The sequence below is a fragment of the Mesorhizobium montanum genome (assembly GCF_033977145.1).
Classification (GTDB): domain Bacteria; phylum Pseudomonadota; class Alphaproteobacteria; order Rhizobiales; family Rhizobiaceae; genus Mesorhizobium; species Mesorhizobium montanum.
On the sequence record NZ_JAVIJF010000009.1, the window covers coordinates 110,366 to 165,320 of the forward strand.

The window sequence follows — 54,955 nt, forward strand, 5'->3', positions numbered from 1 at the left end:
TGGCCGACGTCATCGCCGAGGCATTCGAAACCTCGCGCGCATGACCGGTCTCCTGGAAAGCGATATCGACGGCCTTGCTGGCCGCCGGCAGGTTGAGTTCGGAAATGGCACCGATCTCGATGCCGGACATATGGGCGACGCGGGTGACGATGTCGGTTCCCATTTCGCCGGAGCCGATCAGGCCGATGCGGATGGGCTTGCCGGACTTGGCGCGTTCCTCGAGGTCACGGGCAAGGCCCGTCAACGAAATATTGGAAGCCATGCCGCTTATTCCTCCCATATCGCATGCTGTTCGATTGCTTGACGGGTATTGAACATCTGTATTTCTGTCAAGACTAATGTCCAAATCTTTGGCCGTTTGTCGACGCTTTCGAGTTGTCGAGGCGCGACGGCGAAAAGCGCCGGCAGAAGGCACGGGCGGCAAAACCAAATGGAAGCGAGCGCCGCAGCCGATACCGGTCAAAGCCGCGCGATAGCTTTTTCGCGGGCCGCGAAGAGATATCTAGGCGGCAATTGTTACTGGCAAACGTCGACCCATTCGGCACCGACCAGATCGGCCATGCGCTGCGGCGTGATGCGCACCGCGGCATTGGTGGCGCCGGCCGCAGGAACGACCTCGTCGAAAGCCTTGAGCGAGAGATCGCAATAGATCGGCAGCGGCGCCGGCAGGCCGAACGGGCAGACGCCGCCCGGCGGATGGCTGGTGACTGCCAGCACCTCCTCGCCGCCAAGCATGCGCGGCTTGCCGCCCATCCTGTCCTTGAACTTGCGGTTGTCGAGCCTGGCGACGCCACTGGTCACGACCAGCATGGTCGCGTCGCCGACGCGCAGGCAGATCGTCTTGGCGATCTGCGCCTGCGTCACGCCATGCGCCTCTGCCGCCAGAGCAACGGTGGCCGAGCTTGCCTCGGTGACGATAACCTCCACGTCCGGCGCGTGCTCTGCAAAAAAGGCGCGAACCGATTCCAAGCTCATGGCGACCCTCGTCATATGTCGAACAACAGCCCGCGAATCGCACAGCGCCGCGGTCACTGGCAAGAGCCACGGCTCTGCGTTGCGCGCACTAAAAAGCCCGCCTGGCTAAAGCCGGCGGGCTTTCGAATGGACGCTTTTGGCGTCTATTGCTGGGTGGGCCGATTCTCGCCGGCCGGCACTCTGATCAATTCCTCTTCCGGCATCTGCAATGCCGAGGCAATGCGCCGGAGCTTGGCGGGATCGGCGTCCTTGCCGTCCTCCATGTCGACGATCTCGCCCACGGCCAGGCCGCAGGTCAAAGAAAGCTCCTCGATCGTATATCCCCTTGTTTCGCGAGCGGCTTTCAACGGATTGAGACCGGACGCGGCAATGATGTCATTGGAAACAGCGTTTCGTGCGGTGTTGGGCATGGCAACTCCTTGAGATGAAACAGGGTCTGATGAAATGTGGCGTTGCCTGAGACTGGCGGGAGAATGCTCGTTAACAAATGATTTGCCAAGAGCTTCGGCCGTCACGCCATCGTGAAGCGGCATTTTCGGCCGGGTATCGCAGGCCTCGCATATGTAAGGTCGCGCGCCGCTCAATCAAGTTCTTTTGAAGCGCTGAAAAGCGAACCCACTGGCATTTTGGCTGCTCCAATTCGTTAAGTTTGTGTCTCTGGTTGACGGCGGGCGGCGCTAACTCCTTTGGAAGGATCGGATGCCATGAAACCGAAGCTAGTCACTTTCTCCATCGTACTCGCCACAATTTCAGCTTTTGCCGGCGCCGCGCAGGCGCAAACCGTGCGCGTTCGCGGCACGGTGGCCAACTTCGCCGGAACGGCGCTGACGGTGAAAGCCCGCGACGGCAAGACCGATACGGTCACCCTTTCCCCCGACTGGATGATCTCCGGTGTCGCCAAAGCATCGGCCGCCGATATCAAACAAGGCGATTTCCTCGGCATCGCATCGGTGTCCAAAGCCGATGGCGGCAGCGGCGCGCTGGAAGTCGTGATCTTCCCGGCCGCGCTGAAGGGCACGGGAGAAGGCGACCGTGCCTGGGACCTGAAGCCCAACAGCCGGATGACCAACGGCACGGTCGCCGACGTGACCGAAGTGAGCGGCCGGACGGTGACGCTCACCTATGGCAACGGCCAGAAGAAGCAGATCGCAATCCCGCAATCGACGCCGATCGTGACGTTCGCGACCGCCAAGCCGGCTGACCTCAAGCCGGGCATGGCGGTGTTCGTCTCCGCCGATCGCAACAGCAACGGCAAGCTCGTTTCGCGCCGTGTCGTGGTCGGCAATCACGGCGTCGCTCCGCCGATGTGAGGCGATGAAGGCTGGCCTGTCAGCCAGCGTGTGATCGGGAAATTGGTGTCACAGCGTAGCGCTGCGCGCCCGAAAGGACGCGCAGCGTTGTGAGGGGCAGTCAGAAACAATCCAGAAACAACAATCTACATTTGGGAAAAATTGTCGAAAAAAACCAGGAGGATAGTTCCTGTCGCGGGGCTTGGGTCACGGATTTGGTCCGGTGGATCTCGGAACGCCCGCGAAAAAGGAAACGAGTCATGAAGAAGTCCTTCCTCTCCGCGCTCGGGTTGGCTCTGGCCCTGGCGTTCACCATCCCGATCCTCGGCGCCACCAGCGCTGATGCGGCTCCGATGATGAAGAAGCATCACCGTCATCATCGTCATCACCACAGGTATCATTACAGGCATCATCGTCGGCATCATCACCGTCACCACCATTATAATCACCACATGTGATCCTTCCCGCTGCCGATGGGAAGGCGGGCCTTCGATTGTTGAGCGCCGGCCTTCCCGTCGGAGTTTTTCTGCTTAAGCATCCGGCGATGCCGAACCGCATTCCGGAATGTGTCTGATGGGGATCAGCGACCGCCTGCCGACCAGGTACCGCCTGGGCGCTCGCGAGCGGATCATTCGCCACCGACATCAAGGTTCATGTCTGCAGCGGCATCGGGTATTTGCGCCCAAATGAAAAAAATCGCGCGGCCGCCATTTCCATATCGAATCCATGAAGATCAGCGCCGGCTGATGAGCAGGCCGGCAAGCAACCCGACCACGACCAGTCCGACAGCAGCAGCCGTAGCCGGATGATCGCGCGCCGTCCGCTCGAGCGCCCTGCCCCTGCGCCTTATAGCCGGCAGCGCCTCGTGCAGGCGATCGGCAAGCTGCGAGTAGTAGTCAGACGCCGCCTCGCGGCCGTCCTCGTAATAGGCGTCACCGCGCTTGGCCAAAACCTTCTTGAGATCGTTAAGTTGTCGCGAGAGCACCGCGACCTGCTTGTCGATATCAAGGTCGGAAAGGGTCGAAAATGCCATGCGAATTGTCCTTCTCCTGGAGAAGGCCTAACGCACGGACGAAGCGCCAGTTCCGGCGGGCTGATGGCGCGGCGTCAGGTCGAATAATGACCGTTCATCGAACCTGGTCGAGCAGGCGCTTGCATTCCAGCAGGTCGAACAGCGCTTCCTGCAGCAAGGCGCGATTGTCACGTGACAATTTCGAAGAGTCGGGTTGAACCGGGCCTTCGTCGTCGCTTTTGCCGAGGCCAAAGAAACGGCGGCTGGGCTTTACCTTCGGCTGGCCGACAAGCGCATCCTCGTCGCCGCGCGGCTGCGCGGCCGCCGTCAGCGGCACCTGCTCGGCCTGGCGGCGCTGGGCGATCGCCTCCACGGCGGCCATGTCGCCGCTGCCGATGGCAACCAGAAAATGGTTGCCGTTCTCGCGCAACAGCTTCTGCACGCCTTTGATCGTATAGCCCTGATCGTAGAGCATATGCCTGATGCCCTTGATCAGTTCGACGTCCTGCGGCCGGTAGTAGCGGCGGCCGCCGCCACGCTTCATCGGCTTGATCTGGGTGAAGCGCGTCTCCCAGAAACGCAGCACGTGCTGCGGCAGATCGAGATCTTCCGCGACTTCGCTGATGGTGCGGAAAGCATCGGGACTCTTGTCCATGGGCCAATCCTCCACACTGGACCGCGATCCGGCGCATGATACCGACTCGCGCCTTATTTCAGCGGTTTATGAAACGATATTCAAGCCCAGCATCAGAACGGCCGACGGTTTTCAACCGCATTCGCCAGCAAACTACTTGCCGCCCTTGCCCTTGCTGTTCTGGTGCGAACGCAGGATCCGGCTCTTGAGCACGTTCGACGATTTGAACGTCATCACCCGGCGCGGCAGGATCGGCACTTCCTCGCCGGTCTTGGGATTGCGGCCGACGCGCTCGTTCTTGGAACGGACATGGAAGGTGGCAAAGGACGACAGCTTGACCGTCTCGCCGCGAACGATGGCTTCGCAGATCTCGTCCAGGACAGCCTCGACGAGCTCCGCCGATTCAGTTCGCGATAAGCCAACCTTCCGGTAAACGGCTTCAGCAAGGTCGGCGCGCGTAAGTGTCTTTCCCCCCATGCGACCGTCCCATCTGCTCGCAAAAACGTAAATCGATACAGGTAAAGGCAGAGCCTAAGTAATTGATCCGTCAAGGTCAAGAACCGAACCGGTGCGTTCGGCACTTACCAGCGGAGCAACACAGCGCCCCAGGTGAAGCCTCCCCCCATCGCCTCGAGAAGCACCAGGTCGCCCTTCTTGATGCGGCCGTCGTCGACAGCCACCGAGAGAGCCAGCGGCACCGAGGCAGCCGAGGTGTTACCGTGTAAATCGACGGTGACCACCACTTTCTGCTCGGCAATCCCGAGCTTCTTGGCGGAAGCGTCAATAATCCGTTTATTGGCCTGATGCGGCACGAACCAGTCGAGGTCCTGCGCGGTTATGCCGGCCTCGCCGAAGGTCGCCTCGATGACGTCGGTGATCATGCCGACGGCATGCTTGAACACTTCACGGCCTTCCATCCTGAGATGGCCGACGGTTCCCGTCGTCGAAGGGCCGCCGTCGACGAAGAGCTTGTCCTTGTGCACGCCGTCGGAGCGCAGGCTCGCCGCCAGCACGCCGCGATCGGTGATCGCACCGGTTCCTTCTTCGGCTTCGAGAACCAGCGCTCCGGCGCCGTCGCCGAACAGCACGCAGGTAGAGCGGTCGTTCCAGTCGAGGATGCGCGAGAAGGTTTCCGAACCGATCACCAGGACACGTCTGGCCAACCCGCCACGGATATAAAGGTCGGCGGTGGCGACGGCATAGACGAAGCCCGAGCACACGGCCTGCAGGTCGAAGGCGAAGCCATGATGCATGCCGAGCCGGTCCTGGATCTCGACCGAGGTCGCCGGAAAGGTGTTGTTGGGCGTCGAAGTCGCCAGAATGATAAGGTCGATATCGGCAGGCGTCATACCGGCGCTGTCGAGCGCAGCGCGCGCCGCCGCCTCGCCCAGCGAGGCCGTCGTCTCGTCATCGGCCGCGACGTGGCGCTGGCGAATGCCGGTGCGCTGGACGATCCACTCGTCGGAGGTCTCGACCATGCCTTCGAAATCGGCATTCTTCATGATGCGGCGGGGCAGCGCGGCACCGTTGCCGCGCACGACTGATCTGATCAAAGCTCGTTCCTATTCCTCGGCGTCGGCGGAGACACCGGATTTCCTATTTGCCTGGGCAGTCGGGTTGCGCGCATGGAACAGATCGAGGTCGGCCTCGATCCGGTCAAGCAAATTGTTGCGCACCATGTCGTAGCCGAGCTCGATGGCCGCGGCGAAGCCGTCCGAATCGGCGCCGCCGTGGCTCTTCACCACGATGCCGTTCAGCCCCAGGAAGACGCCGCCATTGGAGCGACCGACATCCATCTTCTCGCGCAGCCTGTCGAAGGCGCCCTTGGCGAAGACGTAGCCGATCTTGGCCATAAGGGTGCGGCTCATGGCGGCGCGCAGATAGCCGGCGATCTGCCTTGCCGTGCCCTCGGCGGTCTTGAGCGCGATGTTGCCGGCAAAGCCTTCTGTGACCACCACGTCGACCGTGCCCTTGCCGATATCGTCGCCTTCGACGAAGCCGCGATAATTCATCGAGGCCATATTGGCCTCGCGCAGCATGCGGCCGGCCTCCTTGACCTCTTCCTGGCCCTTGATCTCCTCGACGCCGACATTGAGCAGGCCAACGCTCGGCCGCTCGATGCCGAACACCGAGCGCGCCATGCCGGTGCCCAGAATGGCGAAATCGATGAGCTGGTGCGCGTCCGCGCCGATGGTGGCGCCGACATCGAGCACCACGCTTTCGCCGCGCGTCGTCGGCCAGAGCGCGGCGATCGCCGGGCGGTCGATGGTGGCCATGGTGCGCAGGCAGAATTTCGACATCGCCATCAGCGCGCCGGTGTTGCCGGCGGAGATGCAGGCCTGCGCGCCGCCGTTCTTTACCGCCTCGACGGCCTTCCACATCGACGACTTCCAGCGGCCGTGGCGCAGTGCTTGGCTCGGCTTGTCGTCCATGCGCACGGCGATCTCGCAATGAACGAACTCGCTCACTTCGGCGAGCTTCGGGAATTTGGCGAGTTCGGGACGCACCACGTCCTCGCGGCCGTAGATGACGAAGCGGATGTCAGGGCGGCGGATGGCGACGGTCATCAGCGCCGGGATGACCACGCTCGGTCCGTGATCGCCGCCCATGGCATCGATGGAAATCCTGATCACGTAGTACTTTTCTCACGGTTTGCCTGGCTTGCGGCGGACGCTTGCCAAGGTAAGGGGGCTCGCGAAGGTTCGGCGAAAATAGCGGTTTTGGGCTGCCGCACAACCAACTTTTCCAAAATCCGGATCACTCTCAGGATTTTCCAAGCAGCGAACGCAGCTTTTTCTGGAATTCGCTTTCCTCGGACTGATCGTCGCCGCCAATGTCGAGCGAGACTCCTTGCTTGCGCGGATAAGGGTCGATCGCCAGACCGAAAAACTGTTCGGCCAGCGCGCCGACGTCGATGGTGTCGCCGAAAAATGTCTCCGGGCTGTCCGGCCCGTCGGCGTCGAGGATGATCTCTCCGCCGGCCTCGAAACCCTCACGTCCCAGTTTCGACCGCTCGGGCAAAAACAGCGCCTCGACCGGCTCGTCGATATGCGCGGTCACCGGCTCCAGGGTGACGATGCAGGCCTGCGTGATGTCGGCCTCGACGCGGCCGGTGACCTTGACGCCATTGCGCTTCCACGAAACCACCAGCAGCTCGGCGCGGTAGTTTTCGACCGAAAGCAGATCATGTTCGGCGGCAAGCGCTTCGCGCTGGCGCCCGTCGGCCTCGACCACGACCGGCAGGCCCTTTTGCGGCAGCCGCGCGACATTGGCGACAAAGGATACCGGGCTGGGCAATTCGGCGTCTTTCATGCTGGCCTCCTTCAGGCCGCCCCGGCAGCTGGAAACGCGGCCATGCCGGCAACGATCGATTCGGTCGGCTGCGCGGCAAGCTTTTGCGAGGCCCCGCCAACATAGTCCGCCAGGAGCGGCGCCTGCGGCCAAGAGCCGGCGTCCGGCCTGACATTGCGGGCGAGCGCCGCCGCGAGCGCCACCCGGTCGTCTTCCTTGAGGGCGTCGTCATAGGCGGCCGTGCGGCCGTAAAACATCTTTGCCAGCTTCTTCATGCGTTTGGGCACGCCGACATCGCTGATGCCGAGTTCGCGCAGCGAATGTTCGACATCGCGGAAGAACTCGTCGATCAGCACCTGCGCGACCTCGGCCGCCACACCTTGCTCGCCACGCAGCCGGCGCTGGATGAGATACATATGCAACGACAGCATCTCGAAGCGGCCGAGCGGCGTATCCGGCACATTCCAGTCGGAATAAAACACCGTTTGCCGCGCCGCCGCCACGATTAGTGCGTAGAGCGCGTCGGTGATAGCGCGGTTGGCATTGCGTTCGCGGCCAAAAAGGCGCTGGAACATTGAGGGCGGTCTCCCGGGGACCTGGTGTTTGATTTGGCCTTGTTGCATCGGCATGCAAGCTGGTTTACCGGTTTTGCGGCCCAGCGCAAGTTGCGGGGATGTGATGGAGAATTGTTGTTGGGTGCGCTGAAATTCAAGTCGTTCTTTGCGCCCGCCCCGGTGGGCGTGGCCTCGCTGCTGGTGGTGATATCAGCGCTTTCCGCCTGCAATTCGTCCAAGATGTTCGGTGATCTCCACCCAACCGAGACGCTGACGAAAGGCTATGTCATCGACCAGCAGGCGATCGATTCGGTGCCGGTCGGATCGAGCCGCGAACAAGTGCTCTTGGCCCTGGGCACGCCGTCGACGACGGCGACCTTCGACAATGAGGCCTTCTACTACATCTCGCAGACGCGCAAGCGCTACGTCGCCTTCGACAATCCCCATATCATCGACCAGCACGTGCTTGCGGTCTATTTCGGCGCCGACGGCCGCGTCACCCAGATCGCCAATTACGGCCTCAAGGACGGCAAGATCTTCGACTTCGTCTCGAGGACCACGCCGACCGGCGGCAAGGACCAGAACTTCCTCAGCCAGGTGATCAAGGGCGCGTCGAAGATAGCCCCTGGCATACCAGGCGGCGGCGGTACGCCTTGAGTTTGCTCACACGGCAAGCTGGATAAACAAGACCCGCCAATCGGCGGGTTTTTGCTGGCCGGCGGCAGCCGGGCTGTGCTTGCTTATGCCCGTATAGCCACGAATGACGTTGCGGCGATTTCCAGGGGCTGGTCGATGCGATAAGCGCGTCCAACGTGCTGTTTGCCAAGATACTGGCCAGCGCCACGGAGCCGCGGCAACCCGGCTCAATCAGCTATCTCATCTCAAGCGCCGACTGATGGCCGCCTTGGGCATTCATTCGCGAGCGCGATCGTTGCGGCGCAAACATCCGCGCGGCGGTTGGCGACGTTGCGCAAGGTTCGGGGGCTGTCGCCAATGCCGGAGCGCGAACCGGATTTGAACCAGATGCTGGCGCGTTACCGAGCTTCGAGCGAACAGCGGAAGCCGGCCGATGCAGCGCTGCCGGCACACCAGGAACCGCTCAAATAAAAACCGCGGGGATCGCTCCCCGCGGTTTCGTTTTTTGCGAGTTGTCTTGCTCAGCCGTGCGCGAGCACGGCGAGCAGCAGCAGCGCCACGATGTTGGTGATCTTGATCGCCGGGTTGACGGCCGGGCCGGCGGTGTCCTTGTAGGGATCGCCGACGGTGTCGCCGGTCACCGAGGCCTTGTGCGCCTCGGAGCCCTTCAGGTGCTTGACGCCGTCCTTGTCGGTGAAACCGTCCTCGAACGACTTCTTGGCGTTGTCCCAGGCGCCGCCGCCGGAGGTCATCGAGATGGCGACGAAGAGGCCGTTGACGATGACGCCGAGCAGCGAGGCGCCGAGCGCGGCGAAGGCCGAGGCCTTCGAGCCCGAGATCAGGAGCACGCCGAAATAGACGACGAGCGGCGCCAGCACCGGCAGCAGCGACGGGATGATCATTTCCCGGATCGCCGCCCTGGTCAGGATGTCGACGGCGCGAGCGTAGTTCGGCTTGGAGGTGCCGGCCATGATACCCTTGTCCTCGCGGAACTGCTTGCGCACTTCCTCGACGATCGAGCCGGCGGCGCGACCGACGGCAGTCATCGCGATGCCGCCGAACAGATAAGGGATCAGGCCGCCGAAGATCAGGCCGGCGACGACATAGGGGTTAGAGAGGTCGAAGGAGATCTCGCCCATGCCCTGGAAGTAGGGGTATTTGTCGCCATTGGCGGCAAAGAACCTCAAGTCGTTCGAGTAGGCCGCGAACAGCACCAGGGCGCCGAGGCCGGCGGAGCCGATGGCATAGCCCTTGGTCACCGCCTTGGTGGTGTTGCCGACGGCGTCGAGCGCGTCGGTCGAGTGGCGGACTTCCTTCGGCAGGCCGGCCATTTCGGCAATGCCGCCGGCATTGTCGGTGACCGGGCCGAAGGCGTCGAGCGCCACGATCATGCCGGCGAGGCCAAGCATGGTGGTGACGGCGATCGCGGTGCCGAACAGGCCGCCGAGCTGGTAGGTGGCGATGATGCCGCCGACGATGACGATTGCCGGCAGCGCCGTCGATTCCAGCGAGACCGCAAGGCCCTGGATGACGTTGGTGCCATGGCCGGTGACGGATGCCTGGGCGATCGAATTCACCGGGCGCTTGTTGGTGCCGGTATAGTATTCGGTGATCACGACAATGAGCCCGGTCACGACGAGGCCGATCAGGCCGCAGATGAACAGGTTCTTGCCGGTGATGGCGATACCCGCGACGGTGCCGATCTCGCCCCAGCCGACCGTTGCCGAAGTAGCGACACCCAGGCCGACGATGGAGAGCAGGCCGGTGACGATCAAGCCCTTGTACAGCGCGCCCATGATCGAGCCGTTGGAGCCAAGCTTGACGAAGAAGGTGCCGACGATCGAGGTCAGGATGCAGGCGCCGCAGATGGCGAGCGGATAGAGCATGGCTGAACCCAGAACGGCGGTACCGCCGAAGAAGATTGCGGCGAGAACCATGGTGGCGACGACGGTGACGGCATAGGTTTCGAACAGGTCGGCGGCCATGCCAGCACAGTCGCCGACATTGTCGCCGACATTGTCGGCGATGGTGGCCGGATTGCGCGGATCGTCTTCCGGAATGCCGGCCTCGACCTTGCCGACGAGATCGCCGCCGACGTCCGCACCCTTGGTGAAGATGCCGCCGCCGAGACGGGCAAAGATCGAGATCAGTGAGGCGCCGAAACCAAGCGAAACAAGTGAGTCGATGACGATACGGTCGTCGGGCTGGAGACCCATGAAACGGGTCAGGATGAGGTAGTAGATCGAGACGCCGAGCAGCGCCAGGCCCGCCACCAGCATGCCGGTGATGGCGCCCGACTTGAAGGCGATGTCGAGGCCGGCGGCAAGGCTGTTGGAGGCAGCCTGCGCGGTGCGCACATTGGCGCGAACCGAGACATGCATGCCGATGAAGCCGGCGGCGCCCGAGAGCACGGCGCCGATCAGGAAGCCGATCGCGGCGGTGATGGAAAGCAGCCACCAGGCAAGCAGGAGCACGACGATGCCGACAACGGCGATGGTGGTGTACTGGCGCGCCAGATAGGCCTGGGCGCCTTCGCGGATGGCCGCGGAGATTTCCTGCATGCGCTGATTGCCCTGATCGGACGCGAGGACCGAACGTGTCGCCCATATGGCGTAAAGGACAGAAAGCAGGCCGCAGGCGATGACGGCGGAAATGATGGTCATTGCCGGATTTTCCTCGATTGTTGGCCCAAAAGAACCCCTCCCTGGGCCGTTGGAACGAGAATGAATGCCGCGCGGAATCCACCCCTTGCCTGGGGTGTATGCGAAACAGGGCCTGGAACGTCAAGATATTGTTCGGTTTTTGCCCGGCTTTCGCCCAAAAGAAGAACGCACTAACTGTTATGCCAGCGCGGACCCGGAATTAGATCGATTGAAATGACGCAAGGGCATCACCGCCACGTGAGGCTATTCTGCCCCCTGCCCCATGCGGCGTGCGGCGTAGCGCTCGATCGCCGACAGGCCGTCATAGATCAGCACCGCAAGCGCGGCGACGATCAGGCCACCCTGCAGAACGAAGGCAAGGTTGTTCGAGATCAGGCCGGCGATGATCACCTCGCCCAGCGTCTTGGCGGCAACCGTCGATCCGATTGTTGCAGTGGCGAGGCCGATCACTACTGAGAGCCGGATGCCGCCAAGGATCACCGGGGCGCTCAACGGCAGTTCGACCTTCATCAGCCTCTGCCAGCCGGTCATGCCGGCGCCACGCGCCGCCTCCATCACGTTGCCGGGCAGCGTGGTGAGCGCCGTCAGCGCATTCTCGAAGATCGGCAGCAGGCCGTAGAGAAAGAGCGCGATCAGCGTCGGCTTCTCGCCGAAACCGACAGCCGGCACGGCAAGCGCCAGCACCGCGACCGGCGGAAAGGTCTGGCCGATATTGACCAGGCTGCGCGACAGCGGCAGGAATTCGGCTCCGACCGGTCGGGTGACGAGGATGGCGAGCGCCACCGCGACGATCGTCGCCGCGACCGTCGCGATCAGCACAGTCCCCAGGTGCTGCAGGGTCAGCGTCAGCAGGCTGCCCTGGTTGTAGATTGCCGGCGCGCCGTTCTCGGTCAGAGGTTTCAGCAGCGGCTCGAACCAGTTGGGACTGGTGATGAAGACCACCAGCAGCACCAGAACGGCCAGCCTCAGCAGCCCGGGCAGCCAGGCTTTCATTGCGGCCTCGCCGCGCGCTTCACCAATCCTTCGACGGTGACGCGGCCGAGCAGCTTGCCGTCGGCGTCTTTCACCGGCAGCGAAGGGCGGCCCGACCAAAGGAGATCGGCCAGCGCGTCGCGCTGCGTGGCGTCACCGGGGATCGCCTCGCCTTCGGCGCCACCCGGCTCCACGGCATCGCGCACGTGGCCAAGCGACAGCAGCCGGAACGGCCTTTCGCTGGCGCCGACCAGTGTCTCGACGAAGCCGCTCGCCGGCCTGGCTAGAATCTCCGCCGGCTTTGCGTATTGCACCAGCTTGCCGGCGTCCATGACGGCTATTTTGTCGCCCATATGCACCGCCTCTTCCATGTCGTGGGTGACGAGAATGATCGTGGTGCCGAAGCGCTTCTGGATCGCCAGCAGATCCTCCTGCGCCTTGGTGCGAATGATCGGGTCGAGCGCGCCGAAGGGCTCATCCATCAACAGCACGTTGGGCTCGGCGGCAAGCGCGCGGGCAACGCCGACGCGCTGCTGCTGGCCGCCGGAAAGCTCATGCGGATAGCGCTGGCCATAGCCCTGTGGATCGAGTTGGTAGAGCGTCATCAGCTCGTCGACCCGCGCCTTGATGCGATCCCTGTCCCAGCCGAGCAGCAACGGCACGGTGGCGATGTTTTGCGCCACCGTGCGATGCGGAAACAGGCCGTGGCCCTGGATGGCGTAGCCGATGCTGCGGCGCAGCTGATAGGCGGGCACGGAGCGGTTGTCGGCGTCGTCGAGCTTGATGATGCCCGAGGTCGGCTCGACCAACCGGTTGATCATCCTGAGCAGCGTTGTCTTGCCGGATCCCGATGTGCCGACAATGGTCGCGATGGTGCGCGGCTCGATGACCATCGAAACATTATCGACCACCGTCGTCCCGTCATAGCGCTTGGTGATGCTTTCGATCTCGATCATGCCGTTTCAACTACCCTGCGCTTGGTGGCGGTCATCTCGATGACCGCATCGAGGATGATGGCCGCCGCAAAGGCCAGCGCCACTGTGGGCAGCGCGCCGAGCAGCACGAGGTCCATCGCCGTCTGGCCGACGCCTTGGAAGACGAACACGCCGAAGCCCCCGCCGCCGATCAGCGCGGCGATGGTGGCAAGGCCGATATTCTGCACCAGCACGATGCGGATGCCGGTCAGGATCACCGGAAAGGCGAGCGGGAACTCGACATCGAACAGGCGCTGGCGGTCGGTCATGCCCATGCCGCGCGCGGCGTCGTTGGCGGCGCGCGGCACGCCGGCAAGGCCGACCACGGTGTTGGCCACCACCGGCAGCAGCGAATAGAGGAAAAGGGCGACAAAGGCCGGCGCGGTGCCGATGCCCCTGATGCCGAGCGCGGCGGCACCCGGCACATGGATCGCGACCCAGCCGAGCGGCGCGATCAGAAGGCCGAAGAGCGCGATCGACGGAATGGTCTGGATGATGTTGAGCACATTGAGGACGCCCGCCCGCAGTTTCTCGACGCGATGACAAAGGATGCCGAGCGGTATGCCGACAATCACCGCGCCGGCCAGCGAGCCAAGGGCCAGCGTAGCGTGCTTGGAAGCTTCGGCCCAGAAACCGTCGGCGCGGCTGGCGTATTCCTTGAGGATGGAAAGACTGTCCCAGCGCCCGGAAACGAGCAGCGCGGTGATGGCGAGCGTTGCAAGCATGAGCACGCCGACGCGTGACCAGGGCGACAGGTCCAGCCGTGTAAGCACATCGGCCAGGAGCAATGTGAAGGCAAAGATCAGCAGCCAGAAACCGGATGCCGGAGCGACGCGGGCAAACGTGTTGCCGGCCGGCGTCAGGAAACCGCCGGCGACGCCGATCAAGATCGTAAGTGCGACAAGCGCGACGATGCTGGCGGCAAGCCTGAGGATGAGCGGCGTCCTGATCAGGGCAATTATGCCACCCGCGATCACTATCGCCAGCAGCAGCATGCCAAGCGTCGGCGGCAACGCCTCCAGGATCGAGCGCGCCTGTCCCGGCACGATGCGGTTGGCGCGGAACGTGGCAAAGGGTGCCGCCAAGGCGGCGTAGGCGACGATCGCGGCGATCACCACGCCGAGCTTGTCGAAGCGGAGGGTCATGAGGAGCGGTTGCGCGAGGCGCCCCCCTCTGGCCTGCCGGCCATCTCCCCCTCCAGGGGGGAGATCGGACGTCGCGAGCGCTTTAAGCAATCGCCGAGGGCGGAGAAGGAAGCAGGACGCAGCGATTGCCAATCTCTCCCCTTGAGGGGGAGATGTCCGGCAGGACAGAGGGGGGCGCCTCGCACCGGCTTCACGTTTTCTTCGACGCGCTTGCTGCTACTTCAAGAACCCGTTCTTCTTCAAAAAATCCTCCGCCACGCCCTTGGCGGGTTCGCCGCCCAGTTGGACGCGGCCGTTGAGCTGCTGCAGCTTGACGAGATCGAGCTTGGCGAAGACCGGCTTCAGCAATGCCTCGATTTCGGGATGCTGCTTCAGGACCGCTTCGCGGATGATCGGCGCCGGCTGGTAGACCGGCTGCACGCTCTTGTCGTCCTCGAGCACGACGAGGCCGGAGGGCTGGATGCCGCCATCGGTGCCATAGACCATGGCGGCATTGGCGCCGTTGGTCTGGTTGGCGGCGGCGGCGATGGTCGCCGCGGTATCGCCGCCGGAGAGCGTGATGAGCTGGTCGGGCTTCAGCGTGAAGCCATAGGCAGTCTGGAAGGCCGGAAGTGCTGCCGCCGAATTGACGAACTCGGCGGAAGCGGCGAGCACCACCTTGCCGCCGCCCGCGACATACTTGCCGAAGTCCGTGAGGGTGACGAGCTTGTTCTCGTCGGCCACCTCCTTGCGCAGCGCGATCGCCCAGGTGTTGTTGGCCGGCGACGGCGACAGCCAGACGATCTTGTTGGCGTCGTAGTCGAGCTTCTTGGCGGTCTCGTAGGCCTTGGCGGCATCCTTCCAGACCGGGTCGTCGGCCTTCTGGAAGAAGAACGCGGCATTGCCGGTGTATTCGGGATAGATGTCGATCTCGCCGGCGGTGATCGCCTTGCGCACGACGGGCGTTGCGCCGAGCTGGATGCGGTCGGTGGTCTTGATGTTGTTGGCGTTCAGCACGAGCTGGATGATGTTGCCCAGCACGCCGCCTTCCGTGTCGATTTTTGACGAGACGACTACCTGGGCGCTGGCCGAGGCAGCGGTGATGCCGAGCACGATCGCCGTCAAGGCGAGCTTTCTGATTGAAAACATCGTGAAAATCCCTTGCTATGAACCGGGAATCCGGTGGGGCCGCATTTGAGCACGCCTATAACGTCCGGTCGGGGCACACGGTTTCATAACTGAGGCGATCAGCGCAATATTTTTGTTCCCCGTACGAAGCAGGTGCCGAGCCCGGTCCCGACAGCGTAATGTCAGTTGGCGGCGCGCAAGCCCGGCAGCTTCAACGTGCCGAGCGCGACAAAACAAAGAACGACGACCGGGAAGACGATCCAGTTCAGCATGGTCCAGCCCCAGGCATTGTAGATCGCGCCGGACATCAGCGAGGCAAAGGCGACGGAGCCGAACAGGACGAAGTCGTGGAAACCCTGGACCTTGCCCTTCTCGGAAGGATGGTAGCTGGCGGCGACCATGGCGGTGGCACCGATGAAGCCGAAATTCCAGCCGAGCCCGAGCAGGATCAGCGCCGTCCAGAACTGCCACAGCGCAAGGCCCGAAAGCGCCACGGCGGCGCAGCCGATGAGCAGGACGAGGCCGGTCGCAACGATACGCTCGGCGCCGAAGCGATGGATCAGCGATCCAGTGAAAAAGCTCGGCGCAAACATCGCCATGACGTGCCATGAAATGCCAAGCGTCGCATTGTCTTCCGACAGGCCGCAGCCGACCATGGCAAGCGGTGCGCCGGTCATGACGAAGCTCATCAGCGCGTAGCTGCCGACGGCGCAGAAAAGTGCTGCGACGAAGCGCGGCTGGGTGACGATTTCAGCCAACGGCCGAGCATCGGTCGCGGGGGTTTCGGTGACGGCGCCTGTGCGCGAGGAAACACGCAGGAACGACAGGATGATCGCGCCAACCGCTGCCAGCGGCAAGATCGAGACGAAGGATCCGGCGAACATCACCGGGGCCAGCGATTCACGGGTGTAGATGACGATCTGCGGCCCGAGGATGGCGGTGATGATGCCGCCGGCCAGTACAAAGGAAATGGCGCGCGCCTTGAACTCGGGCGGCGCGTTGTCGGCCGCTGCAAAACGGAATTGCTGGACGAAGGCGCCGCCGACGCCGATGATACCCAAGCCGAAAGCAAACAGCCAGAAGCTCGCCTGATAGAGCGCCAGCGTCGCGATCAGCCCGCCGAGCGCAGTGACGATCGTGCCGGTCATGAAGCCGCCGCGATGGCCGAGCCGGCGGATGATGGCGGCGGCCGGCAAGGCCCCGAGCGCCACGCCGAGATTGAAACCGGTGACCGGCGCCGTCGCCAGCGATTTGTCGGGACCAAGCAGGTACTGACCGGCAAGCGCGCCGAGCGAAATGGCGATCGGCGCCGCCGAACCGACGATCGCCTGCGCCGCGGCAAGCAGCACCGCGGTACGGCGCCCTTCCCTGCCGGTCTCGGCGACCACGGCCGTGGCGGTTGTCACGAAGCGTCCTTGCCGCGGCCTTCGCCGCGCACGCGGCGGGAGACGCGATCGAGCACGGCGTTGACCAGCTTCGGCTCGTCTTCCTCGTAAAAGGCCTTGGCGATGTCGACATATTCGGAGACGATCACCGCCACCGGCACGTCCTCGCGCTTCATCAATTCATAGACGCCGGCGCGCAGGATGGCGCGCAGCGTCGAATCCAGCCGCGACAGCGGCCAATCCTCGGTCAGCGCCTGGCGGATCACCGGGTCGATGGTCTTCTGGTTTTCGACGACGCCGGTCAGGATGGCGCGGAACCATTGCGCGTCGGCCTCGCGATAGAGCGCGCCGTCGACTTCCTTGCCGAGGCGGAAGGTTTCGTATTCGGCCGTGATCTCGAAGACGCCGCTGCCGGCCACATCCATCTGGTAGAGCGCCTGCACTGCGGCAAGACGGGCGGCGCCGCGCTTGTTGGCGTGGCGCACCGCACCGGTCGAGGCGGGCTCGGTCACGATTGGGCTCCGAATTTCTCTTTGAGCGCGATCATGGTCAGCGCCGCGCGCGCAGCGAAGCCGCCCTTGTCGCCTTCCGTTTTGCGCGCACGCCCCCAGGCCTGCGCATCATTTTCGGTGGTCAGAATGCCATTGCCGACAGCGATCGCCTCCTGCAGCGAAAGGTCCATCAGCGCACGGCTCGATTCATTGGCGACGATGTCGAAATGATAGGTGTCGCCGCGGATGACGGTGCCGAGCGCGACAAAACCATCATAATGCGTGCCGCCTTCGGCGGCGCCATCGAGCGCGAAGCATATCACGGCGGGGATTTCCAGCGAACCGGGAACCGTGACGACGTCATAGGTGGCACCGGCCTCTTCGAGCGCGCCGATCGCGCCTTCGAGCAGGGCGTCGGCGAGATCGTCGTGAAAACGCGCTTCGACAATGAGCAGATGCGCCTTCGCCTTCGGGCGAATGAACGCTTTGCCGTGTTGGGATGTGCCAGCCATAAAAGTCTCCGGGGGGTTGCCGGTGACTTAGGCCGAAGCCGGGTTGACCGCAAGCGGAAGATTGGCCGGGTTGCGCCTGGCTTATCGCATCTTCGGGTAAGGTGCCGGGAGCGGACAGTGGGTACTGAGGCTTTCCGCCCAGGCGAGAACAGCTGCGTGGTCTGCCACACGGCCTGTATCTACATCGGCCATTGCTTCGCGCGTCAGGCGCTCTTGCCGTTTGGATTTCTTACTCTCCTTCGAAGTATTCTTCATTCGAACAGCTCCGCGATATCGGCCATTGGCCGAAATAGCCTCATCGGCTGATCCGGAAATGGCAAAAAACTCTCGCGTTCGTAGAAGCGCCGGGCGTTCTCGTCCTTTGCATCGACAACAACAGCGAAGGAGGCAATCTCGCTTCTGAGTGACCGAAGCAAGGCATCGGCCAGGAGGTATCGGCCGTAACCCCGGCCATGTTGCCGTCGATCGACGGCTAGGCGTCCTAGCAGCGTCGCCGGAATGAGCGGATAACGCGGCAGCTTGCGGACAGTCTGGGCAGGCCATTCGCCGACACTCACCGCAGTCGACGAGAGCGTGTAGTAACCAGCGATAGCTCCATCCGGCATGACCAGCACGAACGGCGCCGCAATGTTCTTGCGGGCGTCTTGTCCAGCCTGCAGTCGAAGATATCGATCGAGTGGTTCTGCCCCGCTTTCGAATGAGTTTTTGCCGTGCTGCGGACCGAGTACCTCAACTCGTAAAGAGGCCTCAGTCGAGCCCGTCACTCTCAGATACCGATGGCTTGGCGATACCGACGCACCGTATCGCGCAGACGGTCGTTCACAGGCTTCGGATTGACGAGGGCATCCACGAAGGCCCGGCTGTCACGGACGGATAGATCGAGGCGCTGATGCTCTTCGATGGCTCGCCGCGCAGCTTCCTGGACGCTGGTCAGCACGAAGTCCGTCACGGTGCGGCCCTGCAGCGCCGCAGCATGCTCAATCAGGCTCTTCTGATCTGCAGTGATACGTGCTTCCAGACGTTCACCACGGGCACGACTGCGAGATGGATGTTTATGTACCGTCATGGTCTTTTCTCCTGAAGACTATGTACGGCCAATGGCCGGCGACTTCAAGGCTTAATTACAGCCCCTCTTGCGCCGCCTCCGCCAGGCGCGCGGCGTAGCGGGCCATGGTGTCGATTTCGATGTTGACGCGATCACCAGCCTGGCGTTCTCCCCAGGTGGTAACCGCCAGCGAGTGATGGATAAGAAGCACGTCGAAGCGGGTGCCTTCGATTTTGTTGACGGTGAGCGAGGTGCCGTCGAGCGCGACGGAACCTTTCGGCGCAATGAACTTGGCCAGATGGCGCGGCGCGTCCAGCGTGAAGCGCACGGCATCACCCTCCTCCTTGCGCTCGACGATTTCGGCGGTGCCGTCGACATGGCCGGAGACTATATGGCCGCCGAGCTCGTCGCCAATCTTCAGCGCCCGTTCCAGATTGATCCGATTGCCGGATTTCCAGTTCGACGCGGTGGTCAGCCTGAGCGCTTCCTCCCAGGCCTCGACCTCGAACCAGCGTGCGTTCGAGCCATGTTCGGGGAGCGCCGTGACGGTGAGGCAGACCCCGCCGCAGGAAATCGAGGCGCCGATGGCGATGGTCTCGGGATCATAAGCCGTGTCGATGCGCAACCCGACGCCTTCGCTGAGAGGCTTTACGGCGGCCACCGTTCCTACGTCGGTCACAATTCCGGTAAACATCAGAGAGTGTCTTTCATTTTGACCATGACCTGATCCAACAACCGGTTCCCACTTTTTGGGATCATGGCCTCACCCATTCGGCATACCTGTCCTCGCCAAACCGCATCTCGCGCAATTTGCGAAACCCTGGCGGGATATGATCGGCGTCGATGGGTGATACAATGCCATCCTCGCCGATCGCTTCCGGCCCCTGGAACAGGACGATGCGGTCGACAAGGCCTTCATCGAGGAAGGCCTTGGCCACCTTGGCGCCGCCCTCGACCAAAACGCTTGCCATGCCGAGCGCGGCGAGGTCCTCGAGCAATTCCGGCAGCGCCACTTCGCCTGAATATGTTTCAGTGCCGATGAAGCGCACGCCCGCGCGTTCGAGCGCCGCCCGCCGATGCGGATCGGCCTCCAGGCAAGCGGCGATATAGAGCGGCACGCGGTCGACGCCGGACACCAGCTTGGACGTCTCCGGCAGCCGGATCTGCCGATCGAGGATGATGCGCGCCGGCGAGCGGTTCTCCAGTCCCGGAAGACGCACGGTCAGCGCCGGGTCGTCTTCGAGCGCGGTGCCGATGCCGACCAGGATGGCGTCGGCCTCGGCGCGCATCAGATAGACGTCGCGCCGCGCGACCTCGCCAGTGATGGCGACCTGGCCGGCGCCTTTGCGGCCGATCTTGCCGTCACTCGAAAGCGCAAGCTTCAGAGTTACTTCCGGGCGTTTTTTCAGGGAGCGAGTCAGATAACCTGCCATCTGCTCGGCGGCCTCGGTGGCCAGCACCTTCTCCACCACCTCGACACCGACGGCGCGCAGGATGGCGTAGCCCTTGCCGGAGACGCGCGGATCGGGATCGCTCGCCGCGCCTACGACGCGCGCGATGCCGGCACTGACCAGCGCGTTGGCGCAAGGCGGCGTGCGGCCGTGATGCGCGCAAGGCTCCAACGTCACGTAGGCCGTAGCACCACGCGCGAGCTCGCCGGCCTCGGCCAGCGCCTCGGTCTCGGCATGCGGCCGGCCGCCGACGGCCGTCACGCCGGTGCCGACGATCATCGGGCCGGCGCCGTCGTCGCGCACGATGATGGTGCCGACGGAAGGATTGGTCGAGGTGCGGCCCGCATTGCGGCGCGACAGCCTGATGGCCGCGGCCATGAACCGGCGATCAAGGGCCGCCTGCGCGGCCTCGTCCAGTCGCGGTCCCGCCATGATCAGCCGGCTTCCTCTTCGGTCTTTTCCTCGTCGCCCTTCAGTTCGCCCAGCAGCTCATGAAAATCCTTGGCTTCGCGGAAATTGCGATAGACCGAGGCGAAGCGGACATAGGCGACGTCATCCAGCGATTTCAGCGCCTCCATGACCAGCTTGCCGACCTCGCCCGAGGCAACCTCGGTTTCGCCGGAGCTTTCGAGCTGGCGCACGATGCCGGTCACGGCGCGGTCGATGCGCTCGGGGTCGACATTGCGCTTGCGGACCGCGATCTCGACGGAGCGCAGCAGCTTGTCGCGATCGAAAGGCACCTTGCGGCCGGACTTCTTGACGACGACGAGGTCACGCAATTGCACGCGCTCGAAGGTGGTGAACCGGCCGCCGCAATCGGGACACACCCGCCGCCTGCGGATCGCCGCGCCGTCCTCGGCGGGACGCGAATCCTTCACCTGCGTATCTTCGGACTGGCAATAGGGACAGCGCATGGCAAGCTTTCGGTTTGGCGATTCTCAGGATGCGGAAGGCTTAGTGCGTTTTGCCGCCATGGCAAAGCGCAGCCTTCGTATCAGAGATAGCGAGGCGCAGGCACAATTGCCAGCGCCTGCCCCCCGAGGGCCAGCACCCTCAGGGCGCAACGTCCTTGGTCGGGAAACCGCAGGAGGTGCCCAGATTGCGATAAGCCTTGGTGAAGCCGTCCATCGGGATGCTGGCGACGGCCTGCTTGCCGAAAACCACATCGAGCGAGGTGACCTTGCGCATGGCGCGCAGCAGCGCAAGGTTGGTCTTGGCCTGGTTGTCGACCATCCAACTGGGACGGCCGCCGGCGGCGCCGTTGGAGGTTACAGTCGCGGCAACCTTCACGCCGGGGTCGCCGAAGGTCGCGGCGATCTTGCTGCCGGTCGGCAAGGTCTTGTTGTCGACGATGAACATGATCGCCGGGTACGCATCCGGCGGCAGCGCGTCGCCGGTCGAGATCGACATCGTCAAAGAGCCCGCATTGCCGAGGCCGTCGACGAAAGCGGTCGAGGCGGCACAGGTCTTGTGCGCATCCTGCCCGGTGTCGAGCGTATCGATGATGGTGGTCCACTTGCCGAAGGTATTGGTCGTCGGCATGTCGGCGTTCGTCTGCTCCTGCGCAACCGCGCCGGACATGGCGAAGGCAGTCAGCGAGGCGGACAAAGCCAAGGCGGCGAAGCGGAAAATGCGCATCATCAGGTCTCCGGTAAGCCGCGCCGCCCGATCAGGGAGCGGCGCGAAGCGCAGGGATAAAAGATGACGCGCGGCGCCCAGTCAACCGACGGACGTCGACCGACAGAGAGGATCAGCCGAGATACGGGTAGAGCGGAAAGCGATCGGTCAGCGCCATGACCTTGGCCTTGACCGCGGCTTCGACCGCTGCATTGCCCTCGTCGGAATTCGCAACCTTCAGCCCGTCCAGCACCTCGGCGATCAGCTTGCCGATCTCGCGGAATTCGGCCTGGCCGAAGCCGCGCGTCGTGCCGGCCGGCGTGCCGAGACGCACGCCCGAGGTGACGAACGGCTTTTCCGGATCGAACGGGATGCCGTTCTTGTTGCAGGTGATGTTGGCGCGGCCAAGCGCGGCTTCCGCGCGCTTGCCGGTGGCGTTCTTCGGCCTGAGATCGACCAGCATCAGGTGGTTGTCGGTGCCGCCCGAGACGATGTCGAGACCGGTTTCCTGAAGGCTCGAAGCCAGCGCCTTGGCGTTGGCGACGATGCTTTCGGCATAGGCCTTGAAGCTCGGCTTCAATGCTTCGCCGAACGCCACCGCCTTGGCGGCGATGACATGCATCAGCGGACCGCCCTGCAGGCCCGGGAACACCGCCGAGTTCATCTTCTTGGCGATCTCCTCGTCGTTGCACAGGATCATGCCGCCGCGCGGGCCGCGCAGCGACTTGTGCGTCGTGGTGGTCACGACATGGGCGTGCGGCAGTGGCGACGGATGCATGCCGCCGGCAACGAGGCCCGCGATATGCGCCATGTCGACCATCAGATAGGCGCCGATCGAGTCGGCGATCTCGCGGAAACGCTTCCAGTCCCAGATACGCGAATAGGCGGTGCCGCCGGCGAGGATCAGCTTCGGCCTGGTCTCCTGCGCCGTCTTCTCGATCGCGTCCATGTCGAGCAGGTGGTCTTCCTTGCGCACGCCGTAGGAGACGACCTTGAACCACTTACCGCTCATGTTGACTGGCGAGCCGTGGGTGAGGTGGCCACCCGAATTCAGGTCGAGGCCCATGAAGGTGTCGCCTGGCTGCAGCAGCGCCAGGAACACCGCCTGGTTCATCTGGCTGCCCGAGTTCGGCTGGACGTTGGCGAAATTGCAGCCGAAGAGCTTTTTGGCGCGTTCGATAGCCAGTTCCTCGGCCACGTCGACAAACTGGCAACCGCCATAGTAGCGCTTACCCGGATAGCCCTCGGCGTATTTGTTGGTCATGATCGAGCCTTGCGCTTCGAGCACGGCGCGCGACACGATGTTTTCGGAAGCGATCAGCTCGATCTCATGGCGCTGCCGGCCGAGCTCGTTGCGGATGGCGCCGAAGATTTCCGGATCGGCATCGGCAAGCGTGGTCTCGAAAAAGGACTCGAATTTGCTGGAGGATGCCGCGGCTGTTGACATGGCTTGCTTTCCCTTGGGGCCGGAGGTCTGCGAGGTCGTCGCGCATTAACACAGTTGTTTCCGGGCCGCCACGTTTGCGGCGCGAAATTTGCTGGCCGGTTTGCGCCAAGACGGCGGACAGGGTGCTAATCCCGCGGTTCGCGGCCCTTGAGGATCGCTTCGGAGAAGGTGATCTCGGTGAACAGCTTGCGCGCCGTGTGGTCGTTGATGTCGCCGCGGCGCAGCATGGCCTGCAATTCGGTGCGCTCGGCCTCGATGCCGGCAAGCCTGAGTTCGAGCTCGATCCGGCCGGACTCGCGAGCCTCGGCGCGTGCTTCGTCGGCGCGGAGAGCGAGATGCGACGCCGGTAGATGGATGCGACGCTCTCGGCGATGGCGAGCTTCATCTCCGCTGCCTCTCCTTCGTTGCGGTCGCTGGCGAGGCCTTCGATCCTGGCGATGGCCGCGTTGGCGGCGCCGACCCGCGCCCGGCGCTCTTCGGCCGCACCTGGATGCTCGCCTGGCTCGACGAGACCGCGCGCAACCGTCGGCAAGGCAAGGCTGGCAATCGCCAGCGAGCAGATGATGACGCCGGCGGCCAGGAAGATCACGACGTCGCGGGCCGGAAACGGCGAGCCGTCCTGCAAGGTAAGCGGCAAGGACAGGATGCCGGCCAGCGTCACCGCGCCGCGCACGCCTGCGATCGAGCCGGCAAGCCTGACGCGGAAGCCGAAGGGCTCGGCCTTGCGCTTGCCGAGCCGTGCGGCAAGCACGGCGCCCATGTCGCCGATCCAGATCCAGACATAGCGCAGGCCGATCAGGCAGAGCGTGAGCAGCAGCACGGTCAGTGCCGGCTCGAACAGCCAGTGCCGGGTCGTCAGTTCCGGCGGCACCTTGCGGATGATGCCGGGCAGTTGCAGGCCGAGCAGGATGAAGAGCGAGCCGTTGAACATGAAGATAAGCATCGACCAGAGCGAAATCGTCTGGATGCGCGCCGAGACCGCCATGTGGCGGACGATGCCGGAGTATCCGGTCAGAAGGCCGGCGGTCACCGCCGCCAGGATGCCCGAAGCGCCGAAATGCTCGGCAATGAGGTAGGCGACAAACGGCAACAGGACCATGACCAGCACCTGCGCTTCGGCCGGCGTGCTGGTGATGCGGCCGAGGACCTGCAACGACTTCGCCGCGATGAACAGCGCCGCCATGCCGGCGAGGATGCCGACCGCCACCGCAAAGACAAAGCTCACGGACGCCGCGGCAAACGAAAAGCTGCCGGTCAGCGCCGCCGCGACCGTGAAGCGGAACATCACCAGACCGGAGGCGTCGTTGAGCAGCGACTCGCCTTCCAATATGTGCATCAGCCGCGCTGGAACGACGTTGCGGTCGACGATCGAGGATACGGCGACCGCGTCCGTCGGCGACAGCACGGCGGCCAGGGCGAAGGCGACGACCAGCGGGATGCTCGGCACCAGCCAGTGCAAGGCGTAGCCGAAACCGACGATGGTGAAGAAGACCAGCCCGATGGCAAGGTCGAGGATCGGGTCGCGCAACGCGATCAGCTCGCGCTTCGGTGCCGAAAAGGCATCGCCGAACAGCAGCGGCGGAATGAACACCAGCAGGAAGAGTTCCGGATCGATCTCGACATGCAGGCCGCGCGCCGGCCAGGCAAGGGCAGCGCCGATCGCGATCTGCAGCACCGGCAGCGGCACGCGCACCAGCCGCACCAGCGCGCCCGATAGCGTCACGAAGGCGAGCACGACGAGGATGAAGATGGCGACGTCCATGGCGCGATTCCGGCTGCTCAAGTGCCGAGCTGATCTAATCCGACCATGCGCAATTGAACGCGCGTCGTCCAGCGCGGAGGCTGTCGTCCTGCTGGTGAACCCGCGGCTGAGTTAAACAAAAAAGGCCGCTGCAAGAGCGACCTTTTTGCTTTTTATATCAGATACTTACTGTGCGGAACTGATCTGCAGCTCGCTGGCGCCGTCGAGGGCATAGATGTCGTCGCGGAACTGCACGACGCCCGGAGCGGTCGACCAGGCCGACAGATAGAGGAAGTGGACCGGCACCGGGTTGACGACCTGGATCGGCGTGTTCTCGCCGGTCTTGATCGCCGCCTCGAAATGCTGGCGGTCCCAGCCGGGCGTGTCGCGCAGCACCCAGGTGACGAGGTCGCGCACGTTCTGGACGCGCACGCAGCCGGAGGAATCGAAGCGCATCAGCTTGCCGAACAGGCTCTGCTGCGGCGTGTCGTGCATGTAGACGCCGTCCGGGCTCGGGAAGTTGATCTTGACCGACGCCATCGCGTTGTTGTTGCCCGGATCCTGGCGGAAACGGTATTTAGCGGCATCGTCGGTCGACCAGTCGACGGTCATCGGATCGACCTCACTGCCATCCGGCGCGAACAGCCGGATGTGGCTCTCCTTGAGGTAGTTGGGGTCCTTCCGCATCAGCGGAATGATGTCCTTGCGCACGATCGAGACCGGCGCGTTCCAGTACGGATTGACGATGATCTCGTTGATCTTCGAGTTCACGATCGGCGTCTGGCGATCGATCTTGCCGACGATCGCGGTGTGGCGAAGCACCACGCGGTCGTTCTCGACCGCTTCGACCTGGGCGCCGGGAATGTCGACCAGCACATAACGGCTGCCGAGCGTGCCGGCCTTCTCCTTCAGGCGCTGCAGGTTGGTCTGCAGCTGGCCGAGCCGGATCTGCGCCGAAACGTTCATCGCCGTATAGGTGTATTTGCCCATGGCGCCGTCGGCCGGCAGGCCGTGACGGAGCTGGAAGCGCTTGACCGCCGAGTCGACATAGGAATCGAACGCCGTCGAAATGCCGGCGCTCTGCGGCAGATCGCCCGAGACCATCAGGCGCTTGCGCAGCGGCACGACATCCGGATCGTCGTCGCCGAGCTGCAATTTCTTGGTCGCCGGAACCTGCTCCCAGCCGCCCTGGGAGACGATGTTCTGATACTGCGCCACCGCCTGTTCGGTGAAGGCGACCGTCTGCTGGCTGAAGATCGGCAGCGTCGAGGCGACCTTGTTGGTGTCGGTGCGGCGGGCGTCGAACTGGTCGTCCCAATTGCCGCGCGTCGAGGATTTAAGGATGTCCCCGACCACGTCCTGGGCGCTGGCATGGCCGGCGACCACGGCGGCGGCGAGCGCGGACGCTCCGGTGAGAAAGAAACGGCGGCTGGTTCTCATGGCAGACATTCTTGCTTTAATCGCTCTCGCTCAATTCGCTTGCCGGGCGGCTTTGTCCGCACTCTAGGGTTGGCAAACTTAACATTTCGCCAACCATGCCCCGCGTCGACGGCTGCCAGAAACGCGCTGCCGCCACGCAGGTTCCAAGGAGCGCAAGGCATAGGCCCGCAGCATCACCCACGTTTCGCATCCACCGCGATTATGGCGGCAACGTGGCCTTGGCCCGCGATTTGCATGTGGCGGGAGGGTGAAAGAAAAGGCGGCGATGCCTTTCTGCATCGGTGGATGCTGCCGCGCCCTTCAAGCCCCGCCACAGTTGCGGCGGCGCGGCAAAAGAAGGACCGATGCGTTCCGGCACCGGCCCTCTATTGTTTTCCCCGGCCGCCCTTACATCCGGTAAGCGATCGTATCGTTCCAGAAGCGATCGAGCCGCTGGAGCGCGCGGTTCATCTGCTTGAACTCGTCGGTGTTGATGCCGCCGACCTGCTCGATCGAGCCGACATGGCGCTCGTAGAGGCCGGCGACGACGTCGGCCACCTCGTTGCCCTTCGGCGTCAGCGAGACGCGGACCGAACGGCGGTCGATGCGCGAGCGCTGGTGGTTGATGAAACCGAGGTCGACCAGCTTCTTCAGATTGTAGGAGACGTTCGAGCCGAGATAGTAGCCGCGCGAACGCAGCTCGCCGGCGGTCAGCTCCGAATTGCCGATGTTGAAGAGCAGCAGCGCCTGGATGGCGTTGATGTCGGAACGGCCGTTGCGGTCGAACTCGTCCTTGATCACGTCAAGCAGGCGGCGGTGCAGACGCTCCACCAGCTGCAGCGATTCCATGTACAGCGAGCGGATAGCCTCGCGGCGATCGTCGGATACGTTTGCGGTCTTCGCCGCCGGACGCGAATTGATCATTGTCTTTGCCTCTCGTTTGTCGCCTTGGTGATTTTTTGTTTTTCACCTTGATCGCGACACTATCGAATACTCATAAAATTCGACTTAAACGCCAGGGCTAACAAGAGCTTACCGGTAAGAGGTTTCGAAAGACGCTTAACGATCGGTCACCCGAGCAAGAACAATTAACCTAAAGATTTAGCCAATGGATCTCGGGGTCCAACGAGGCCGCGAAATCGGCCCTGGAAGCCTATTGGCGGAGCTGGCGCTTCTGCAGCCAGATGGTGACGCGAAAGACGATGTAGAGCAAGGCCACGCAGGCATGCGAGACGACGATCAGCAGCCGGTGGCCGAAGAGATCCGGGAAGCCGGCATACATCACCGTCTCGGTCGCGGCGCAGATGAACCAGATCACCGGTCCCCAGGACGCGAGCATCCAGAGCCCGGCTGCGGCGAAGGGAAAGAAAACGGCGAGCATGGCGGCCGCCACCTGCCAGTGCACCGGCATCAGGTCGAAGCGCCACAGCTCGCCCGGATAAATGCCGATCAGGCGGATCCAGTAGAGGATACCGAACAAAAGGCAGTAGCCGGCAATCACGCGCTGGAACCAGGCGAAGATGATTTCGGTGGTCGAGGGCTGCAGCACCACGCGCCTGGAGGTGACCTCGCTCACAGGACGAGCTCCTGGCGCCCAAGCGGCGCGAAATAGGCGTCGATGTCGGCAGCATTGACCGCATCCAGGTCCGCCGGCCGCCACGCGGGCTTCGAGCCCTTGTCGATGATGGCGGCGCGAATGCCTTCATAGAAATCATGGCCGGCAAGCATGCGGTTCAGGATGCGGAACTCCATCTTCATGCATTCGTCCATCGACAGCGTCTGCCCGGCGCTGATCTGGCGCCAGGCGATGTTGAGACTGGTCGGCGAGCGGGTTTTCAACGTCGCCAGCGTCCTCGCGGCAAAGGCGTCGCCTGCGGCGGCCTGATCGAGGCTGGCGATGATGCCGGCGAGCGAGCTTTTCGAAAAATGGCGCGCGATCGACTCCAGGTCCTGCCGCTCGGTCTCGCGTTTGGCGGGCACGAAGAAATCGCGCAATTCCGCATTCGCGTCGCCGCTTGTCGCCAGTTCGTCGAGCAGGCCCGCCTGGTCCTCGGCCTTGATGGTGTGGGTGGCGAGACCCGACCACAGCGCGTCGCCATGGCGGATGCGATTTCCGGTCAGCCCGAGATACATGCCGAAGCATCCGCCCAGATCCGGCAGCAAGTGGCTGGCGCCGACGTCGGGGAAAAAGCCGATGCCGACCTCGGGCATGGCGAACTGCGCGTTCTCGGTCAGCACCCGATGCGAGCCGTGGAAAGATATGCCGACACCGCCGCCCATGACGATGCCGTCGATCAGCGCGACATAGGGTTTTTTGAAGCGTGCGATGCGGGCATTGAGCCGATACTCGTCGGCGAAGAAGTCGACGGGCGGCCTGCCGGCGCGGCCGGCCTCATAGATGTGCAGGATATCGCCGCCGGCGGAAAAAGCCCTGCCCTCGGCCTTGACGACGACGACCCCGATCCCGGCGTCCTGCTCCCAGGCGTCGAGGGCCTTGCCGAGCGCCTTGACCATGTCGTGCGTGACGGCGTTGAGCGCCTTCGGCCGGGTCAATGTGACCACGCCCGACTTGCCCAGCCGCTCGAAGCGAATCTCGTCGCCTCCGCCAAAATCCATCACCAGAGTATCCCTCTCTCCGCCCGCCGGGGGAGAGAAGTGCTAAAGGCGGCATGGTGGCGCGTCAATGGTGGCGGTTCTTGCGCTGGCGGCCGGCCGCGCCAGATGTTAGGTAACCGGCAAAGGATCGCGCCTGCGCGCCCGACCGGTTTCGAGCAGATCGACATGCCTGGTATTTCCCGCTTCGTAGTTGGATTGGCCGGCCTCATGTGCCTGGGGGCTCCCGCACGTGCCGCGCCAATCGCCGACCTCTATCAGGCGCAGACCGTCGTCACCGGTACCGGGGACGTGAACCGGCAGATCGGCTTTCGCGATTGCCTCGACAAGGTGCTGGTCAAGGTCTCGGGCGACCAGCGGCTGACGCAGAAGCCGGAGATTCTGGCGCTGCGCGACAAGGCGGCCGACTTCGTCCAATCCTTCCGCTATCACGACCGGCTCGAAGGCATCCCGATCCATGACGAGCAAGGCACGCATGACCGGCCGCATGACCTGACCTGCATCTACAAGCCGGCTGTCGTCGACAAGCTCTTGGCGCAGCTCGGCAGCAGGCCTTGGCTTGGCGCGCGGCCGCTGATCGCCGTTTTCATGACCGCCGAGCAAGGTTCGCGGCATTTCGTGCTGACCCCCGACGAGGATCGTGGCGACGCGATGCGCGAATCCTTCACCAACGCCGCCAGTCCTTTGCTGATGCGCGTCAGTTTTCCGAAAACCGAGCAGCTTGGCGGCCTCGATGAGAAAGCGCTCTCGGCGGCCGACATGGCAAGGCTCGACAATCTCGCGAAGAAGGCGCGAGCGGCCCGGGCGCTCGCCGGCAGCATCGTCTGGAGCGACAAGGAGCTCGGCTGGATCGCCGACTGGCGCCTGGCCGCTCGCGGCAAGACCTATCGCTGGCAAGTGCGGGGCGTCAGCTTCGACGAGGCTTTTCGCGTTGCCATGAGAGGCGCGGCGCAGATTTTGTCGGGGAATGGGCAGCCTTGACGCTCCCTCATCCGCGTGCGGGCACCTTCTCGTCGTGAACGGGAGAAGAAGGCTGGCACAATCGTGTCGCATTGGTCAGCGACAAGGGCGCGTGGTAAAAAGCCGACCAAAGCGAGAGTCTTGGCGATGAACAAATTCACCCCCGCAAAACCTGCCGGCGCGCGCAGCGTCGACGAGATCACCGGCAGCCGGCGGCTGCGGCGCATGCGCAAAGCCGACTGGTCGCGACGGCTGGTGCAGGAGAACCAGCTCTCGGTGAACGACCTGATCTGGCCGATCTTCGTTATCGACGGCAAGAACACGCGCGAGCCGATCGCCGCCATGCCGGACGTCTATCGCCTGACCATCGATCTCGCGGTGAAGGAAGCCGAGCGCGCCGCCAAGCTAGGCATTCCGGCCATTGCCACCTTCCCCAATGTCGAGCTTGCGCTGCGCGACCAGACCGGCTCGCACATCCTCGACCCGGACAACGTCATCAACCGCGCCACGCGCGCCATCAAGGACGCGGTGCCGGAGATCGGCATCATCACCGATGCCGCGCTCGACCCCTTCACCAGCCATGGCCATGACGGCATTTTGCGCGACGGCATCATCGTCAATGACGAGACGGTGCAGCAGGTCACCGCCGCGGCCGTCATCCAGGCTGCCGCCGGCGCCGACATCATCGCGCCGTCCGACATGATGGACGGCCGCATCGGCGCCATCCGCGACGCGCTCGACGCCAACGGCTTCCAGGACGTGGCGATCATGTCCTATGCGACGAAGTTCGCCTCGGCCTTCTACGGGCCCTATCGCGAGGCAGTAGGCACCGCCGGCCTGCTCAAGGGCGACAAGAAAACCTATTACATCGACCACGCCAATTCGGACGAAGCGGTGCGCGAGGCCGAGCAGGACCTCGCCGAAGGCGCCGACATGCTGATGGTGAAGCCCGGCCTGCCCTATCTCGACATCATCCGCCGGCTGAAGGACGAACTGCAGATGCCGACCTTCGCCTACCAGGTGTCAGGCGAATATTCGATGATCAAGGCGGCCAGCGCCAATGGCTGGATCGATGGCGAAAAGGCGATGCTGGAATCGCTGCTTGCCTTAAAACGCGCCGGCTGCGACGGCGTGCTGACCTATTTCGCGCCGACCGTGGCGGAGATGCTGAGGGGCTGAGCTTCCTGGCGACTTTGGAATTCTGACGCGATCCGTTAGAATGTATTCATGAACAGGACTGAAGTGATCGAACGGTTGCGGAAGAACGCTGGTGCTATCAGAGGCATGGGCGCGACTTCGCTTTATCTGTTCGGGTCGGCCGCCCGTGGCGACGCGCATTCAGACAGTGATCTCGATCTTTTCATAGACTATGACCCGGCGCGGCGCTTTTCCCTGATCGATCTTGTCGGCATCAAACAATTTCTCGAAGAAAAAATGTCGACCGAAATCGACATCACCACAAGGGACAGCCTTCATCCGATGCTGAAGGCTGATATCGAACGATCGGCCGTGCGCGTATTCTGATGGGCCCCGTCGGATCAAGCCGATCCTCGCCGAGATCCGGGCGGCCCTCGATGGCATCGCTGCTGCTACAGCCGGCAAGACGTTGGAAGATTTCCGTAGCGATTGGCTGCTTCGCCACGGCGTCGAGCGTGGCATCGAGATCATTTCCGAAGCCGCCCGGCACGTTCCGGACGATCTGACCGCTCTTGCTCCAGTCAGACACCCTCCAGCAACGATCCTCTCACTGGCCGCCTCGTATGGGTTGGAAAATACTGCTTGCACTATGCAATCAGCCCAGCCATAACTGCTTTCGATATACAACCAGTTTAGGAGGCGATTGTGTCCAAGCTACGTGTCAACGCTTTCACCTTGTCGCTCGACGGTTATGGCGCCGGTCCCGACCAGGACCTCACCAATCCGCTCGGCATCGGCGGAGAAGGTCTCCACAAATGGATGATCGGCACCCGTACCTTTCGCCAGATGGTGCTCGGCAAGGACGGCGGCACCACCGACATCGATGACGGCTTCGCCGTGCGCAGCTTCGAGAATGTCGGCGCCTGGATCCTCGGCCGTAACATGTTCGGGCCGGTCCGCGGCGAATGGCCTGACGAGAGCTGGAAAGGCTGGTGGGGCGACAACCCGCCCTATCACGTGCCGGTCTTCGTGCTGACGCACCACAAGCGGGCGCCGATCGGGATGGAAGGCGGCACGACATTCTACTTCGTCACCGACGGCATCCATTCGGCGCTCGAACAGGCAAAGGCCGCGGCCGACGGCAAGGATGTGCGGGTCGGCGGCGGCGTTTCGACAATCCGCCAATATCTCGAGCGGCGGCTGATCGACGAGATGCATCTGGCGATCTCGCCGATCCTGCTCGGATCGGGCGAGCACCTCTTCGCCGGCCTCGACATGCTGAAGCTCGGCTATCGCTGCACCGGGCAGGTTGCGACGGCCGATGCGACGCATGTGATGATCGGGCGGGCATGAGGAGCGTAATCTCCCCCACGAGGGGGGAGATCGCAGCTTCACTGCCTCAATACTTCCCCGGCACGTAGAGGTCGCGTGGCAGGACCTGGCGCTCGTATTGCGGATTGAAGACGCGCTCCGGCAGCGAGATTTCCTCGTGCGGGACTTCCTCGTAGGGCAATTGCTGCAACAAGTGGTCGATGCAGTTCAGCCTCGCCCGTTTCTTGTCGTTGCCCTCGACGATGAACCAGGGTGCTTCCGGGATGTTGGTGCGGGCGAAGGTCTCTTCCTTGGCCTTGGTGTACTGCTCCCAGCGCACGCGCGACTGCAGGTCCATGGGCGAGAGCTTCCACTGCTTCATCGGATCGTGGATGCGCATCAGGAAGCGCATCTGCTGCTCCTCGTCGGTGATCGAGAACCAGTATTTGACCAGCGTGATACCGGAACGCACCAGCATGCGCTCGAATTCCGGCACGTCGTGAAAGAACTCCTCCACCTGATCCTGGCCGGCAAAGCCCATCACCCGCTCGACGCCGGAGCGGTTGTACCAGGAGCGATCGAACAGCACGATCTCGCCGCCGGCCGGCAGATGCGGCACATAGCGCTGGAAATACCACTGCGACTTTTCGCGCTCGGTCGGCGCCGGCAATGCCACGACACGGGCGATACGCGGGTTGAGCCGCTGGGTGATGCGCTTGATGACGCCGCCCTTGCCGGCGGAATCGCGGCCTTCGAAGACCACCACCAGCTTCTTCTTGTGATAGGCGACCCATGATTGCAGCTTGATCAGTTCCGATTGCAGCCTCAGCAATTCACGGAAATAGGTCATCCGCTCCATGGAAGGCGGATGCGACTTCTTGTAGATCTTGGCGATCTCCAGCGAGAGCGCCGGTTCGGAAATCTCCAGCTCATAGTCCTCGTCGAGCGTGTCCTCGAGTTCGGCTTCGAGCCAGTCCTTCGCCCCGGAATTCGGTTTGACTTCGTTCATCGCGCTACTCCCGCCAGCTGTCAGCCATCGTTGCTGCTTCGGATGCTTTCCAGCCGGGGCTGGAAACGCAATTCCTTGAGCCGACTGAGATACAGAGCGGCAATGACGGTTTTATTGCAAGCGTTCGGCAGCAGGCATCGATGTAGCCGATATGTGATCGGCTCGTATCGATAGCGGGCGACAAACCGCCCGATTTGTCCTACAAATCCCCACGCCTTCTTCCCGGCGCCCGCCACGGCGCTTCTTCAAACAAAATTGCGAGGACCGACATGGAATACCGCACGCTGGGCCGATCCGGCTTGAAAGTCTCGACATTGACGCTTGGCACCATGACCTTCGGCGGCTCGGGCCCGTTCGCCGCCGTCGGCAACTCCGATCTGGCGGAAGCCAAGCGCATCATCGACACCTGCATCGATGCCGGCATCAACCTCATCGACACAGCCAATGTCTATTCCAACGGCCTGTCGGAAGAGATCATCGGCGAGGCGCTCGGCGGCAGGCGCAAGAACGATGTGCTGATCGCCTCGAAGGCGCGCATGCGCATCGGCAGCGGCCCCAATGACGAAGGCTTGTCGCGCCACCATCTGATCCGTGAATGCGAAAAGAGTCTGAAGCGGCTCAGGACCGACGTCATCGACATCTATTTCGTCCACCAGTGGGATGGCCTCACTCCGGTCGACGAGACGATCGCGGCGCTCGACACCTTGGTCAACCAGGGCAAGATCCGCTATATCGGCTGCTCCAACTACTCCGGCTGGCAAGTGATGAAGGCGCTGGCGGTCAGCGACAGCCGGCATCAGGCGCGTTTCGTCACCCAGCAGATCCACTACACGCTGGAAGCGCGCGAGGCCGAATACGAATTGCTGCCGATCTCGGTCGACCAGGGTCTCGGCGTGCTGGTCTGGAGCCCGCTGGCCGGCGGCCTGCTCTCCGGCAAATATCATCGCGACAGCCCGACCGCTCGCCAGCTTGGCGGCTGGAAGGAACCGCCTATCCGCGACGAGGACCGCTTGTGGCGGATCGTCGACGTGCTGGTCGACATCGGCAAGGCGCGCGGGATCTCGGGTGCGCAGGTGGCGCTTGCCTGGCTGCTCGGTCGTCCAGCCGTAAGCTCGCTGGTGATCGGCGCCCGCAACGAGGCGCAGCTCAAGGACAACCTCGCCGCGGCCAGCCTTTCGCTGACCGAAGAAGAGCGGCAGCGCCTCGATGTCGTCAGCCGGCCGCCGGTGCTTTATCCCTACTGGCACCAGCAGTTCACCGCCAGGGACCGTTTCGGGCCGGCCGATCAGGTGCTCGACCGCTCTCACGCTTAGAGCAATGCCAGGAAAAGTGCGTAGCGGTTAGGCTCGGCGCCTTCGCCGTAGCCTTCCGTCCGGAATTTGCGCAAGAGCAAAGACTTGGAGCGGCGGAACCGTTCAGCCGGCGATAAAGCGCCAGACTTCGGGATCGGGCTGAATCTGCCCGCTCAGCACGAAATATTTGTAGAGGACGAGCAGCGAGATCGCCTGCTCGTCCCGCTCATTGCCGAATCTGCGGCAATAGGCATTGGCAGCCGCGGTTATCCGTCCCGCCTCGGCGGGATGTTTGTCGTAATAAGCCACTTTCTCGACCAGATCGGAGAAATCCTGCTCCAGCGGCACGTAGTGGACATTGGGCTCGACCTGGGCTTCGGCAAACCAGGTTTCATAGGTCGGTTCCGGCATCAGGCAGAGCGAATTGGAGCTCATGATCCATTTCAGGTTTGTCGCGACATCATTGCCTTCGAGCGAGACGATGTAGCGATAACGGCGCTGCTGCTCGATGTTCAGGAAGGGCTTGCGGAATCCGTCCGGCGCATCGGCCCTGTGGGAACCGGCGTCGCAAATCGGCAGGTTGGCGGCCTTTTCCATGAAGCGGGTGCGTATCGGATTGTTGAAATGACCGCGCCAGACCACCATCGGGCGCTTGGAAGCGAAAGGCAGGCTGTCGGGCGGCATGTAGAAGTGACGAAACTTGTTCAGCTTCATCAACACGCCATTCGCATTGTCGTCGCCGATGGGCCGGTCCTTGACGATCCTCGGGACCTCGGGAACGCCGACGACGTCGCCGTATTCGAAATCGATCAGCAGACCGGGATCGAAATAGCGGGCGAATTCCTTGAGGTCGTAATAATACATGCTGGACGAGGTCGGCAGCTTGCCGACGGCCATGGCGTTCGGACCGGGCACGAACGGGTGTTCCAGCTTGTTGTAGTAGTTCAGCCGCTCGCGAACCGTCTTGCCCGACAGCCTGGCCTGCTCGAGCCGGTTGGCCAAGCGGTCGCGGAACAGGGACTGCGGTGCGCGGTCACGCGCGAAATTGCGTGCGTAGTAGAACAGCTTTGCGGCGGTTCGTGAAATTGTGGCCATGCGTCCGCGAGTTCAGCAAGATGGTCAATGATAGTCAGCCTTCATCCCCTCGTCTCCTACAGCATTCTCGCGGCAATGTTGCAAGCCTGCTAATGCTGCCGGCCTTGCCGCGACGTGTTCCGCCTCAGGCCGCGACCACGGCAAATCCGCGTGCGCGCAAACCCCGGCGGTCGTCATGCAGCGAGGTGACCAGCCGCTCGCGGCTGCCGGCGATGTGACCGGAAAGCAGCCGCGCCGCCTCGTCCGCATGGCCGGCCCTGACGGCGGCGAGGATGGCATGATGTTCGGCCCAGGCGCGGCCAAGCGCCTTTTCATCCCGCACTTCCAGCCAGCGCGCCCGCGACAGCCTGGTCATCGCGTCGCGAACGGCCCTCAGCAGAAACTCGTTGCCGGCAAGCCTTGCCAGTTCGATGTGGAAATCCATTCCGACACGGTGCCATTCCTCGCGCGGTGTCTCGGCATCGCAGGAATCAAGCATCGCCGCGATCACGTCGATCCCGCTGCGGTCTTCGAGCGCCGCCGTCAGGCGGACAGCCGCGACCTCGACCGCCTCGCGGTAGACGGCGATCTGCCCGAGTTCCGCGAGGTTGATCGGCGCCACCGTCCAGCCGCGGCCGTCGCGGCCGACCAGCCCTTCCGTCTCCAGCCGTAGCAGCGCCGCCCGCACCGGGGTGCGAGACGCGCCGAAACGGCCTTCGATCCAGCGCTCGGTCAGCCGCTCGCCCGGGCCGATCTCCAGGCCGAGGATCATCTCGCGAAGCTGCCTTTCGACATTTTGCATCTGCGACATTGTCGTCCTGCTTTCCAAAGCCGCATTGACAAGCGGCAAGTGCCAGGTCCATGAGAATACCATCTTGGTATCCCAAATTGGTATCCGCAACAATCCCAGCATTGGCACGCGTGACATGACGCCGGACGCATCCGAACAGAGCGGCTTCAACATCCATTGGCGGCGCAACCTTGCCGTCTGCTTCGCCGGCTCGTTCAGCATGCTGATCGCCATGACGCTGCTGTTGCCGTTTCTGCCGCTCTATGTCGAACAACTCGGCGCCGTTGATCACGCGGCGATCGTGCAGTGGTCGGGCATCGCCTATGGCGCGACCTTCTTCGCGGCAGCGCTGGTCGCGCCCTTGTGGGGGCGGCTGGGCGACCGCTACGGCCGCAAGCTGATGCTGGTGCGCGCTTCGTTCGGCATGGCGATCTGCATGTCGCTGACCGGCATGGTTCAGAGCGTCTGGCAATTGGTGCTGCTTCGGCTGCTGATCGGCTTTGCCGGCGGTTATTCGTCGGGTTCCACGATCCTGGTGGTGATGCAGACGCCGAAGGAGCGTTCGGGCTGGGCGCTGGGCGTGCTGGCAGCGGGCATCACCGCGGGCTCGCTGGTCGGACCGCTGCTCGGCGGCCTGCTGCCGCCGCTGATCGGCATCCGCGCGACCTTCCTGCTTTCGGGCGCCGTCATCTTCCTGGCGTTCCTGGCCACGACTTTCCTGATCAAGGAAACCCCGCCGCCGCCCAAGCCTGGCTCGAAGCCGAAAAGCGGCTGGTCGCAGATACCCGACAAGCGGCCGATCGTCGCCATGCTGACCACCGGCATGCTGCTCGCCTTCGCCACCATGTCGATCGAGCCGATCATCACCGTCTATGTGCAGCAGCTCATCGAAGACCAGAGCAAGGTCACGATCGTCGCCGGCGTCGTCATGTCGGCGGCGGCGCTCGGCACCATCCTGTCGTCATCCTGGCTCGGCAAGCTCGCCGACCGCGTCGGGCACTGGAACGTCGTGGTCGGCGCGCTTGCCGTCTCGGCGCTGCTGCTTATCCCGCAGGCTTTCGTCACCAATGGCTGGCAGCTGATCGGCCTGCGCTTCCTGATGGGCCTGGCGCTGGGCGGCCTGTTGCCCTGCATCACCAGCGTCATCCGCCATAACATCCCCGATGGTATCGGCGGCAATGTGCTTGGGCTGGCGATCTCGGCGCAATATGTCGGCCAGGTCGCCGGGCCTCTGTCGGGCGGCTTCGTCGGCGGGCATTTCGGCATGCGCTCGGTATTTCTGGGCACATCGGTGCTGATGGCGATGGGCGCGGTCTACAACTGGATTGTCCAGTCGCGCCGGGCACGGCATATGCTGCTGGAAGCCGGCGAGTCCTGATCGGCCACGCCGGCCAGCCAACAGGGAGCATCCAAAATGAGCTTTGCCGCGCAACCGTCGAACGGCGGCAGCCGTATCCTGGTCCTGGTCGCCGGGCTTGTCGGTGCGGCGGGCGTGGCGCTGTCGGCGACGGCTGCGCATCGCGGCGGCGCCTTCACCGGCACCGCGGCCAACTTCCTCCTGATGCATGCGCCGGTGTTCCTTGCCATCGGTCTTGCCAGCGCCAATCGCTGCCTCCGGATCGCCAGCCTGGTCCTGCTTGTCGGCCTGCTGCTGTTTTGCGGCGATCTGCTTGCGCGCGACTTCCTAGGCTCGCGGCTGTTCCCGATGTCGGCGCCGATCGGCGGCACCCTGCTGATCGCCGGCTGGGTGGCGATCGCCGTCTCGGCGCTGTGGCGTCCTCGCCCCTAGACTTTTTTGGCGACTATTTTCGGCCAGCCTGCCGCCTGCGCCTACGAGCGGGCAGCTCGCCAGCGCGGCGCCGTTCAGGCTGTTCGGTACCGGGCGTGATGCCCCAATAGTTGCGATAGATGTCCTGAAACAGATGACCAATCGGATGCATGACTGCTTCTCCTTGAATTGAATCGATCCAATACGCCGACGCGAAAAATGGCTGTGGCTCAGCCGCGCTTGCGCTCCACAAGCAAACGCGGCGCACGCTTCCATGGACTCAATGTCCCGCGGCGCTTCTCGCTGACGGTGACCGAGGCAATGCCCCAGTCGTTGCGATAGATGTCCTCGAACAAATAACTCACCGGATGCATGGCACCCTCCTACTGAAACCCGCTCCACCTTGAGCGCTTGGATCGATTCAAATCATAGACATCGCGCGCCTCAAGTCAAGCGAATATTTGAATCGATCCAACAAAAATGTTAGATGACCGGCAGCAAATCAGAGGTCATGTTCGTCCCGTGACCGGATTCGGAGGAACGAGATGGCATCACTCCTCGAAGGCCAGGCAAGACCCATCCGGCTGGCCGACATCGCCAAGGCCGCAGGCGTCTCGCATGGCACGGCCTCGAATGTTTTCAGCCGCCCCGAGATCGTGCGCGCCGAGGTGCGCGAGCGGGTCAAGGCGGTTGCGGAGCAGATGGGCTATGCCGGCCCGGACCCGAAAGGCCGGCTGCTGCGCGCCGGCAAGGTCAACGCTATCGGCGTTGCCACCACCGAACCCCTCTCCTACTTCTTCGACGACCCGTTTGCCCGCGTGATGATGGCCGGCATTTCCGAAGCCTGCGACGCCGTCGGCGCGGGCATCGCGCTGGTCTCGGCCGCCAATCAGGAAAAGCTTGCCTGGAACATCCAGAGCGCGCTTGTCGACGGTTTCATCCTGTTTTGCATCGAAGGCGGTTCGCGCCTCGTCGACCTGACGCGCGAGCGCAGGCTGCCCTTCGTGGCGCTGGAACTCGGTTTCCAGGATGAGACCGTATCGGCGATCGGCATCGACAACGTGGCAGGCGCGCGGCTTGCCGCCCGCCATCTCGCCGAACTCGGCCATCGCCGCTTTGCCGTGCTCTCGCTGGGCTTTGCCGACGACCGCACTGGCTTTGCTACGCCCGAAGTGGTGCGCAGCGCGGTCTACACGGGAACGCGCGACCGCCTTGCCGGCTATTTCGAAGAGCTTTCCCGGTTCGGCGTCGATACGGCGAACATCCCGGTCTATGAGACCGAGAACGAGGAAAAAAGCACCAAGGCCGGCCTCGAGGCTATTTTCGCCAAGGGCGAACCGCCGACCGCCATCCTGGCAATGTCGGACCGCATGGCACTCGTCGCCATCGATTGGCTGAAAGAGCGGGGGCTCGACGTTCCCGGCGATGTCTCGATCGTCGGCTTCGACGGCGTGGCGGACGGCGCGCTGTGCACGCCGCCGCTTACCACCATCGCCCAGCCGATCACCGAGATCGGCCGCCGCGCCGCGCGCATGATCCTCGACCATGACGGCGCGGTGCGGCGCGAGACGATGGGCGTCGAGCTCATCGTCAGAGCGTCGACCGGTCCGGCCTGCAAAGGCTGAGCGAAACTCAGTAGCCGCCCACCCTCGCCGGCACCGGTTGCGCTCCGAACGGCGCACGCGCAGGCTCCTCGCGCACCGGCTTGGCACGCGACGGGCCGAGGCCCGCGAGCCATTCGAGATAGAGCGCTAGCGCGAACTGCATGGCGATACCGGCCGAGATCAGCAGGGTATCGTAGGCCGCGCCGCCCGGGTTGATCAGCTTGAGCACCTGCGCCGCCATGGCAAGCAGCGTGCCGGCGATGAACACCGGCAGCGAGCGCTTGCCCAGGATCGCCAGCGGATTGTCGGGCCGGACGCGGAAGAGGTTCGAAACCGCCGGCAGTGCGACGATCAGGTAGCTGATGGCGAGAATGTGCAGCAGCCGCGGCAGCGACAGGAAGGTCTTGTCGAAGCCGCCGATCACCACCGGCAGGTTGAACCAGGTGATCTGGCCCCAGAGCGGGCTGTGCACCCAGATCGCCGCGCCGGCCACATAGACGCCGGCGGCGCCAAGCAGCCCCGGATTGCGCGGGATCCGCCCGCCCCGCCTGACATGCAGCATGGCGGCAAGGCCGATGTTGAACAGGAACTGCCAGGACAGCGGATTGAGGAACCAGAGGCCAGGCTCAGGATAGTTCGGCGGCGCGATCTGCCAGATGCCGGCAACGAGCCAGAGCAGACCGGACACGATCAGCGCCGGCACCGGCCGATAGCTGACGAACAGCACAAAAGCTGGTGCCGCCAGAAGCAGCGCCGCATAGACCGGCAGGATGTTGTTGTAGCCGAGCTGGTGGCCGAGCGCGACGATGCCAAGCAGCACTTGCGGCGTGTTGCGCATCAAGGGTTCGATGTTGATCATCGTCAACATCTCCGGCCGATGCGCGAACACCGCAGCGGCGCAAAACAGCGCGATCACCACCATCGTGATGACGAGATGGGAAATGTAGAGCACGCCGGCGCGCCGCCACATCTTCAAGGTCGCCAGCAACCGGCCGCCCGGCTTGAATTTCGTGCCGTAGGCCAGCGCCACCGAGATGCCGGAAATCAGCACAAAGGCTTCGGCCGCGTCGGAAAAGCCAAAGTTCTTGTAGGTCCAGTTCTCGAAGACCGTGCCCGGCACATGGTCGACGAAAATGGTGAGCAGCGCGAGCGCGCGCAGCACATCGATACGCGTATCGCGATCTTTGATACGCGTGTCGCGATCGGAGACGCGCGTATCGCGCTCACCGATACGCTTATCGCGATCGTTGGAAACAGGGGTGGTCATCGACAAAAGGCCTTAAAGCTGGTTGTTCATACCCAGCAATGCGACCCCCGGGGCGCACCGCTTCGATTCCTCCCACGGGGAGTGTATCGGCGCAGAAACGGACTGAAATGCGCCTGGTTCAATCAACTTTCGCGGAGCAGAAAAATATTGCGTTTTGAAGCCGGCAAACCAATGAATCTTTCATGGAATCAAATGGATATGAGCATGTCCGAATATGACGGCGAAAACAACATTCTTCGCCGCGATCTCGACTTTGCCTACCGCCTGCTGAAGCCGGCAGATGCAAGCGGCGAGTGCCTGTTCGTGCTGCACGGCTCGGGTGTCGACGAGACGACAATGCTGCCGCTGGCAATGCGGATCGCACCGCGCGCGGTGATCGTCGCGGCACGCGGCCGCATCCCGCAGGAGGACGGATTTCGCTGGTTCGAGCGAATCACGCCGACCCGTTTCGAACAGGCCAGCATCCATGCCGAGACGGCCGCCTACGCCCAATTCGCGACGGAAGCCGCACGGCAACATGGGCTCGACCTTAAGCGTGCGACCTTCCTCGGCTATTCGAACGGCGCCAATGTCGTGTCCAGCCTGATGCTGCTCCATCCCGGCACGGTCAGGCAGGCGGCGCTTTTGCGGGCGATGCCGGTGCTCGACACCTCGCCGAGGGCCGATCTCGGCGGCAGCCGAGTGCTGATCGTCGCCGGCGCCGCCGACCAGACCTACGGCCCGTTCGCGCCGGCTCTGGTGACGCTGTTCAGCCAGCATGGCGCCGAGATCGACGCGCGCATCGTTGCCGCGGGCCATGAAGTCGGCGATGCGGACGCCGCGATCGTGCGGCAATGGCTGGCAGCGCATATTGCGGTCGCCTGACCAGGCCCGCCAAACGGGCCTCGGTGCCGGTAATCAACGGGTCGAGACGTTCTCGAAAAGCGCCTCGTAACCACCAGCCCGGGAACGGGCAGGCGCTTGCTCCTCGAGGAGACAGCCTACCGTATAGCGCCCGATTAAGACCAAGGCCGACCGCAAGGCGTCCTCACCGGACGGGAGCTCGTCCAGGCACGGGTTGAAAGAGTAACGCACTTCACAGTCCAAAGCGGCATGCCGCTCCATTGTCATATGTCTGTCACACACTGTCTATCGAGATACTGTTCACTGAGGGGAGGTCTCAATGGCCGGTGAAAACAGCATCACTCTGCTCGACGACACTTCGAAATTGCCTGTCATTGCCGCCAGTCCGGGTGACGTCGCCAGGATTGAAGGCGGCATCGATATTGGCGACCGCGCGGCGATTTCGGTCTTCGGCGACCGCGCCCAGCAATCGGTCAGCGACTATGCCGACAAGATCCTGTCGCAGATCCGCAACCGCGATCTCGGCGATACCGGCACGTTGCTCACCGACATCATCATGAAGGCCAAGAACCTCGATCCCGCCTCGCTGAAGGACGAAGGATTTTTGAGCAACCTGTTCTCCTCGTTCAAGGCCAGGCTCGAACGCTTCAAGGAAAAATACGAGGATGTCGCCGGGCAGATCGACCGCATCGGCCTCGAGCTCGACCGCCACAAGGATACTCTGCGCCGCGACATCGCCGTGCTCGACGATCTGCACGAGCAGACGAAGGACTCCATCCTTAACCTCGACGCCTATGTGCAGGCCGGCAAGAAATTTGTCGACGACTACCGCGCCAAAGAACTGCCGAAGCTGAAGGCGGCGGCCGACGCCAAGGCGAGCGATTCTGCCGGTACATTGGAGGCGCAGACCTATCAGGACGCGGTGCAGGCGCTCGACCGGCTGGAGAAGCGCATCTTCTATCTGGTGCAGGCGCGCCAGCTCGGCATCCAGCAATTGCCGCAGATCCGCATCGTGCAGGGCGGCGACGAAACGCTGATCGAGAACCTGCAGGCGACTTCGGCGCTGACCGTGCCGGCCTGGAAGCAGAAGATGGTCATCCTGCTTGGCCTGACCAACCAGAAATCGGCGCTGGAGCTGCAAAAGACGGTGACCGACGCCACCAACGAGATGATCCGCCAGACATCGAAGATGATGAAGGACCAGGCCATCTCGATCGAGGAGCAGGCGCAGCGCGGCATCGTCGATGTCGAGACACTGGCACAGGCCAACCGTGACCTGATCGACACCGTGCAGGGCGTGCTCAAGGTCCAGGAGCAAGGCCGGCAGAAGCGGGCCGACGCGGAGAAGCAGATGGACCAGATGACCGCCGACCTCAAGAAAGCGCTCACCCAGGGCTGACGGGGCCTCGATGCGAATGAAGCTTTCGTCCGTTTTCGCGCTGGCGGCTGCGTTGCTGCTGGCGGCCTGCAATTCGAGCAATGTCAAATTCTCGATCGTTTCCGGTTCCGAGAACACGGTGCTGGAGCCGATCGTACAGGAATTCTGCGCCAAGCAGGGCGCGACCTGCACCATCTCCTACCAGGGCTCGCTCGACATCGGCCTCGGTCTCCAGAAGGCCGGCGGGCTCGATCAGGACGCGGTGTGGCCGGCGTCGAGCGTCTGGGTCGACCTGTTCGATTCCGGCCGCAAGGTGCGCAACCTCACCTCGATCGCGCAGATGCCGGTCATCCTCGGCGTGCGCAAATCCAAGGCCGCCGAACTCGGCTGGATCGGCAAGGACGTTTACATGAAGGACATCCTTGCCGCGGTGAAGGACGGCAAGCTCAAATTCCTGATGACGTCCGCCACACAGTCCAATTCCGGCGCCAGCGCCTATCTGGCGATGCTCTCCAGCGCGCTCGGCGGCAAGGAAGTGATCCAGCCCGGCGACCTCGACAATCCAACTGTCCACGACGCGGTCGGCGCGCTGCTGCAGGGCGTCGAGCGCTCTTCCGGCTCTTCCGGGTGGCTCGCCGATCTCTATGTCGATTCGGCGCGCAAGGGCACGCTCTATGACGCGATGTGGAATTACGAGGCGACGCTGAAGGAGACCAACGACAAGCTGAAGCAGATGGGCGACGAGCCGCTCTTTGCGGTCTATCCGGCCGATGGCGTGGCGGTCGGCGATTCCCCGCTCGGCTTCATCGATCACGGGCGCGGCGCCGATGTCGAAAAATTCTTCACCGACCTCCTCGCCTATCTGCAATCGGATGCGGTGCGCAAGCGCATCGCCAACACCGGCCGGCGGTTGCCGCTCGGCGGCGCAGCGATCCAGGCGACGGCCGAACCCGACTGGAATTTCGATCCCGGCAAGCTGGTGACGTCGATCCGCATGCCGGAGCCCGCGGTGATCCGCACCGCGCTCAACCTCTATCAGGAGGCGCTGCGCAAACCGTCGCTGACGGCGCTCTGCTTCGACTTCTCCGGTTCGATGGAGAACGAGGGCGAGACGCAGTTGCAGCAGGCCGCGCAGTTCCTGTTCACGCCGGAAAAAGCGAGCGAGGTGCTGGTGCAGTGGACGCCGTCCGACCACATCTTCGTGCTACCTTTCGACAGCACGGTGCGCGACATTTTCGACGCGACGGGCGATCCGGCGGGCCAGAACCGGCTGCTCGGCGACGTCGCCCAGCAACGCGCCGGCGGCGGCACGGACATGTATGCCTGCGCGTCGCAGGCGCTGCAGAAGATACTGGCCACGCCCGACCTTTCGAAATACCTGCCGGCCATCGTCATCATGACGGACGGCCGTACCGACGGCAGCGCCGAGCCGTTCCTGGCGCAATGGCGCCAGGCGCCGATGCGGGTGCCGGTCTTCGGCATCACCTTCGGCGATGCCGACAAGAGCCAGCTCGACAGCCTGGCCAAAGCGACCTCGGCGCGCGTCTTCGATGGCGGTGGCGACCTTGCCGGTGCCTTCCGCGCCGCGCGCGGCTATAACTAAGGCCAAAGATGCGCGGCTTGTTCGGCAATGACTGGAACTGGATCGTGGCGGGGCTGGTATCGGCCGCGCTGCTGATTGGTCTCGGCACGCTGACCCACTTCCCCTTCCTGGTCTCGGCGGCGATCTCGGTGCTGGTGTTCGCCGGGCTGATCTTCGTGCTGGCGCCACGCCAGCTTTTCGAAGGGCTCGACCTGCGCTCCATCGGCGGCGGCCAGGTGGCGTTCGCACGCGAATTGCTGGCGCAGGCGCAGCCGGCGGCCGACCGGCTGGCGGCCGCGTCCGGCTCGATCGCCGACAAGGATATGAAGGCCAAGGTGAAGAACCTGTCCGACATCGCCACCGACGTGATCTCCAAGGTCGAGGCGAAGCCGGCAAGTGCGGCTTCCGTCCGGCGCTTCCTGACCTATTACGTGCCGCAGGCGGCGGAAGTCGCGGAAGGCTATGCGATGCTGGCCGACCGCCGCGCGCCAAGCCAAGAGCGGCTTGCCAATGTCGGCGCGGTGATCACCAAGCTGCAGGACGCCTTCGTCCACTATGCCGACAGCCAGGCGGACTCCGAGCTTGGCACGCTCGACGTTGACCTTCGACTCATTCAGGAGTCGCTGAAAGAGGATATCGGTCGCTGATGGCTCTTTCTCGCCGCGCTTTCGGACTGGGACTGCTTGCCGCCGCCGCGGCCGGAACGGGCGGCTATCTGACGCTCAAGGACCGGCCGGAGTTTCGCGGCTATCTCGGCAACCGGGCGCATCTGTTCGGCTTCATCGGCGGCGAGAAACAGGCCTTCCTGGCCGACCCCGATGTCGTCGGCGCGCTCGGCGGCTACGGGCTCGAGCTCGATGCGCGCGTCGCCGGCTCGGTCGAGATGGTGCGCGAGCCGGCGCTCCTGACGCAAAAGCCGCAGTTCCTGTGGCCGTCCTCGTCGATCATGGTCGACCTGGCGCGCAAAAGCGGCGTTTCCATCCGCAATGACCAGGTGGTGCTCAATTCGCCGATCGTGGTCTACACCTGGGGGCCGGTGGTCGAAGGGCTGAAGAAGAGCGGGCTGGTCACCGTCGCCGCCAAGGGCGGCTACAACCAGCTCGACCTCAAGGCGCTGCTCGACGCCATACTGGCGGGGAAGACCTGGTCGGATCTCGGCATTGACGAGCTCTACGGCCGCGCCCGCATCGTCTCCACCGACCCCAACCGCTCCAACTCCGGCTTCATGTTCGCCGGCCTTGTGCTCAGCCTGATGAGCGGTGATGTGGCGACGCAGGAACTGCTGGCCCAACACGGTGAGCAGGCCAAGGCGATCTTTCGTGGCATGGGGCTGAAATCGTCCTCGTCGGGCAAACTGTTCGACCAGTATATTGCCGGCGGGCTCGGCGCCGAGCCGATGGCGGTCGGCTACGAAAACCAGCTGGTGGAATGGGCGCTGGCCGATCCGGCGCGCTGGCAAAGGGTGCAGGCCGGAACCGGCGCCAAGCCGGAAATCCTCTATCCGCGCCCGACCGTCTATTCGGCGCATCCGCTGATCGTCATCGATCCGGCGGTCGACCAGTTGCTCGAAGCGCTAACCAGCCCCAAGCTGCAGGAGCTTGCCTGGTCGAAGCATGGTTTTCGCGGCCCGCTCGGCACCGTGGCAGGCGACGCCGACGCTATCGCCGGCGTGCGGCCGGCGGAAATCGAGGCCGTGCTGCCGATGCCGTCGGCCGACGTGATGCTTTCGCTGCTTTCGCAGTTGGAGGTGTAGAACAACGCAGCGGCTTTCAGCCCTGCCCCATCCGGTTCCAGGCATCGAGCCCCGCAATCTTGTAGGCCTCGGCCAGCGTCGGATAGTTGAAGGTGTTGTTGACGAAAAAATCGACGGTGCCGCCGAGATTGATCACCGCCTGGCCGATATGGATGAGCTCGGTGGCGCCCTCGCCGACGATATGGGCGCCGAGCAGGCGGCGCGTCTCGACCGAGAACAATAGCTTCAGGAAGCCGCTGCTGACGCCCATGATGTGGCCGCGCGAGGTCTCGCGGAAACGCGCCAGGCCGACCTCATAGGGAGCGCCGCTCTCGCGCACCTGTTCCTCCGACTGCCCCACCGTCGAAATCTCCGGCACGGCGTAGATGCCGTACGGAAAGCTCTCCGGCGGCGGCGGCAGGTTGACGCCGAAGGCGTGGCATGCCGCCACGCGGCCCTGCTCCATCGAGGTCGAGGCAAGGCTCGGAAAGCCGATGACGTCGCCGGAGGCGTAGATGTTCGGCACGCTGGTCTGGAAGGTCTGCGGATCGACCTTGATGCGGCCCCTGGGATCCGCCTCGATGCCGACCAGGCCGAGGCCGAGGCTGGCGACATTGCCGGTGCGGCCAGCGGCGTAGAGCACCATCTCCGAGCGGATGGTGCGGCCATCCGCCAGCGTCACCTCGGCATGGTCCGGCTTCGAGGCGATCTCCTTTACGGTGCTGCCGAGCCGGATGGTCATGCCGCGGTCGCGCATCTGGTGGATGAAGTCGTCGACGATCTCGCGGTCGATGAAGTCGAGGATGGTGTTGCGCGGCTCGACCAATGTCACCGGCACATCCAGCGCCGAAAAGATGGTGGCGTATTCGACGCCGATGACGCCGGCGCCGATCACCGTCAGCGTGCGCGGCAGATGGTGGAGTTCCAGCATCTCGTCGCTGTCGAAGACGCGCTTCTTGTCGAAGGGCACGTCGGCCGGCCGGTGCGGTCGGGTGCCGACGGCGATCAGCGCGTTGGCGAACCCGATCTCGCTGTAATCGCCATTGTCGGCGGTCAGGCTGACCTTGTTCGGCGTGAGGAATTTTACCGCGGCGCGGGCGCTCCTCACCGTGTTACGCATGAACTGGTGCTGCAGCACCTCGACCTCATGGTCGAGCGTCTTGTGCAGCCGGTCGACCAGATCGCTGATCGAAATGTCCTGCTTGACCCGGTAACCGCGCCCGTAGAAGCCGCGTTCGCGCCAGCCCGAGAGGTTGAGCACCGTCTCGCGCAGCGTCTTCGACGGGATGGTGCCGGTATGCACCGAGACGCCGCCGAGGCGCCGGCCCCTGTCGACCACCAGCACCGATTTGCCGAGCTTGGCCGACTGTACCGCGGCGCGGCGCCCCGAAGGCCCGCTGCCGATGACCAGCATATCGTAGTCCATGTCCCCGCCCCCTTTGTGCGCCGCAGCAAGCTAGACCGGGAAGAATGTCATGTTCAACTGCCAACACACCATTCCTGCGCAACGTGAATCCGCCAGATACAACCAAAAGCACCCCAAACCTTAACCGGACGGCAAGGCTCGCGTGCAATGGTCCCGATTGAGGGGACCAGCGGGGTAGCAGAATTGGCCATTTCCAAAGGTGATGCGCTGACTGGCGCGGAAACGGGTTTTTGGTCCGGACTGCGAAGCAGCGAGACCGTCACCGATCTTCGCGAGGGCCTGTTCCGTTTCATAGCGCTGGCCGTTGCCGCGGTCTTCGTCTATCGCGGCGCGCGCCATCTGGTCATCGACCCAGGCCGGCTGAACATCCTGTTGCTGATGATATCCGACGTGCTGACTTTTACCTGGCTGCTGCTGGCACGCCGGCCAATCGTCCGCGACTGGCGCCCTTTCACCGTATTCATCTCACTGACGGCCGGCTTCGGCTCGGGCTTTGTCTCGCTGCAGGACGGCATCGCGATCATCCCGCTCTATATCGCGGCGCCGCTGCAGTTCCTGGCGCTGTGGCTGGTGATCTGGGGCAAGATGTCCCTCGGGCGCTCTTTCGCCATCCTGCCCGCCAATCGCGGTGTCGTCACCGGCGGGGCCTACCGGTTCGTGCGGCACCCGATCTATGCCGGCTATCTGGCGGGGCACATCATGTTCCTGCTGTCGAGCTTCTCGATCTACAATTTCACCGTCTACGCGATCATCACCCTGTTCCAGGTCCACCGCATCCTGCGCGAGGAACGCATCCTGGCGCTGACAGGGGAATATCGCGACTATCTCGGGCGGGTTCGCTACAGGCTCTGCCCGGGCATCTTCTGATATCGCGCGCCGGTCCGCCGGCGGGCACGTTCCTTGATTTCCAGGCCGCCCTCACCATCTGACAGAGAGGCGGCAGGCATTCTCACACGGATGCCGCGATCGAGGAACGGACATGAACGCACGCGTATTGGATGGCGAGATCATCACGACCCGGTTCGAGGACACCCGCGCTTATCGCGGGGTGCGGACAAGGCGCATCTTTGCCTTCCTCCTCGACTATTTCTTCGTCGCGCTGCTGACCATTCCTTTCGCCATCCTGGTCGCCATCCTCGGTCTTTTGACCTTCGGCCTTGGCTGGGTGCTGTTTTCCGTGCTCGTGCCGATGGTTGCCATCCTCTACATCTGGAACACGCTGGGCAGCCGCGACCAGGCGACGACCGGCATGAAGATCATGGGCATCCGCCTGGAGAAGCTCGACGGCAGCCGCATCGACGGCATGACGGCGGTGGTGCACTCGGTGCTGTTCTGGGCCGGCAATGTCATCCTGACGCCGCTGGTGCTGCTGGTCACGCTGTTCTCCGACCGAAAGCGCACGCTGCACGACCTGCTGCTCGGCACCGTGGTCACCCGCACCGACATCTGACGATGTCCACGGCCGCGTTCATCGAACCGCTGCGCCGCCTGTGCTTAAATATGAACAGGCCGGGGCCGTCGCGGCAGCATAATCCTGTTGAATTTTTCGCCGACCGGGCCAAAGGTAGGGTGATTCACAGGAGCGTTTCCAAGATTAGATGACGCAGCATCCGACCCAGTCGCCGCAGTTCTTCCTGACCGCGCCGTCACCGTGCCCCTATCTGGAGGGGCAGTTCGAGCGCAAGGTGTTCACGCACCTTGTCGGCGACAAGGCGCCGGAGATGAACGACCTTTTGACGCAAGGCGGCTTCCGGCGCTCGCAAAACATCGCTTACCGCCCGGCCTGCGAGTCTTGCCGCGCCTGCGTGTCGGTCCGCATCCTGGCGCAGGAATTCGAGCCCAGCCGCAACATGCGCCGCGTCATCCAGCACAACGCCGATCTCGTCGGCGCCATGCATGACGCGCAGCCCTCGACCGAGCAATACTCGCTGTTCCGCGGCTATCTCGATGCCCGCCATCGCCGTGGCGGCATGTCCGACATGACCGTGCTCGACTATGCGATGATGGTGGAAGACACGCATGTCGACACCAAGATCATCGAATACCGGCGTCGCGGCCCGGACACTTTCATCACCGGCAGAGGCCAGGGCGAGCTGATCGCGGTGGCGCTGACCGACAAGATGGCCGACGGCCTGTCGATGGTCTATTCCTACTTCAATCCCGACTTCGAGGACCGTTCGCTCGGCACTTTCATGATCCTCGACCACATCGCCCGCGCCAAGGCGATGGGCCTGCCCCACGTCTATCTCGGCTACTGGGTCAACGGCTCGCGCAAGATGAGCTATAAGATGCGCTTCATGCCGCAGGAGCATCTCGGCCCGAAAGGCTGGGAACGCTACGACCACGAAGCGGTCAGTCGCTGAACCGCCTCGAGTTTCACCCTTAAACTGTTTCAAGAAGGAGGACGCTGGTCTTTCGGCCCCAAGGCTGGAAGGACCGCGGCATGGCCGCTGTGCGCCTTCTCAAGATTGCTTTGCGAGACTGCCAGGTGTCCACCCATACCGATCACCAAAAAGGTCTTCTGATCACCGCCATTGGCGGCTTGACACTGACTGTCGATATACCGCTGATCCGGCTCGCCGACGGCACACCCTGGACAATCATGATGTTGCGCACCGGCACCACCTTGCTGGCGGGGTTGGTGATGTGGGCCATCTGGCGGTCGTTGGACAGGAACGCACCCCAGCTCATCCCGGGCTGGTCAGGACTTGCCGTGGCATTTTGCTACGGCATGACCGGGATAACCTTCGTCACGGCGGTCTATCACACCTCGACAGCCGACCTTGTCTTCATCCTGGCTTTCAACACCGTATTCGCGGCGCTGCTGTCGTGGCTCTTCCTCAAGGAAAGACCCCGGCCTGCAACCGTGATCGCCATGCTGGTTATGATCGTCGGCGTTCTGATCATCGTTGGAGGGTCGGTCGGCACCGGGCATCTGTTCGGAGATTTCATGGCGCTGTGCTCGGCCCTGTTCGTGGCTTTGGCCATCACCATTTCCCGTGCCAGCGGCAAGGACATGGGCTTTACCGCGCTGGTCGGCGTCATCCTGCCGTTGGCGCTCGCGGCCTTCATGGTCACCGGCGAAGGGCTGCACGTTACCGCGCCTTGGTGGATCATCTTCAACGGCGCCGTCATCATGCCGATTTCGTTCTTCTGCCTCGCCAACGGGCCGAAATACATCTCCGGGCCGGAGGTGGCGATGTTCTACCTGCTGGAGACGGTGCTGGCGCCGGCCTGGGTGTGGCTGATCTTTGCCGAGACGCCGACGCGCAACAGCCTCATCGGCGGCACGATCCTGATCGTGACGCTGATTGCGCATTCGCTGTGGCAGTTGCATGAAGGCCGCAAGCGCCGCACCGATCTCGCGGTGCACCACCCCGTATAAGGCAGCACGCAGAAAAACGATCGAGACGCCTGATGCTTTTCAGGCGCTGGCCTTCTTCGCTGCGCCTGGTTTCGGGAGAACCTCAACCTGAGGGCCGACTTCGAGTTCTGCTGCAGAGCCGGCGGCCATGTCGTCCATCAATTCCACCTCGCGCAGCCATTCGCGCCAGATGGCGACGAGCAGCGCCATCAGCACCGGGCCGATGAACAGGCCGAGGAAACCCATCGTCTTGACGCCGCCGATCAGGCCGAAAAAAGTCGGCAGGAAGGGCAGCTTGATCGGGCCGCCGACAAGCTTGGGCCGAAGCGTCTTGTCGACGATGAAGAGCTCGACCGCCCCCCAGATGAACAGCGCAACGCCGGCGAACATCTTGCCGCTGGCAGCGAGGTAGATCGACACCAGGGTGAAGGAGAGCGGCGCACCGCCGGGGATCAGCGCCATGATGCCGGTGAGCGCGCCGAGCGTCACCGGCGACGGCACGCCGGCGAGCCAATAGGCGATGCCCAACACCAGGCCCTCGCCGATGGCGATGACGGTCATGCCGGTCACGGTCGACGAGATGGTCGCCGGCACGACGCGCGAGATCCGCTCCCAGCGCGCCGGCAGGATGCGTTCGCCGAGACGATCGACCTGGGCAGCAAAAGCCTCGCCGTCGCGATAGGCGAAGAACAGCGCGATCATCATGAACAGAAGCGTCAGCAACAGGCCGAAGGCGCTGCCGCCGGCGGCCAAAGCGCCACGGTAGATGTTGCCGATGTTGGAGCCGCTGATCAGCTGGATCAATTCACCGATGCCGCCGGGATGACCGAGATAGCCGGTCCACTGCTCGTTCAGCCACTCGCCGACCACCGGCATGGTGGCGATCCAGTGCGGCGTCACCGCGCCATTCCGATTGGTCTCGATCGCCCAGGTCACCCACTCGCGCAGCTCGTTGATGGCATAGGTGCCGGCGAGCGCGATCGGCACGACCAGGAAGGTCAGGATGAAGAGGATGGCCAAGGTCGCGCCGACGGTACGGTTGCCGCCGACGGCAACGAGCAGCCTGCGGTAGAGCGGCCAGCTGGCGAAGGCGATGACGAGCGCCGCCAGAACCGGGAACAGGAAGCCGTGGAAGAAATAAACACCGGCGGCGGCGATCAGCACGAGAAGCCAGCGCGCCGCCGACAGCGGCGGGATGACGGCCGCCCTCAGCGGCATCGACAGGCCGAACAGGCGCTGCCCCGGCTTCTGGATTTCAGCCCGCTTCAACCCGGCGTTTCTCCCCTGCCCGATGGTTCAATGGATGCTTATGCACCATCATAGTGCAGCAATCGTGACGATAGTCCAAATGACTGGGGAAGGTGCCGATCTCCATACAGGAGGGAACGGTCGCGGCGGGGTGGCGGCGGCGCAGCCCCCACCCGGGCCTTCGGCCCTACCTCCCCCTGGGGGGAGGCAGAAGGCAGGCGCTTATAGCGCCGCCGTGACAATAATCTCGACCAGATATTCCGGACCGGCGAGCTTGGCTTCGCCGGTGGCGCGGGCCGGCGTATGGCCCTGCGGCACCCATTTGTCCCATTCCGAGTTCATCTCGGCGAAGGTGCCCATATCGGCCAGCCAGATGATCGTCTGCACGATCTTGGTCTTGTCGGTGCCGGCCTTGGCCAGCAATTCGTCGATGGCCTTCAGGATGTCGCGGGTCTGCGAGGCGACGTTGCCGCCGGGCTCGCCGACCTGGCCGGCCAGATAGACGGTATTGCCGTGGATGACGATCTGGCTCATGCGCGGGCCGACATCGATGCGACGAATGCTCATGGGAGGTTTCCTTCGTTTATGGGAGTCGCTGCTCTTTAGAGTTCGGGCCGGTTCCGGGCAAGGCCGGCGGACGCGAAACCAATTGAGCCAATTGTCTGGTCTCCACCAGCGCGCCTACACAGCGAGTTGACCGGTCGTGACACAATTCCGCCGGGTCGCCGTGTTGACTAATGTAATAACATCACATATCGACGACACACCCGATTTCGCGGACCGCCGTCTGATGACCAATGCCTGCCTGACCTTTCGCGACCTGACGCTGGGCTACAACAGCCACCCGGCCATCCATCATCTCAACGGCATCGTCCGCAAAGGCTCGCTGACCGCCGTGGTCGGCGCCAATGGCTCGGGCAAGTCGACGCTGATGAAGGGCATTGTCGGGGTGCTGAAGCCTATGGAAGGCGCGGTGGTCCGCATGCCCGGCGCGCACACCGCCTATCTGCCGCAGCAGTCGGAGCTCGACCGCAGCTTTCCCGCGCGCGTCGTCGACCTGGTCTCGCTCGGTCTGTGGCCGAAGCGCGGCATGCTTGGACGCTACACCAAGGAAGACCGCGAGTCCGTCGGCAAGGCGCTGATGGCGGTCGGGCTCGGCGGCTTCGAGAAGCGGCCGATCGACACGCTCTCCGGTGGGCAGCTGCAGCGTACGCTGTTTGCCCGTGTGCTGTTGCAGGACGCCGACCTGATCCTGCTCGACGAGCCGTTCAACGCGGTCGACGCAAAAACGGTCGGCGATCTCATCCAGCTGATCAAGCGCTGGCATGGCGAGGAACGCACCATCATGGTCGTGGTGCACGACCTCGATCTGGTGCGGCAGAATTTCCCGGAGACGCTGTTGCTTGCGCGCCAGCCCGTCGCCTGGGGCGACACCAAGGAGACGCTGCGGCCGGAAAACCTGCTCAAGGCGCGGCGCTTCCACGAGGCATGGGAAGACAATGCGCCCTGGTGCGAGCCGGACGATCACGACCATAGCCATGATCACGGGCACGACCACCATGATCACGACCATCAGCACGGCTCCGGACCGAGGGCCGCGTGATGGATTTTCTCTACAGCCTGTTCATCGCGCCCTTCGCCGATTTCGCCTTCATGCAGCGGGCGCTGTTCGGCTCGCTGATGCTGTCGCTGGGCGCCTGCCCGGTCGGCGTCTTCCTGATGCTGCGGCGCATGAGCCTGTCGGGCGACGCGATGGCGCATGCCATCCTGCCGGGTGCGGCCGCCGGCTTCCTGCTCTATGGGCTGGAGATCCTGCCGATGACCATAGGCGGGCTGATCGCCGGCATCATCGTGGCGCTCGGCGCTGGCGCGGTCTCGCGCTTCACCATCCAGCGCGAGGACGCCTCGATGGCGGCTTTCTATCTGATCTCGCTTGCGGTGGGCGTACTGATGGTGTCAATCCGCGGCTCAAGCGTCGACCTGATGCATGTGCTGTTCGGCACCGTTCTGGCGCTCAACAATGAAGCGCTGATCCTGATCGGCGGCATCGTCGTGGTGACGCTCGCCTGCCTCGCCGTCTTCTGGCGCGCGCTGGTCGCCGAATGCCTCGATCCGTTGTTCCTGCGCTCGGTGAGCCGCATGGGCAGCCCGGTGCATTTCATCTTCCTCGGCCTGGTCGTGCTCAACCTTGTCGGCG

The 54,955-nt window shown here is 63.6% G+C and carries 61 protein-coding genes and 1 pseudogene (2 of these 62 cut by a window edge); 23 read left to right on the forward strand and 39 right to left on the reverse strand.

Going from position 1 to position 54,955, the window contains the following annotated elements; genetic code table 11:
- From RFM68_RS14290 to RFM68_RS14300, 3 genes are all read right to left on the reverse strand, one after another.
- A protein-coding gene (locus RFM68_RS14290) for an NAD(P)H-dependent oxidoreductase (RefSeq protein WP_320233622.1) crosses the window boundary here: on the reverse strand, nt 1-262 show its 5' end (the start). Its footprint begins 1,067 nt before the window's first position; the window shows 262 of its 1,329 coding nt (coding positions 1-262); the start codon lies at nt 260-262; the stop codon falls past the left edge of the window.
- A gap of 254 nt (nt 263-516) precedes the next feature.
- Nucleotides 517-975: a YbaK/EbsC family protein gene (locus RFM68_RS14295; protein WP_320233623.1), complete on the reverse strand. Its 459-nt coding sequence runs from the start codon at nt 973-975 to the stop codon at nt 517-519.
- A gap of 143 nt (nt 976-1,118) precedes the next feature.
- Entirely contained in the window at nt 1,119-1,385 is a 267-nt protein-coding gene (locus tag RFM68_RS14300) for a helix-turn-helix domain-containing protein (RefSeq protein WP_320233624.1), read from the reverse strand.
- A gap of 294 nt (nt 1,386-1,679) precedes the next feature.
- Here RFM68_RS14300 and RFM68_RS14305 point away from each other — a divergent pair, with 294 nt between their 5' ends.
- Nucleotides 1,680-2,285: a single stranded DNA-binding domain-containing protein gene (locus tag RFM68_RS14305; RefSeq protein WP_320233625.1), complete on the forward strand. Its 606-nt coding sequence runs from the start codon at nt 1,680-1,682 to the stop codon at nt 2,283-2,285.
- 239 nt (nt 2,286-2,524) lie between these two features.
- Nucleotides 2,525-2,722 carry a hypothetical protein gene (locus RFM68_RS14310; RefSeq protein WP_320233626.1) on the forward strand — a complete coding sequence of 66 codons (198 nt, stop codon included), beginning with the start codon at nt 2,525-2,527 and terminating at the stop codon, nt 2,720-2,722.
- A 275-nt stretch (nt 2,723-2,997) separates the two neighbouring features.
- Here the strand turns inward: RFM68_RS14310 and RFM68_RS14315 are convergent, their stop codons facing one another.
- The 7 genes from RFM68_RS14315 to RFM68_RS14345 form a co-directional block, all read right to left on the reverse strand.
- A complete protein-coding gene (locus tag RFM68_RS14315; RefSeq protein WP_320233627.1) occupies nt 2,998-3,297 on the reverse strand; it encodes an ElaB/YgaM/YqjD family protein in 300 nt (99 codons plus the stop codon).
- A 94-nt stretch (nt 3,298-3,391) separates the two neighbouring features.
- Nucleotides 3,392-3,931: a MerR family transcriptional regulator gene (locus RFM68_RS14320; protein WP_224582182.1), complete on the reverse strand. Its 540-nt coding sequence runs from the start codon at nt 3,929-3,931 to the stop codon at nt 3,392-3,394.
- A gap of 132 nt (nt 3,932-4,063) precedes the next feature.
- The gene (locus tag RFM68_RS14325; protein ID WP_320233628.1) at nt 4,064-4,387 is read right to left on the reverse strand and encodes an integration host factor subunit alpha; all 324 of its coding nucleotides are present in this window, start codon (nt 4,385-4,387) and stop codon (nt 4,064-4,066) included.
- Nucleotides 4,388-4,491: 104 nt separating this feature from the next.
- Nucleotides 4,492-5,463 carry a beta-ketoacyl-ACP synthase III gene (locus RFM68_RS14330; protein WP_320233629.1) on the reverse strand — a complete coding sequence of 324 codons (972 nt, stop codon included), beginning with the start codon at nt 5,461-5,463 and terminating at the stop codon, nt 4,492-4,494.
- A 9-nt stretch (nt 5,464-5,472) separates the two neighbouring features.
- A complete protein-coding gene (gene plsX, locus RFM68_RS14335) occupies nt 5,473-6,543 on the reverse strand; it encodes a phosphate acyltransferase PlsX (protein ID WP_320233630.1) in 1,071 nt (356 codons plus the stop codon).
- A 130-nt stretch (nt 6,544-6,673) separates the two neighbouring features.
- Complete coding sequence (locus RFM68_RS14340; RefSeq protein ID WP_320233631.1) at nt 6,674-7,222, reverse strand: YceD family protein; 549 nt, start codon at nt 7,220-7,222, stop codon at nt 6,674-6,676.
- Between the two features lie 11 nt (nt 7,223-7,233).
- The gene (locus RFM68_RS14345; RefSeq protein WP_320233632.1) at nt 7,234-7,776 is read right to left on the reverse strand and encodes a ubiquinol-cytochrome C chaperone family protein; all 543 of its coding nucleotides are present in this window, start codon (nt 7,774-7,776) and stop codon (nt 7,234-7,236) included.
- A gap of 117 nt (nt 7,777-7,893) precedes the next feature.
- Between RFM68_RS14345 and RFM68_RS14350 the strand changes: the two genes are divergently transcribed.
- Nucleotides 7,894-8,412, forward strand: a complete 519-nt coding sequence (locus RFM68_RS14350) for an outer membrane protein assembly factor BamE (RefSeq protein WP_320233633.1) — start codon at nt 7,894-7,896, stop codon at nt 8,410-8,412.
- 500 nt (nt 8,413-8,912) lie between these two features.
- Here RFM68_RS14350 and RFM68_RS14355 read toward each other — a convergent pair whose 3' ends face one another.
- From RFM68_RS14355 to RFM68_RS14450, 21 genes and pseudogenes are all read right to left on the reverse strand, one after another.
- The gene (locus RFM68_RS14355) at nt 8,913-11,054 is read right to left on the reverse strand and encodes a sodium-translocating pyrophosphatase (protein WP_320233634.1); all 2,142 of its coding nucleotides are present in this window, start codon (nt 11,052-11,054) and stop codon (nt 8,913-8,915) included.
- 243 nt (nt 11,055-11,297) lie between these two features.
- Nucleotides 11,298-12,047 carry an ABC transporter permease gene (locus RFM68_RS14360; RefSeq protein ID WP_320233635.1) on the reverse strand — a complete coding sequence of 250 codons (750 nt, stop codon included), beginning with the start codon at nt 12,045-12,047 and terminating at the stop codon, nt 11,298-11,300.
- A complete protein-coding gene (locus RFM68_RS14365; protein ID WP_320233636.1) occupies nt 12,044-12,982 on the reverse strand; it encodes an ABC transporter ATP-binding protein in 939 nt (312 codons plus the stop codon). Before RFM68_RS14365 ends, RFM68_RS14360 begins: the two co-directional genes overlap by 4 nt.
- Complete coding sequence (locus RFM68_RS14370; protein ID WP_320233637.1) at nt 12,979-14,145, reverse strand: ABC transporter permease; 1,167 nt, start codon at nt 14,143-14,145, stop codon at nt 12,979-12,981. The genes RFM68_RS14365 and RFM68_RS14370 overlap by 4 nt, the downstream gene beginning before the upstream one ends.
- A gap of 216 nt (nt 14,146-14,361) precedes the next feature.
- The gene (gene osmF, locus RFM68_RS14375) at nt 14,362-15,273 is read right to left on the reverse strand and encodes a glycine betaine ABC transporter substrate-binding protein OsmF (RefSeq protein ID WP_320233638.1); all 912 of its coding nucleotides are present in this window, start codon (nt 15,271-15,273) and stop codon (nt 14,362-14,364) included.
- Nucleotides 15,274-15,434: 161 nt separating this feature from the next.
- Nucleotides 15,435-16,658 (reverse strand): MFS transporter, encoded by a 1,224-nt coding sequence (locus tag RFM68_RS14380; protein WP_320233639.1) that lies wholly within the window; start codon nt 16,656-16,658, stop codon nt 15,435-15,437.
- Complete coding sequence (nusB, locus tag RFM68_RS14385) at nt 16,655-17,149, reverse strand: transcription antitermination factor NusB (protein ID WP_140785261.1); 495 nt, start codon at nt 17,147-17,149, stop codon at nt 16,655-16,657. Before nusB ends, RFM68_RS14380 begins: the two co-directional genes overlap by 4 nt.
- Nucleotides 17,146-17,640 (reverse strand): 6,7-dimethyl-8-ribityllumazine synthase, encoded by a 495-nt coding sequence (gene ribH / locus RFM68_RS14390; RefSeq protein ID WP_320233640.1) that lies wholly within the window; start codon nt 17,638-17,640, stop codon nt 17,146-17,148. Before ribH ends, nusB begins: the two co-directional genes overlap by 4 nt.
- A gap of 81 nt (nt 17,641-17,721) precedes the next feature.
- Entirely contained in the window at nt 17,722-17,895 is a 174-nt protein-coding gene (locus tag RFM68_RS33835; protein WP_502572768.1) for a hypothetical protein, read from the reverse strand.
- Complete coding sequence (locus RFM68_RS14395) at nt 17,892-18,404, reverse strand: GNAT family N-acetyltransferase (RefSeq protein WP_320233641.1); 513 nt, start codon at nt 18,402-18,404, stop codon at nt 17,892-17,894. Before RFM68_RS14395 ends, RFM68_RS33835 begins: the two co-directional genes overlap by 4 nt.
- Nucleotides 18,405-18,406: 2 nt before the next feature.
- Nucleotides 18,407-18,706, reverse strand: a complete 300-nt coding sequence (locus tag RFM68_RS14400; protein ID WP_320233642.1) for a type II toxin-antitoxin system TacA family antitoxin — start codon at nt 18,704-18,706, stop codon at nt 18,407-18,409.
- A gap of 55 nt (nt 18,707-18,761) precedes the next feature.
- Nucleotides 18,762-19,379 carry a riboflavin synthase gene (locus RFM68_RS14405; protein ID WP_320233643.1) on the reverse strand — a complete coding sequence of 206 codons (618 nt, stop codon included), beginning with the start codon at nt 19,377-19,379 and terminating at the stop codon, nt 18,762-18,764.
- Nucleotides 19,380-19,440: 61 nt separating this feature from the next.
- Entirely contained in the window at nt 19,441-20,568 is a 1,128-nt protein-coding gene (gene ribD, locus RFM68_RS14410; RefSeq protein ID WP_320233644.1) for a bifunctional diaminohydroxyphosphoribosylaminopyrimidine deaminase/5-amino-6-(5-phosphoribosylamino)uracil reductase RibD, read from the reverse strand.
- A gap of 2 nt (nt 20,569-20,570) precedes the next feature.
- Entirely contained in the window at nt 20,571-21,050 is a 480-nt protein-coding gene (nrdR, locus tag RFM68_RS14415) for a transcriptional regulator NrdR (RefSeq protein ID WP_320233645.1), read from the reverse strand.
- A gap of 139 nt (nt 21,051-21,189) precedes the next feature.
- Nucleotides 21,190-21,774 (reverse strand): invasion associated locus B family protein, encoded by a 585-nt coding sequence (locus tag RFM68_RS14420; RefSeq protein ID WP_430694861.1) that lies wholly within the window; start codon nt 21,772-21,774, stop codon nt 21,190-21,192.
- 112 nt (nt 21,775-21,886) lie between these two features.
- Nucleotides 21,887-23,200: a serine hydroxymethyltransferase gene (gene glyA, locus RFM68_RS14425; RefSeq protein WP_320233647.1), complete on the reverse strand. Its 1,314-nt coding sequence runs from the start codon at nt 23,198-23,200 to the stop codon at nt 21,887-21,889.
- A 125-nt stretch (nt 23,201-23,325) separates the two neighbouring features.
- A pseudogene (locus RFM68_RS14430) lies at nt 23,326-24,962 on the reverse strand (Na+/H+ antiporter).
- Between the two features lie 165 nt (nt 24,963-25,127).
- Nucleotides 25,128-26,381 (reverse strand): L,D-transpeptidase family protein, encoded by a 1,254-nt coding sequence (locus RFM68_RS14435; protein WP_320233649.1) that lies wholly within the window; start codon nt 26,379-26,381, stop codon nt 25,128-25,130.
- Between the two features lie 387 nt (nt 26,382-26,768).
- On the reverse strand, nt 26,769-27,284 hold the full coding sequence (gene ldtR / locus RFM68_RS14440) for a transcriptional regulator LdtR (protein ID WP_013896002.1): 516 nt from the start codon (nt 27,282-27,284) through the stop codon (nt 26,769-26,771).
- A gap of 229 nt (nt 27,285-27,513) precedes the next feature.
- A complete protein-coding gene (locus RFM68_RS14445) occupies nt 27,514-27,936 on the reverse strand; it encodes a DUF6163 family protein (protein WP_320233651.1) in 423 nt (140 codons plus the stop codon).
- Nucleotides 27,933-28,976: an enoyl-CoA hydratase/isomerase family protein gene (locus tag RFM68_RS14450; RefSeq protein WP_320233652.1), complete on the reverse strand. Its 1,044-nt coding sequence runs from the start codon at nt 28,974-28,976 to the stop codon at nt 27,933-27,935. Before RFM68_RS14450 ends, RFM68_RS14445 begins: the two co-directional genes overlap by 4 nt.
- A 165-nt stretch (nt 28,977-29,141) precedes the next feature.
- On the opposite strand from RFM68_RS14450, the gene RFM68_RS14455 reads away from it, so the two are divergent.
- The 5 genes from RFM68_RS14455 to RFM68_RS14475 all read left to right on the forward strand — a co-directional run bounded on the left by RFM68_RS14455 (nt 29,142) and on the right by RFM68_RS14475 (nt 32,423).
- Nucleotides 29,142-29,954 carry a DUF2066 domain-containing protein gene (locus RFM68_RS14455; RefSeq protein ID WP_320233653.1) on the forward strand — a complete coding sequence of 271 codons (813 nt, stop codon included), beginning with the start codon at nt 29,142-29,144 and terminating at the stop codon, nt 29,952-29,954.
- Nucleotides 29,955-30,080: 126 nt separating this feature from the next.
- Nucleotides 30,081-31,112 carry a porphobilinogen synthase gene (gene hemB, locus RFM68_RS14460; RefSeq protein ID WP_320233654.1) on the forward strand — a complete coding sequence of 344 codons (1,032 nt, stop codon included), beginning with the start codon at nt 30,081-30,083 and terminating at the stop codon, nt 31,110-31,112.
- Between the two features lie 48 nt (nt 31,113-31,160).
- The gene (locus RFM68_RS14465; protein WP_320233655.1) at nt 31,161-31,457 is read left to right on the forward strand and encodes a nucleotidyltransferase family protein; all 297 of its coding nucleotides are present in this window, start codon (nt 31,161-31,163) and stop codon (nt 31,455-31,457) included.
- 34 nt (nt 31,458-31,491) lie between these two features.
- Complete coding sequence (locus RFM68_RS14470) at nt 31,492-31,740, forward strand: HepT-like ribonuclease domain-containing protein (protein ID WP_320233748.1); 249 nt, start codon at nt 31,492-31,494, stop codon at nt 31,738-31,740.
- Nucleotides 31,741-31,775: 35 nt separating this feature from the next.
- Nucleotides 31,776-32,423: a dihydrofolate reductase family protein gene (locus RFM68_RS14475; RefSeq protein WP_320233656.1), complete on the forward strand. Its 648-nt coding sequence runs from the start codon at nt 31,776-31,778 to the stop codon at nt 32,421-32,423.
- A 46-nt stretch (nt 32,424-32,469) separates the two neighbouring features.
- On the opposite strand, the gene ppk2 is transcribed toward RFM68_RS14475, so the two are convergent.
- The gene (gene ppk2, locus RFM68_RS14480; protein ID WP_320233657.1) at nt 32,470-33,390 is read right to left on the reverse strand and encodes a polyphosphate kinase 2; all 921 of its coding nucleotides are present in this window, start codon (nt 33,388-33,390) and stop codon (nt 32,470-32,472) included.
- 269 nt (nt 33,391-33,659) lie between these two features.
- Between ppk2 and RFM68_RS14485 the strand changes: the two genes are divergently transcribed.
- Complete coding sequence (locus RFM68_RS14485) at nt 33,660-34,703, forward strand: aldo/keto reductase (protein ID WP_320233658.1); 1,044 nt, start codon at nt 33,660-33,662, stop codon at nt 34,701-34,703.
- Between the two features lie 102 nt (nt 34,704-34,805).
- Here RFM68_RS14485 and RFM68_RS14490 read toward each other — a convergent pair whose 3' ends face one another.
- Together RFM68_RS14490 and RFM68_RS14495 are read right to left on the reverse strand one after the other, a co-directional pair.
- A complete protein-coding gene (locus RFM68_RS14490) occupies nt 34,806-35,777 on the reverse strand; it encodes a glycosyl transferase family 90 (protein ID WP_320233659.1) in 972 nt (323 codons plus the stop codon).
- Between the two features lie 124 nt (nt 35,778-35,901).
- Entirely contained in the window at nt 35,902-36,567 is a 666-nt protein-coding gene (locus RFM68_RS14495; protein WP_320233660.1) for a GntR family transcriptional regulator, read from the reverse strand.
- Nucleotides 36,568-36,682: 115 nt separating this feature from the next.
- Between RFM68_RS14495 and RFM68_RS14500 the strand changes: the two genes are divergently transcribed.
- A complete protein-coding gene (locus RFM68_RS14500; RefSeq protein WP_320233661.1) occupies nt 36,683-37,924 on the forward strand; it encodes an MFS transporter in 1,242 nt (413 codons plus the stop codon).
- A 36-nt stretch (nt 37,925-37,960) separates the two neighbouring features.
- On the forward strand, nt 37,961-38,335 hold the full coding sequence (locus RFM68_RS14505; RefSeq protein ID WP_320233662.1) for a DUF423 domain-containing protein: 375 nt from the start codon (nt 37,961-37,963) through the stop codon (nt 38,333-38,335).
- A 209-nt stretch (nt 38,336-38,544) separates the two neighbouring features.
- On the opposite strand, the gene RFM68_RS14510 is transcribed toward RFM68_RS14505, so the two are convergent.
- Nucleotides 38,545-38,688: a hypothetical protein gene (locus RFM68_RS14510; protein WP_320233663.1), complete on the reverse strand. Its 144-nt coding sequence runs from the start codon at nt 38,686-38,688 to the stop codon at nt 38,545-38,547.
- A 171-nt stretch (nt 38,689-38,859) separates the two neighbouring features.
- Here RFM68_RS14510 and RFM68_RS14515 point away from each other — a divergent pair, with 171 nt between their 5' ends.
- Nucleotides 38,860-39,939 carry a LacI family DNA-binding transcriptional regulator gene (locus RFM68_RS14515; protein WP_320233664.1) on the forward strand — a complete coding sequence of 360 codons (1,080 nt, stop codon included), beginning with the start codon at nt 38,860-38,862 and terminating at the stop codon, nt 39,937-39,939.
- 7 nt (nt 39,940-39,946) lie between these two features.
- On the opposite strand, the gene RFM68_RS14520 is transcribed toward RFM68_RS14515, so the two are convergent.
- Nucleotides 39,947-41,185, reverse strand: coding sequence for an OpgC family protein (locus tag RFM68_RS14520; RefSeq protein WP_320233665.1), 1,239 nt, complete (start codon nt 41,183-41,185; stop codon nt 39,947-39,949).
- 204 nt (nt 41,186-41,389) lie between these two features.
- Here RFM68_RS14520 and RFM68_RS14525 point away from each other — a divergent pair, with 204 nt between their 5' ends.
- The 5 genes from RFM68_RS14525 (at nt 41,390) to RFM68_RS14545 (ending at nt 46,741) form a co-directional block, all read left to right on the forward strand.
- Nucleotides 41,390-42,049 carry an alpha/beta hydrolase gene (locus tag RFM68_RS14525; protein ID WP_320233666.1) on the forward strand — a complete coding sequence of 220 codons (660 nt, stop codon included), beginning with the start codon at nt 41,390-41,392 and terminating at the stop codon, nt 42,047-42,049.
- Between the two features lie 298 nt (nt 42,050-42,347).
- Nucleotides 42,348-43,427 carry a toxic anion resistance protein gene (locus RFM68_RS14530; protein ID WP_320233667.1) on the forward strand — a complete coding sequence of 360 codons (1,080 nt, stop codon included), beginning with the start codon at nt 42,348-42,350 and terminating at the stop codon, nt 43,425-43,427.
- Nucleotides 43,428-43,437: 10 nt separating this feature from the next.
- Nucleotides 43,438-45,009 carry a substrate-binding domain-containing protein gene (locus RFM68_RS14535; RefSeq protein ID WP_320233668.1) on the forward strand — a complete coding sequence of 524 codons (1,572 nt, stop codon included), beginning with the start codon at nt 43,438-43,440 and terminating at the stop codon, nt 45,007-45,009.
- A gap of 8 nt (nt 45,010-45,017) precedes the next feature.
- Entirely contained in the window at nt 45,018-45,635 is a 618-nt protein-coding gene (locus tag RFM68_RS14540) for a 5-bromo-4-chloroindolyl phosphate hydrolysis family protein (RefSeq protein ID WP_320233669.1), read from the forward strand.
- Nucleotides 45,635-46,741: a type 2 periplasmic-binding domain-containing protein gene (locus tag RFM68_RS14545; protein WP_320233670.1), complete on the forward strand. Its 1,107-nt coding sequence runs from the start codon at nt 45,635-45,637 to the stop codon at nt 46,739-46,741. Before RFM68_RS14540 ends, RFM68_RS14545 begins: the two co-directional genes overlap by 1 nt.
- A gap of 16 nt (nt 46,742-46,757) precedes the next feature.
- Here RFM68_RS14545 and sthA read toward each other — a convergent pair whose 3' ends face one another.
- The gene (sthA, locus tag RFM68_RS14550; protein WP_320233671.1) at nt 46,758-48,146 is read right to left on the reverse strand and encodes a Si-specific NAD(P)(+) transhydrogenase; all 1,389 of its coding nucleotides are present in this window, start codon (nt 48,144-48,146) and stop codon (nt 46,758-46,760) included.
- Nucleotides 48,147-48,329: 183 nt separating this feature from the next.
- Between sthA and RFM68_RS14555 the strand changes: the two genes are divergently transcribed.
- The 4 genes from RFM68_RS14555 to RFM68_RS14570 all read left to right on the forward strand — a co-directional run bounded on the left by RFM68_RS14555 (nt 48,330) and on the right by RFM68_RS14570 (nt 51,531).
- Complete coding sequence (locus RFM68_RS14555) at nt 48,330-49,013, forward strand: methyltransferase family protein (protein ID WP_320233672.1); 684 nt, start codon at nt 48,330-48,332, stop codon at nt 49,011-49,013.
- 112 nt (nt 49,014-49,125) lie between these two features.
- Nucleotides 49,126-49,596, forward strand: coding sequence for an RDD family protein (locus RFM68_RS14560; protein WP_320233673.1), 471 nt, complete (start codon nt 49,126-49,128; stop codon nt 49,594-49,596).
- A gap of 148 nt (nt 49,597-49,744) precedes the next feature.
- Complete coding sequence (locus tag RFM68_RS14565) at nt 49,745-50,509, forward strand: arginyltransferase (protein WP_320233674.1); 765 nt, start codon at nt 49,745-49,747, stop codon at nt 50,507-50,509.
- A gap of 125 nt (nt 50,510-50,634) precedes the next feature.
- Nucleotides 50,635-51,531: a DMT family transporter gene (locus RFM68_RS14570; protein ID WP_430694862.1), complete on the forward strand. Its 897-nt coding sequence runs from the start codon at nt 50,635-50,637 to the stop codon at nt 51,529-51,531.
- A 39-nt stretch (nt 51,532-51,570) separates the two neighbouring features.
- Here the strand turns inward: RFM68_RS14570 and RFM68_RS14575 are convergent, their stop codons facing one another.
- Both RFM68_RS14575 and RFM68_RS14580 read right to left on the reverse strand, forming a co-directional pair.
- Nucleotides 51,571-52,779 (reverse strand): AI-2E family transporter, encoded by a 1,209-nt coding sequence (locus RFM68_RS14575; protein WP_320233676.1) that lies wholly within the window; start codon nt 52,777-52,779, stop codon nt 51,571-51,573.
- A 201-nt stretch (nt 52,780-52,980) separates the two neighbouring features.
- Nucleotides 52,981-53,325 (reverse strand): RidA family protein, encoded by a 345-nt coding sequence (locus tag RFM68_RS14580; RefSeq protein WP_027168035.1) that lies wholly within the window; start codon nt 53,323-53,325, stop codon nt 52,981-52,983.
- 223 nt (nt 53,326-53,548) lie between these two features.
- Here RFM68_RS14580 and aztA point away from each other — a divergent pair, with 223 nt between their 5' ends.
- On the forward strand, nt 53,549-54,361 hold the full coding sequence (aztA, locus tag RFM68_RS14585) for a zinc ABC transporter ATP-binding protein AztA (protein WP_320233677.1): 813 nt from the start codon (nt 53,549-53,551) through the stop codon (nt 54,359-54,361).
- Nucleotides 54,361-54,955, forward strand: the 5' portion of a protein-coding gene (aztB, locus tag RFM68_RS14590) for a zinc ABC transporter permease AztB (RefSeq protein WP_320233749.1). 281 nt of this gene lie beyond the right edge of the window; 595 of the gene's 876 nt are visible here — the first part of the coding sequence; it begins with the start codon at nt 54,361-54,363; its stop codon lies off the right edge, out of view. The genes aztA and aztB overlap by 1 nt, the downstream gene beginning before the upstream one ends.

Bases quoted from the DNA above. Each gene is read 5' to 3' on its own strand.
- RFM68_RS14295 (WP_320233623.1), bottom strand. From the start codon at position 975: ATGAGCTTGGAATCGGTTCGCGCCTTTTTTGCAGAGCACGCGCCGGAC.
- RFM68_RS14300 (WP_320233624.1), bottom strand. From the start codon at position 1,385: ATGCCCAACACCGCACGAAACGCTGTTTCCAATGACATCATTGCCGCG.
- RFM68_RS14305 (WP_320233625.1), top strand. From the start codon at position 1,680: ATGAAACCGAAGCTAGTCACTTTCTCCATCGTACTCGCCACAATTTCA.
- RFM68_RS14310 (WP_320233626.1), top strand. From the start codon at position 2,525: ATGAAGAAGTCCTTCCTCTCCGCGCTCGGGTTGGCTCTGGCCCTGGCG.
- RFM68_RS14315 (WP_320233627.1), bottom strand. From the start codon at position 3,297: ATGGCATTTTCGACCCTTTCCGACCTTGATATCGACAAGCAGGTCGCG.
- RFM68_RS14320 (WP_224582182.1), bottom strand. From the start codon at position 3,931: ATGGACAAGAGTCCCGATGCTTTCCGCACCATCAGCGAAGTCGCGGAA.
- RFM68_RS14325 (WP_320233628.1), bottom strand. From the start codon at position 4,387: ATGGGGGGAAAGACACTTACGCGCGCCGACCTTGCTGAAGCCGTTTAC.
- RFM68_RS14340 (WP_320233631.1), bottom strand. From the start codon at position 7,222: ATGAAAGACGCCGAATTGCCCAGCCCGGTATCCTTTGTCGCCAATGTC.
- RFM68_RS14345 (WP_320233632.1), bottom strand. From the start codon at position 7,776: ATGTTCCAGCGCCTTTTTGGCCGCGAACGCAATGCCAACCGCGCTATC.
- RFM68_RS14355 (WP_320233634.1), bottom strand. From the start codon at position 11,054: ATGACCATCATTTCCGCCGTCATCGCCTGCGGCCTGCTTTCTGTCCTT.
- RFM68_RS14360 (WP_320233635.1), bottom strand. From the start codon at position 12,047: ATGAAAGCCTGGCTGCCCGGGCTGCTGAGGCTGGCCGTTCTGGTGCTG.
- RFM68_RS14365 (WP_320233636.1), bottom strand. From the start codon at position 12,982: ATGATCGAGATCGAAAGCATCACCAAGCGCTATGACGGGACGACGGTG.
- RFM68_RS14370 (WP_320233637.1), bottom strand. From the start codon at position 14,145: ATGACCCTCCGCTTCGACAAGCTCGGCGTGGTGATCGCCGCGATCGTC.
- osmF (WP_320233638.1), bottom strand. From the start codon at position 15,273: ATGTTTTCAATCAGAAAGCTCGCCTTGACGGCGATCGTGCTCGGCATC.
- ribH (WP_320233640.1), bottom strand. From the start codon at position 17,640: ATGGCTGGCACATCCCAACACGGCAAAGCGTTCATTCGCCCGAAGGCG.
- RFM68_RS33835 (WP_502572768.1), bottom strand. From the start codon at position 17,895: ATGAAGAATACTTCGAAGGAGAGTAAGAAATCCAAACGGCAAGAGCGC.
- RFM68_RS14400 (WP_320233642.1), bottom strand. From the start codon at position 18,706: ATGACGGTACATAAACATCCATCTCGCAGTCGTGCCCGTGGTGAACGT.
- RFM68_RS14405 (WP_320233643.1), bottom strand. From the start codon at position 19,379: ATGTTTACCGGAATTGTGACCGACGTAGGAACGGTGGCCGCCGTAAAG.
- ribD (WP_320233644.1), bottom strand. From the start codon at position 20,568: ATGGCGGGACCGCGACTGGACGAGGCCGCGCAGGCGGCCCTTGATCGC.
- nrdR (WP_320233645.1), bottom strand. From the start codon at position 21,050: ATGCGCTGTCCCTATTGCCAGTCCGAAGATACGCAGGTGAAGGATTCG.
- RFM68_RS14420 (WP_430694861.1), bottom strand. From the start codon at position 21,774: ATGCGCATTTTCCGCTTCGCCGCCTTGGCTTTGTCCGCCTCGCTGACT.
- glyA (WP_320233647.1), bottom strand. From the start codon at position 23,200: ATGTCAACAGCCGCGGCATCCTCCAGCAAATTCGAGTCCTTTTTCGAG.
- RFM68_RS14435 (WP_320233649.1), bottom strand. From the start codon at position 26,381: ATGAGAACCAGCCGCCGTTTCTTTCTCACCGGAGCGTCCGCGCTCGCC.
- ldtR (WP_013896002.1), bottom strand. From the start codon at position 27,284: ATGATCAATTCGCGTCCGGCGGCGAAGACCGCAAACGTATCCGACGAT.
- RFM68_RS14450 (WP_320233652.1), bottom strand. From the start codon at position 28,976: ATGGATTTTGGCGGAGGCGACGAGATTCGCTTCGAGCGGCTGGGCAAG.
- RFM68_RS14455 (WP_320233653.1), top strand. From the start codon at position 29,142: ATGCCTGGTATTTCCCGCTTCGTAGTTGGATTGGCCGGCCTCATGTGC.
- hemB (WP_320233654.1), top strand. From the start codon at position 30,081: ATGAACAAATTCACCCCCGCAAAACCTGCCGGCGCGCGCAGCGTCGAC.
- RFM68_RS14465 (WP_320233655.1), top strand. From the start codon at position 31,161: ATGAACAGGACTGAAGTGATCGAACGGTTGCGGAAGAACGCTGGTGCT.
- ppk2 (WP_320233657.1), bottom strand. From the start codon at position 33,390: ATGAACGAAGTCAAACCGAATTCCGGGGCGAAGGACTGGCTCGAAGCC.
- RFM68_RS14485 (WP_320233658.1), top strand. From the start codon at position 33,660: ATGGAATACCGCACGCTGGGCCGATCCGGCTTGAAAGTCTCGACATTG.
- RFM68_RS14490 (WP_320233659.1), bottom strand. From the start codon at position 35,777: ATGGCCACAATTTCACGAACCGCCGCAAAGCTGTTCTACTACGCACGC.
- RFM68_RS14495 (WP_320233660.1), bottom strand. From the start codon at position 36,567: ATGTCGCAGATGCAAAATGTCGAAAGGCAGCTTCGCGAGATGATCCTC.
- RFM68_RS14500 (WP_320233661.1), top strand. From the start codon at position 36,683: ATGACGCCGGACGCATCCGAACAGAGCGGCTTCAACATCCATTGGCGG.
- RFM68_RS14505 (WP_320233662.1), top strand. From the start codon at position 37,961: ATGAGCTTTGCCGCGCAACCGTCGAACGGCGGCAGCCGTATCCTGGTC.
- RFM68_RS14510 (WP_320233663.1), bottom strand. From the start codon at position 38,688: ATGCATCCGGTGAGTTATTTGTTCGAGGACATCTATCGCAACGACTGG.
- RFM68_RS14515 (WP_320233664.1), top strand. From the start codon at position 38,860: ATGGCATCACTCCTCGAAGGCCAGGCAAGACCCATCCGGCTGGCCGAC.
- RFM68_RS14520 (WP_320233665.1), bottom strand. From the start codon at position 41,185: ATGACCACCCCTGTTTCCAACGATCGCGATAAGCGTATCGGTGAGCGC.
- RFM68_RS14525 (WP_320233666.1), top strand. From the start codon at position 41,390: ATGTCCGAATATGACGGCGAAAACAACATTCTTCGCCGCGATCTCGAC.
- RFM68_RS14530 (WP_320233667.1), top strand. From the start codon at position 42,348: ATGGCCGGTGAAAACAGCATCACTCTGCTCGACGACACTTCGAAATTG.
- RFM68_RS14535 (WP_320233668.1), top strand. From the start codon at position 43,438: ATGCGAATGAAGCTTTCGTCCGTTTTCGCGCTGGCGGCTGCGTTGCTG.
- RFM68_RS14540 (WP_320233669.1), top strand. From the start codon at position 45,018: ATGCGCGGCTTGTTCGGCAATGACTGGAACTGGATCGTGGCGGGGCTG.
- RFM68_RS14545 (WP_320233670.1), top strand. From the start codon at position 45,635: ATGGCTCTTTCTCGCCGCGCTTTCGGACTGGGACTGCTTGCCGCCGCC.
- sthA (WP_320233671.1), bottom strand. From the start codon at position 48,146: ATGGACTACGATATGCTGGTCATCGGCAGCGGGCCTTCGGGGCGCCGC.
- RFM68_RS14560 (WP_320233673.1), top strand. From the start codon at position 49,126: ATGAACGCACGCGTATTGGATGGCGAGATCATCACGACCCGGTTCGAG.
- RFM68_RS14565 (WP_320233674.1), top strand. From the start codon at position 49,745: ATGACGCAGCATCCGACCCAGTCGCCGCAGTTCTTCCTGACCGCGCCG.
- RFM68_RS14580 (WP_027168035.1), bottom strand. From the start codon at position 53,325: ATGAGCATTCGTCGCATCGATGTCGGCCCGCGCATGAGCCAGATCGTC.
- aztA (WP_320233677.1), top strand. From the start codon at position 53,549: ATGACCAATGCCTGCCTGACCTTTCGCGACCTGACGCTGGGCTACAAC.